52 protein-coding genes (2 of these 52 only partly in view) are annotated in these 56055 nt (G+C 65.7%); 26 read left to right on the forward strand and 26 right to left on the reverse strand.

Going from position 1 to position 56055, the window contains the following annotated elements; genetic code table 11:
- Nucleotides 1-508, reverse strand: partial view of a monofunctional biosynthetic peptidoglycan transglycosylase gene (mtgA, locus tag ACKI1H_RS06820; RefSeq protein ID WP_440467982.1) — the 5' portion only. 212 nt of this gene lie to the left of the window's left edge; only the first 508 of its 720 coding nucleotides appear in the window; it begins with the start codon at nucleotides 506-508; its stop codon lies off the left edge, out of view.
- Between the two features lie 32 nt (nucleotides 509-540).
- Between mtgA and ACKI1H_RS06825 the strand changes: the two genes are divergently transcribed.
- From ACKI1H_RS06825 to ACKI1H_RS06845, 5 genes are all read left to right on the forward strand, one after another.
- On the forward strand, nucleotides 541-909 hold the full coding sequence (locus tag ACKI1H_RS06825) for a DUF423 domain-containing protein (protein ID WP_045213015.1): 369 nt from the start codon (nucleotides 541-543) through the stop codon (nucleotides 907-909).
- 100 nt (nucleotides 910-1009) lie between these two features.
- Nucleotides 1010-1210, forward strand: coding sequence for a sulfur carrier protein ThiS (thiS, locus tag ACKI1H_RS06830; protein WP_184590495.1), 201 nt, complete (start codon nucleotides 1010-1012; stop codon nucleotides 1208-1210).
- 59 nt (nucleotides 1211-1269) lie between these two features.
- Nucleotides 1270-2076 carry a thiazole synthase gene (locus tag ACKI1H_RS06835; RefSeq protein ID WP_440467983.1) on the forward strand — a complete coding sequence of 269 codons (807 nt, stop codon included), beginning with the start codon at nucleotides 1270-1272 and terminating at the stop codon, nucleotides 2074-2076.
- 135 nt (nucleotides 2077-2211) lie between these two features.
- Entirely contained in the window at nucleotides 2212-2883 is a 672-nt protein-coding gene (trmB, locus tag ACKI1H_RS06840) for a tRNA (guanosine(46)-N7)-methyltransferase TrmB (protein WP_440468831.1), read from the forward strand.
- A gap of 169 nt (nucleotides 2884-3052) precedes the next feature.
- The gene (locus ACKI1H_RS06845; RefSeq protein WP_138519708.1) at nucleotides 3053-4399 is read left to right on the forward strand and encodes a DUF1329 domain-containing protein; all 1347 of its coding nucleotides are present in this window, start codon (nucleotides 3053-3055) and stop codon (nucleotides 4397-4399) included.
- Nucleotides 4400-4582: 183 nt separating this feature from the next.
- Here ACKI1H_RS06845 and ACKI1H_RS06850 read toward each other — a convergent pair whose 3' ends face one another.
- The 13 genes from ACKI1H_RS06850 to ACKI1H_RS06910 all read right to left on the reverse strand — a co-directional run bounded on the left by ACKI1H_RS06850 (nucleotide 4583) and on the right by ACKI1H_RS06910 (nucleotide 14723).
- Nucleotides 4583-4837, reverse strand: coding sequence for a hypothetical protein (locus ACKI1H_RS06850; protein WP_088415946.1), 255 nt, complete (start codon nucleotides 4835-4837; stop codon nucleotides 4583-4585).
- Nucleotides 4838-4881: 44 nt separating this feature from the next.
- Nucleotides 4882-5205, reverse strand: coding sequence for a DUF3392 domain-containing protein (locus ACKI1H_RS06855; RefSeq protein WP_017520106.1), 324 nt, complete (start codon nucleotides 5203-5205; stop codon nucleotides 4882-4884).
- Nucleotides 5206-5289: 84 nt separating this feature from the next.
- Entirely contained in the window at nucleotides 5290-6444 is a 1155-nt protein-coding gene (gene hemW, locus ACKI1H_RS06860) for a radical SAM family heme chaperone HemW (protein ID WP_440467984.1), read from the reverse strand.
- Between the two features lie 27 nt (nucleotides 6445-6471).
- The gene (locus tag ACKI1H_RS06865; protein ID WP_440467985.1) at nucleotides 6472-6972 is read right to left on the reverse strand and encodes a DUF3916 domain-containing protein; all 501 of its coding nucleotides are present in this window, start codon (nucleotides 6970-6972) and stop codon (nucleotides 6472-6474) included.
- A 42-nt stretch (nucleotides 6973-7014) separates the two neighbouring features.
- A complete protein-coding gene (rdgB, locus tag ACKI1H_RS06870) occupies nucleotides 7015-7608 on the reverse strand; it encodes an RdgB/HAM1 family non-canonical purine NTP pyrophosphatase (RefSeq protein WP_138519705.1) in 594 nt (197 codons plus the stop codon).
- The gene (locus ACKI1H_RS06875) at nucleotides 7605-8027 is read right to left on the reverse strand and encodes a DUF4426 domain-containing protein (protein ID WP_138519704.1); all 423 of its coding nucleotides are present in this window, start codon (nucleotides 8025-8027) and stop codon (nucleotides 7605-7607) included. Before ACKI1H_RS06875 ends, rdgB begins: the two co-directional genes overlap by 4 nt.
- A 34-nt stretch (nucleotides 8028-8061) precedes the next feature.
- Nucleotides 8062-8682 (reverse strand): methionine biosynthesis protein MetW, encoded by a 621-nt coding sequence (metW, locus tag ACKI1H_RS06880; protein WP_138519703.1) that lies wholly within the window; start codon nucleotides 8680-8682, stop codon nucleotides 8062-8064.
- Nucleotides 8683-8690: 8 nt separating this feature from the next.
- Nucleotides 8691-9830 (reverse strand): homoserine O-succinyltransferase MetX, encoded by a 1140-nt coding sequence (gene metX / locus ACKI1H_RS06885; RefSeq protein ID WP_138519702.1) that lies wholly within the window; start codon nucleotides 9828-9830, stop codon nucleotides 8691-8693.
- Between the two features lie 98 nt (nucleotides 9831-9928).
- A complete protein-coding gene (locus tag ACKI1H_RS06890) occupies nucleotides 9929-11896 on the reverse strand; it encodes a dynamin family protein (protein WP_440467986.1) in 1968 nt (655 codons plus the stop codon).
- Between the two features lie 118 nt (nucleotides 11897-12014).
- Nucleotides 12015-12305 (reverse strand): DUF167 domain-containing protein, encoded by a 291-nt coding sequence (locus ACKI1H_RS06895; RefSeq protein WP_138213121.1) that lies wholly within the window; start codon nucleotides 12303-12305, stop codon nucleotides 12015-12017.
- A 6-nt stretch (nucleotides 12306-12311) separates the two neighbouring features.
- Nucleotides 12312-12905 carry a YggT family protein gene (locus ACKI1H_RS06900; protein ID WP_138519699.1) on the reverse strand — a complete coding sequence of 198 codons (594 nt, stop codon included), beginning with the start codon at nucleotides 12903-12905 and terminating at the stop codon, nucleotides 12312-12314.
- 265 nt (nucleotides 12906-13170) lie between these two features.
- Nucleotides 13171-14004: a pyrroline-5-carboxylate reductase gene (proC, locus tag ACKI1H_RS06905; protein ID WP_138519698.1), complete on the reverse strand. Its 834-nt coding sequence runs from the start codon at nucleotides 14002-14004 to the stop codon at nucleotides 13171-13173.
- A gap of 29 nt (nucleotides 14005-14033) precedes the next feature.
- Nucleotides 14034-14723 (reverse strand): YggS family pyridoxal phosphate-dependent enzyme, encoded by a 690-nt coding sequence (locus ACKI1H_RS06910; protein ID WP_138519697.1) that lies wholly within the window; start codon nucleotides 14721-14723, stop codon nucleotides 14034-14036.
- Nucleotides 14724-14796: 73 nt separating this feature from the next.
- Here ACKI1H_RS06910 and pilT point away from each other — a divergent pair, with 73 nt between their 5' ends.
- From pilT to ACKI1H_RS06935, 5 genes are all read left to right on the forward strand, one after another.
- The gene (gene pilT, locus ACKI1H_RS06915; protein ID WP_017520118.1) at nucleotides 14797-15831 is read left to right on the forward strand and encodes a type IV pilus twitching motility protein PilT; all 1035 of its coding nucleotides are present in this window, start codon (nucleotides 14797-14799) and stop codon (nucleotides 15829-15831) included.
- A 103-nt stretch (nucleotides 15832-15934) separates the two neighbouring features.
- Nucleotides 15935-17080 carry a type IV pilus ATPase PilU gene (gene pilU / locus ACKI1H_RS06920; RefSeq protein WP_138519696.1) on the forward strand — a complete coding sequence of 382 codons (1146 nt, stop codon included), beginning with the start codon at nucleotides 15935-15937 and terminating at the stop codon, nucleotides 17078-17080.
- A 92-nt stretch (nucleotides 17081-17172) separates the two neighbouring features.
- A complete protein-coding gene (locus tag ACKI1H_RS06925) occupies nucleotides 17173-17577 on the forward strand; it encodes an NINE protein (protein ID WP_138519695.1) in 405 nt (134 codons plus the stop codon).
- Between the two features lie 212 nt (nucleotides 17578-17789).
- Nucleotides 17790-19163 (forward strand): pyridoxal-phosphate dependent enzyme, encoded by a 1374-nt coding sequence (locus tag ACKI1H_RS06930; RefSeq protein ID WP_440467987.1) that lies wholly within the window; start codon nucleotides 17790-17792, stop codon nucleotides 19161-19163.
- Nucleotides 19160-20329, forward strand: a complete 1170-nt coding sequence (locus tag ACKI1H_RS06935; RefSeq protein WP_440467988.1) for a trans-sulfuration enzyme family protein — start codon at nucleotides 19160-19162, stop codon at nucleotides 20327-20329. The genes ACKI1H_RS06930 and ACKI1H_RS06935 overlap by 4 nt, the downstream gene beginning before the upstream one ends.
- 267 nt (nucleotides 20330-20596) lie before the next feature.
- Here ACKI1H_RS06935 and ACKI1H_RS06940 read toward each other — a convergent pair whose 3' ends face one another.
- The 7 genes from ACKI1H_RS06940 to gshB all read right to left on the reverse strand — a co-directional run bounded on the left by ACKI1H_RS06940 (nucleotide 20597) and on the right by gshB (nucleotide 26576).
- Nucleotides 20597-21868 (reverse strand): dihydroorotase, encoded by a 1272-nt coding sequence (locus ACKI1H_RS06940; protein ID WP_440467989.1) that lies wholly within the window; start codon nucleotides 21866-21868, stop codon nucleotides 20597-20599.
- On the reverse strand, nucleotides 21865-22869 hold the full coding sequence (locus ACKI1H_RS06945) for an aspartate carbamoyltransferase catalytic subunit (protein ID WP_138519691.1): 1005 nt from the start codon (nucleotides 22867-22869) through the stop codon (nucleotides 21865-21867). The genes ACKI1H_RS06940 and ACKI1H_RS06945 overlap by 4 nt, the downstream gene beginning before the upstream one ends.
- A 45-nt stretch (nucleotides 22870-22914) precedes the next feature.
- Entirely contained in the window at nucleotides 22915-23427 is a 513-nt protein-coding gene (gene pyrR, locus ACKI1H_RS06950; RefSeq protein ID WP_138519690.1) for a bifunctional pyr operon transcriptional regulator/uracil phosphoribosyltransferase PyrR, read from the reverse strand.
- Between the two features lie 157 nt (nucleotides 23428-23584).
- Nucleotides 23585-24022, reverse strand: coding sequence for a Holliday junction resolvase RuvX (gene ruvX / locus ACKI1H_RS06955; protein WP_440468832.1), 438 nt, complete (start codon nucleotides 24020-24022; stop codon nucleotides 23585-23587).
- Complete coding sequence (locus tag ACKI1H_RS06960) at nucleotides 24019-24588, reverse strand: YqgE/AlgH family protein (protein WP_440467990.1); 570 nt, start codon at nucleotides 24586-24588, stop codon at nucleotides 24019-24021. Before ACKI1H_RS06960 ends, ruvX begins: the two co-directional genes overlap by 4 nt.
- A 75-nt stretch (nucleotides 24589-24663) precedes the next feature.
- Nucleotides 24664-25557, reverse strand: a complete 894-nt coding sequence (locus tag ACKI1H_RS06965) for an energy transducer TonB (RefSeq protein WP_081519601.1) — start codon at nucleotides 25555-25557, stop codon at nucleotides 24664-24666.
- 56 nt (nucleotides 25558-25613) lie between these two features.
- The gene (gene gshB / locus ACKI1H_RS06970) at nucleotides 25614-26576 is read right to left on the reverse strand and encodes a glutathione synthase (RefSeq protein WP_017520129.1); all 963 of its coding nucleotides are present in this window, start codon (nucleotides 26574-26576) and stop codon (nucleotides 25614-25616) included.
- A 280-nt stretch (nucleotides 26577-26856) separates the two neighbouring features.
- On the opposite strand from gshB, the gene pilG reads away from it, so the two are divergent.
- From pilG to ACKI1H_RS07020, 10 genes are all read left to right on the forward strand, one after another.
- Entirely contained in the window at nucleotides 26857-27264 is a 408-nt protein-coding gene (gene pilG, locus ACKI1H_RS06975) for a twitching motility response regulator PilG (RefSeq protein ID WP_015475142.1), read from the forward strand.
- A 46-nt stretch (nucleotides 27265-27310) separates the two neighbouring features.
- A complete protein-coding gene (gene pilH, locus ACKI1H_RS06980; RefSeq protein ID WP_024766237.1) occupies nucleotides 27311-27676 on the forward strand; it encodes a twitching motility response regulator PilH in 366 nt (121 codons plus the stop codon).
- Nucleotides 27677-27730: 54 nt separating this feature from the next.
- The gene (locus tag ACKI1H_RS06985) at nucleotides 27731-28267 is read left to right on the forward strand and encodes a chemotaxis protein CheW (RefSeq protein ID WP_017520132.1); all 537 of its coding nucleotides are present in this window, start codon (nucleotides 27731-27733) and stop codon (nucleotides 28265-28267) included.
- A gap of 83 nt (nucleotides 28268-28350) precedes the next feature.
- A complete protein-coding gene (locus ACKI1H_RS06990; RefSeq protein WP_045212954.1) occupies nucleotides 28351-30399 on the forward strand; it encodes a methyl-accepting chemotaxis protein in 2049 nt (682 codons plus the stop codon).
- A 62-nt stretch (nucleotides 30400-30461) separates the two neighbouring features.
- Nucleotides 30462-31325, forward strand: coding sequence for a protein-glutamate O-methyltransferase (locus tag ACKI1H_RS06995; protein ID WP_440467991.1), 864 nt, complete (start codon nucleotides 30462-30464; stop codon nucleotides 31323-31325).
- A gap of 24 nt (nucleotides 31326-31349) precedes the next feature.
- A complete protein-coding gene (locus ACKI1H_RS07000; protein ID WP_440467992.1) occupies nucleotides 31350-39797 on the forward strand; it encodes an Hpt domain-containing protein in 8448 nt (2815 codons plus the stop codon).
- A complete protein-coding gene (locus ACKI1H_RS07005) occupies nucleotides 39790-40824 on the forward strand; it encodes a chemotaxis protein CheB (RefSeq protein ID WP_440467993.1) in 1035 nt (344 codons plus the stop codon). The genes ACKI1H_RS07000 and ACKI1H_RS07005 overlap by 8 nt, the downstream gene beginning before the upstream one ends.
- A gap of 11 nt (nucleotides 40825-40835) precedes the next feature.
- Nucleotides 40836-41336, forward strand: a complete 501-nt coding sequence (locus ACKI1H_RS07010; RefSeq protein WP_138525393.1) for a chemotaxis protein CheW — start codon at nucleotides 40836-40838, stop codon at nucleotides 41334-41336.
- A gap of 7 nt (nucleotides 41337-41343) precedes the next feature.
- Nucleotides 41344-42144 (forward strand): helix-turn-helix domain-containing protein, encoded by an 801-nt coding sequence (locus ACKI1H_RS07015; protein WP_440467994.1) that lies wholly within the window; start codon nucleotides 41344-41346, stop codon nucleotides 42142-42144.
- A 79-nt stretch (nucleotides 42145-42223) separates the two neighbouring features.
- Nucleotides 42224-42838, forward strand: coding sequence for a LysE family translocator (locus ACKI1H_RS07020; RefSeq protein WP_440467995.1), 615 nt, complete (start codon nucleotides 42224-42226; stop codon nucleotides 42836-42838).
- Nucleotides 42839-42961: 123 nt separating this feature from the next.
- Here the strand turns inward: ACKI1H_RS07020 and ACKI1H_RS07025 are convergent, their stop codons facing one another.
- The gene (locus ACKI1H_RS07025) at nucleotides 42962-43681 is read right to left on the reverse strand and encodes a 16S rRNA (uracil(1498)-N(3))-methyltransferase (RefSeq protein ID WP_440467996.1); all 720 of its coding nucleotides are present in this window, start codon (nucleotides 43679-43681) and stop codon (nucleotides 42962-42964) included.
- 65 nt (nucleotides 43682-43746) lie between these two features.
- A complete protein-coding gene (locus ACKI1H_RS07030) occupies nucleotides 43747-45150 on the reverse strand; it encodes an adenosylmethionine--8-amino-7-oxononanoate transaminase (protein WP_440467997.1) in 1404 nt (467 codons plus the stop codon).
- Between the two features lie 190 nt (nucleotides 45151-45340).
- Between ACKI1H_RS07030 and ACKI1H_RS07035 the strand changes: the two genes are divergently transcribed.
- From ACKI1H_RS07035 to ACKI1H_RS07045, 3 genes are all read left to right on the forward strand, one after another.
- Nucleotides 45341-46819 carry a flavin monoamine oxidase family protein gene (locus ACKI1H_RS07035; RefSeq protein ID WP_138525388.1) on the forward strand — a complete coding sequence of 493 codons (1479 nt, stop codon included), beginning with the start codon at nucleotides 45341-45343 and terminating at the stop codon, nucleotides 46817-46819.
- Between the two features lie 176 nt (nucleotides 46820-46995).
- A complete protein-coding gene (locus ACKI1H_RS07040) occupies nucleotides 46996-47550 on the forward strand; it encodes a cytochrome b (RefSeq protein ID WP_138525387.1) in 555 nt (184 codons plus the stop codon).
- Between the two features lie 28 nt (nucleotides 47551-47578).
- A complete protein-coding gene (locus ACKI1H_RS07045) occupies nucleotides 47579-48154 on the forward strand; it encodes a YceI family protein (RefSeq protein WP_017520144.1) in 576 nt (191 codons plus the stop codon).
- 51 nt (nucleotides 48155-48205) lie between these two features.
- Here the strand turns inward: ACKI1H_RS07045 and ACKI1H_RS07050 are convergent, their stop codons facing one another.
- A complete protein-coding gene (locus tag ACKI1H_RS07050) occupies nucleotides 48206-48640 on the reverse strand; it encodes a MarR family winged helix-turn-helix transcriptional regulator (protein WP_138525406.1) in 435 nt (144 codons plus the stop codon).
- 270 nt (nucleotides 48641-48910) lie between these two features.
- On the opposite strand from ACKI1H_RS07050, the gene mexA reads away from it, so the two are divergent.
- From mexA to ACKI1H_RS07065, 3 genes are read left to right on the forward strand one after another with little or no spacing between them, the layout of a single operon-like run.
- Nucleotides 48911-50068 carry a multidrug efflux RND transporter periplasmic adaptor subunit MexA gene (gene mexA, locus ACKI1H_RS07055; RefSeq protein ID WP_138525386.1) on the forward strand — a complete coding sequence of 386 codons (1158 nt, stop codon included), beginning with the start codon at nucleotides 48911-48913 and terminating at the stop codon, nucleotides 50066-50068.
- Nucleotides 50069-50083: 15 nt separating this feature from the next.
- Nucleotides 50084-53227 carry an efflux RND transporter permease subunit gene (locus ACKI1H_RS07060; RefSeq protein ID WP_138525385.1) on the forward strand — a complete coding sequence of 1048 codons (3144 nt, stop codon included), beginning with the start codon at nucleotides 50084-50086 and terminating at the stop codon, nucleotides 53225-53227.
- A 1-nt stretch (nucleotide 53228) separates the two neighbouring features.
- Complete coding sequence (locus tag ACKI1H_RS07065; RefSeq protein WP_280055455.1) at nucleotides 53229-54686, forward strand: AdeC/AdeK/OprM family multidrug efflux complex outer membrane factor; 1458 nt, start codon at nucleotides 53229-53231, stop codon at nucleotides 54684-54686.
- Nucleotides 54687-54922: 236 nt separating this feature from the next.
- Here ACKI1H_RS07065 and ACKI1H_RS07070 read toward each other — a convergent pair whose 3' ends face one another.
- Entirely contained in the window at nucleotides 54923-55351 is a 429-nt protein-coding gene (locus ACKI1H_RS07070) for a UPF0158 family protein (RefSeq protein WP_138525383.1), read from the reverse strand.
- Between the two features lie 100 nt (nucleotides 55352-55451).
- Nucleotides 55452-56055, reverse strand: partial view of a methyl-accepting chemotaxis protein gene (locus ACKI1H_RS07075; RefSeq protein ID WP_425049180.1) — the 3' portion only. The gene runs 269 nt beyond the window's last position; the window shows 604 of its 873 coding nt (coding positions 270-873); its start codon lies off the right edge, out of view; the stop codon is at nucleotides 55452-55454.

Here is a 56055-nt window from a genome sequence, read left to right on the forward strand (position 1 = left end):
CATCCCATTCCACGCTGTTGAGGTAGACCTCGAGGATCCGCTGCTTGGACCAGAAGGTCTCGATCAGCAGGGTGAACCACGCCTCGAAGCCCTTGCGCACCCAGCTGCGGCCGGTCCAGAGGAAGACATTCTTCGCCACCTGCTGGCTGATGGTGCTGCCGCCGCGAACCTTGCCGCCCTGCTCGTTGTGCGCCAGGGCCTTCTGGATGGCCGGCAGGTCGAAGCCGTGGTGCTCGGCGAACTTCTGGTCCTCGCCGGCGATCACCGCGAGCTTGAGGCTGTCCGGCAGTTCGTCCCAGGAACGCCAGCTGCGCTGCAGGTCGATGGGCTGGCCGTTGAGCCAGGATTCGACCTTGCGCTCGACCATGACCATGGTGCCCGGCGGCGGCACCCAGCGCAGGATGATGACCAGCGCCACGCTGACGGCGACGAACCAGAGCGCGATCTTGAGCAGGCGGCGGAGCAGCTTGGGCATTCGAGGCTTTGCCTGGGCGGATGAGCGGGCCATTATAGCGGCACTCACCTGCCTGGAGCTGTCCCATGCTGCGTACTTTCCTGATGCTTGCCGCGTTCTTCGGTTTCACCGGGGTCGCCCTCGGCGCCTTTGCCGCCCATGGCCTGAAGAGCAAGCTCACGCCCGAGTACCTGGCGGTGTTCCAGACCGGCGTGCACTACCAGATGCTGCACGCCCTGGCGCTGTTCGGCGTAGCGCTGCTCTCGGCGCACATCGGTGGCACCCTGGTCAGCCTCGCCGGCTGGGCCTTCACCGTCGGCATCCTGCTGTTCTCCGGCAGCCTTTACCTGCTGACCCTGGCAGGGCTGGGCGTGGGCATCATCACCCCGATCGGCGGGTTGTTCTTCCTGATCGGCTGGGCGCTGCTGCTGGCGGCGGCCTTCCGCCTGGGTTGACCCGAGCGTCAGAAAAGCCCGAGTGCGACGCCCGGATACCTTGGTCATCCGGCGCGATCGGGCTAGAATGCCGACCCCTCCAGCAACGACCGTCCCGCCCATGCGTATTCAGTTGAACGGCGAACCCTTCGAGCTGCCCGACGGCCACACCGTCGCTCACCTGCTCGAACGTCTCGACCTCACCGGCAAGCGTGTCGCGGTCGAGCTCAATCTGGACATCGTGCCGCGCAGCCAGCACGCCGCCACCGCCCTGAGCGAAGGCGACCAGGTGGAAGTGGTGCATGCCATCGGTGGCGGCTAGGTCCGCCACCCCAGACTTTCAGGCCCCGCCCGCCTTCTCTTTTCGTCAGGAGTGATCCGATGAGCCAAGCTCCCTCCAATCTGCCGGTCGACAAGCCCTTCACCCTGGCTGGCCGTACCTACAACTCGCGCCTGCTGGTCGGCACCGGCAAGTACAAGGACCTCGAGGAGACCCGCGTCGCCATCGAGGCTTCCGGCGCCGAGATCGTCACCGTGGCCGTGCGCCGCACCAACATCGGCCAGAACCCGGGCGAGCCCAACCTGCTGGACGTGATCCCGCCGGATCGCTACACCATCCTGCCGAACACCGCCGGCTGCTACGACGCCGTCGAGGCCGTGCGTACCTGCCGCCTGGCCCGCGAGCTGCTCGATGGCCACAACCTGGTCAAGCTGGAAGTCCTGGCCGACCAGAAGACCCTCTTCCCCAATGTCGTGGAAACCCTCAAGGCCGCCGAAGTGCTGGTCAAGGACGGCTTCGACGTCATGGTGTACACCAGCGACGACCCGATCATCGCCCGCCAACTGGCCGAGATCGGCTGCATCGCGGTGATGCCGCTGGCCGGCCTGATCGGCTCGGGCCTGGGCATCTGCAACCCGTACAACCTGCGCATCATCCTCGAAGAAGCCAGCGTTCCTGTGCTGGTGGACGCTGGCGTGGGCACCGCCTCCGACGCCACCATCGCCATGGAGCTGGGCTGCGAGGCGGTGCTGATGAACACCGCCATCGCCCACGCGCAGAACCCGGTGATGATGGCCGAGGCCATGAAGCACGCCATCGTCGCGGGCCGCCTGGCTTACCTGGCCGGTCGCATGCCGCGCAAGCTTTACGCCAGCGCGTCGTCGCCGATGACGGGTCTGATCAACTAAGTATTTCCATCCCGACGCGCGGGCCGGTTTGCCTAAGGCAGCCGGCCCGCGTGTGCATTTATCCGCAAGGTCCGAGTCATGAGTGACATTCCCGAGAATCAGCCCGAGAACCAGCCCGACGCCGACAACCGGCCGATGCGCGCCATCAAGAGCTTCGTGATGCGTGCCGGTCGCATGACCGAGGGTCAGCAGCGTGGCCTCGACCAGGGCTGGCCGAAATTCGGCCTGGAACTGGCTGACGGCGCGCGGGACTTCGACCAGGTGTTCGGGCGCCAGGCGCCGCGCACCTTCGAGATCGGCTTCGGCATGGGCCATGCCACTCTGGAGATGGCCGCTGCCGCGCCGGAGCAGGACTTCATCGGCGTGGAGGTGCATCGCCCGGGTGTCGGCGCGTTGCTCAACGGCATGCTCACCCAGGACCTCACCAACATCCGCGTCTACAGCTGCGACGCCCTCGAAGTGCTGCGCGACTGCGTGGCCGACGCCAGCCTCGACCGCCTGCTGCTGTTCTTCCCGGACCCGTGGCACAAGTCGCGCCACCACAAGCGCCGCATCGTGCAGCCGGGCTGGGCCGAGCTGGTACGGCAGAAGCTCAAGGTCGGCGGCGTGCTGCACATGGCCACCGACTGGGAGCAATACGCCGAGCACATGCTCGAAGTGATGAATGCCGCACCCGGCTACCGCAACCTTTCGGCCGATAATACCTACGTGCCGCGCCCGCAAGAGCGCCCGGTCACCAAGTTCGAACGTCGCGGGGAGCGGCTCGGGCATGGCGTCTGGGACCTGAAGTTCGAGCGCGTCGACTGAGGTATCGGAGAAGGCCTGCACAGCAGGCCTTTTTCACGCACCAACACCCTACAGACCGGGACCACCCGGCAGGCCGCCAAGGCCACCCTCACCTCCTGAATAAAAAGCGGCATCCGCCGCGGACGAAAATAAGAGTGATGGACAGGAGTCCGTCGCAAAGGAGTCTGCTGTGTTGAAGAAACTTGCTGTACTGCTGATGGCGGGGGCGTGGGCCCTGCCGGCGCAGGCGAAAGTCGATGCCACCGAGGCCGCTCGACTGGGCCGCGACCTGACGCCGATGGGGGCGGAAATGGCCGGCAACGCCAGTGGCACCATTCCCGCGTGGACGGGAGGCATCACCAGCGCCCCGGCGGGCTACCAGCCCGGCACCCACCACCTCGATCCGTACGCCGCCGATGCCGTTCAGTACAAGATCGACAGCAAGAACCTGGCGCAGTACCAGGCGCTGCTCACCCCCGGCACCCAGGCGCTGCTACAGGAAAACCCGGACTACTACCTGCGCGTCTTCCCCAGCCGCCGCAGCGCGTCCTTGCCCCAGCGCATCTATGACGCCACTCGCTTCAACGCCGAGAATGCCGAGCTGATCGCCGACGGCAACGGCGTACAGGGCGCCGCCGCCGGCGTGCCGTTCCCGATGCCGAAGACCGGCCTGGAAGCCATCTGGAACCACATCATGCGTTACCGTGGCGAGCAGATTCACATGGTGACCAACCAGGCCGCCGTGCTCGCCAGCGGCAGTTACAACCTGCTCAAGCTCGACCGCTACGTGTACTTCAACTACGGTCGCGAGGGCATGACCCCTCAGGACCTGAACAACACGCTGTTCTACTACAAGTACAACATCGTCGCCCCGGCCAAGCTCGCCGGCTCTGCGCTGGTGGTGCAGGAGACCATCGACCAGGTGCTGTCGATCCGCAAGGCCTGGCGTTTCAACAGCGGCGAGCGCCGCGTGCGTCGCTTGCCGAGCCTGGCCTATGACACCCTGCAGCCTGATACCAACGGTCTGGCCACCGCCGACACCGTGGACGTCTACAACGGTGCGCCGGACCACTACGAGTGGCAACTGCTGGGCAAGCGCGAAATGCTCGTGCCGTATAACAGCTACGCGGTGCACCAGAAGGGTATTCCCTACGCCGACATCCTCAGGACCAAGACCCTCAACCCCGAGCTGCTGCGCTACGAGCCGCACCGCGTCTGGGTGGTCGAGGCGACCCTGCGCAAGGGCATGGGCCATCCGTTCGCCAAGCGCCGCTTCTACCTGGATGAGGACAGCTGGCAGATCCTCGCCTCGGACATCTACAACGCCGACGGCAAGCTGATCCGCGCCCAGGAAGTGCATCCGATCAACTACTACGACGTACCCATGGTGCTCAGCACCCTGGAAGCGCTGTACGACTTCGAAGGCAAGCGCTACTTCGTCGACGGCCTGGACAACAACGAGCCGATGTACGACTTCAAGGTCCCGCTGGGGCCGCGCGACTTCACCCCGCAGGCGTTGCGCCGCGAGGGAAACTGAGTCCAGCAGAGGCCGCCGTGAGGCGGCCTTCGTTTATCTGCGCGATCTGTGTGGCGGAGCCTGTAGGAGCGAGCTTGCTCGCGAACGTGCCGTCCGGCAGTGCCGGTGCTGGGCCGGCTCGCGAGCAAGCTCGCTCCTACAAAAAAATTGTGCCCTCGGCGATGTTCCGTTCCAGGCGCCGTGTTACTCGATCAACTCCGCGCCCAGCACCGTGGTTTCCGGCATGCGCATCGGCGCCGGGCTGATCTGCAGGTACTTGATGCTGGAGCGCGGAATGATCAGCAGGTCGCCGTCTACCTCGATGCTGATGACTGGCGACTCCATCTGCTTGCGGATGCCGCGGGCTACTTCGGCGGGGTCGTCGCTCTGTTGCGGGAAGCGCAGCGCCAGGCGCTGGCCATCGGAGAAATGCAGGTAGAGATGCTTGATCGGCTTCATGTGTCCTCCGGCGGGTGGGTGGCCAACCGCCGGAGGCCCGCAGGTCAGCTGCGGTCGGCGATCATGCCAATCACGAAGAACACTAGCAGCAGGACGGGTGCCAGGGTGTAGTTGTTGAAGTAACCCAGGCCCTTGGCCAGCCACGGGGTGACGAAGACCATCGCCAGGCCGTAGCCCACGGCGCAGATCAGCACGAACAACAAGGTGCGGAAGACGAAGTTCAGGCTACCGATGCGCTGCTGCACCCAGGCGTTGATCGCCGGGCCGAACAGCACCAGCACCGTTGCCATGATCGCCAGGGCGATGTCGGACAGGTGGCCACGGCACCAGCGGGAGACGTTGGCAATCAGGTCGAGCGCGAAGTCCATTGGGGCTCCTTGGGATTCAGAGTCGCCGGGGAGTGTACACGCCGGGCGAGGATGCCGTCGCCCGGTGCTGATCGCGTCAGGGGCTCAGGGCAGGAAGCGCTGCAGTAGGTCGTTGAGGAACAGCTGTCCGCGCTCGGTGGGGGCCAGTCGTTGCGGGTCCTCAACCAACAGGCCGTCCTTGCGCGCCTGGCGGCAGGCTTCTTCGATGGCCGACAGCGGCAGGCCGGTACGCTCGGTGAAGGTCGCTGCCGGCACGCCTTCGGTGAGGCGCAGGGCGTTCATCATGAACTCGAAGGGCAGGTCGTCCGCTTCAAGGTCGCGCTCGCCGGCCTGGAAGGGTTTTTTCGGGTTCAGGTAGTCCTTCGGCAAGCGAGTCTTCCAAGTGCGCAGGATGCGGCCTTGCGGGGTGCTCAGCTTGGCGTGGGCGCCGGCGCCGATGCCGAGGAAGTCGCCGAAGGTCCAATAGTTCAGGTTGTGCCGTGCGCGCTTGCCGTCACGGGCATAGGCCGAGGTTTCATACTGGTCGTAGCCCGCCTCGGCGAGCAGCGCCTGGCCGGCTTCCTGGATTTCCCACAGCTGGTCGTCCTCGGGCAGTTCCGGCGGCTGGCTCCAGAACACCGTGTTCGGCTCCATGGTCAGCTGGTACCAGGACAGGTGCGTCGGCGCGAGAGCTATAGCCTGGCGCAGATCGCTCAGCGCATCGGCGACGCTCTGTTCGGGCAGGCCGTGCATCAGGTCCAGGTTGAAATTGTCGAAACCGGCGCGGCGGGCCATTTCGGCGGCGCGTACGGCTTCGTCGCCGTCATGGATGCGTCCCAGCGCCTTGAGCTTCTCGGCCTGGAAGCTCTGGATGCCGATGGACAGCCGGTTGATGCCCAGCTTTCGGTAGTCGGCGAACTTCGCCTGCTCGAAGGTTCCCGGGTTGGCTTCGAGGGTGATCTCGATGTCGCTCTCGAATCCGACCTGCCGCTCCAGGCCTTCCAGGATGCGGCCCAGAGCGTTGGCTGAGAACAGGCTGGGCGTGCCGCCGCCGAAGAAGATCGAGGTCAGCTTACGGTCGTGCACGTAGTCGCGATCTGCTGCCAGGTCCGCCAGCAGCGCCTCGACATAGGCGTCCTCGGGCAGCTCCGGGCCGGCAGCGTGGGAGTTGAAGTCGCAATAGGGGCATTTGCGCACGCACCAGGGGATATGTACGTACGCGGACAGCGGGGGAAGCTGGAAAGCTGAGTTGTTGGGCACAGTGGCAGGCTTGAATCGTTGGGGGGACTATCGTGGCATGACTTCGCCAAAGTACCAGCGTTGGCAGACAAAGCGTCCACTGGGTTGGTCGGGGTCGGTGCAATCAATATGGACGCCGAGTTCCGAACTGCCGGGGGCCAGTTGCAGCTGCCAGTCTTCGGCGAGGCTGGAGTTCAGGTGGCTGCTAGTGCCGCATGGACTCTCCGCTTCTTGTGTATGGCTGTCGAAGTAACTTTCGTCCTTGAAGATGCAGATCTCGCTGGTGAAGAAGTCCGGAAGGCAGATAACAGCAGTTACCCGCCAGTTCTTGGCGGCCCCGGTTTTGTTCTGCATCAGGTGCTGACAGGCATCGATCAGGGATTGTGCACACTGCGCCTGGATCTCCGGCGTCGTGTAGCGCCCCATGACGAGATTGGCCTGGACCGGAATCTTCCAGTTCCAATAGCGCTCAGTGGGCGGCAGGTCGGTTGGGAAGTAACCCTGAAAGCTATCGGCCCACTGTTGAAGTGCGCGCAAGCGGCGCTTCACCCCGCGAAGTTTCTTTTCGCTGAAGAGGAAGCGCCGTCCCAATCAGAGACCCAGCCGCTGCTTCAGCAGGGCCATCGCGCGGGCGCGGTGGCTGATCTGGTTCTTGCGTTCGGGTGGCAGCTCGGCGCTGGAGCACTCGGCTTCTGGTACCCAGAACAGCGGGTCGTAGCCGAAGCCGTGTTCGCCGCGGGCTTCACGCAGGATGCTGCCGTGCCAGAGGCCTTCGCAGAGGATCGGCAGCGGGTCGTCGGCGTGGCGGACCAGGGCCAGAACGCTGACGAACTGGGCGCCGCGCTGCTCGTCCGGCACGTCCTTAAGGGCGTCCAGTAGCTTGGCGTTGTTCGCCGCGTCGCCCTTGCCGTCGGCGTAGCGCGCGGAATAGATGCCCGGCGCGCCGCCGAGGAAGTCTACCGCCAGGCCGGAATCGTCGGCCAGCGCCGGCAGGCCGGAGATGCGCGCGGCGTTACGGGCCTTGAGGATGGCGTTCTCGACGAAGGACAGCCCGGTCTCTTCCGGCTCCACGTCACTGAACTCGCCGATGGAGCGCACCTTCACGTGGGCTCCGAGCATGGCCTGGAGTTCCTTGAGCTTGCCGGCGTTGTGACTGGCCAGCACCAGTTGTTCGAGCTTGATCATTCGTCGGGGAAGATTTCCTGCATGAAGTCGAAGCTTTGCGGGGCTTCGCCTCCGGACTGGACCTGGATGGAGAAGGTCAGGGTTTCGCGGCCTTCGATGGGGAATTGCGCCAGGTTGTAGACGGCGCCTTCCTCGACCACGCGCTTGAAGGTCAGGGGAATGGTCTGGCCCATCAGGTTCTTGGCGGAGCCGGCGACGGTGGCGTTGGCCGGCTTGCCGCTGGCGTCCAGCGGCACGATGTTGACCACGCCCTGGGCCTTGCTGCGCACCACGCCCACTGCTTGCGCGACATTGGGCTGGAGGAAGCTGGAGTTGAACACGCTGTAGTGCACCTGCAGGTCACCCAGGCGCTTCACCTGTTCGGCGAAGGCGGGCAGGGCGAGGACCAGGCAGGCGAGGAAGGTAAGCAGGCGGCGCATGATGTTTCTCCCGGGCTCTATCAGATAGCCGCGATCAGACGGCGATGCGGTGGTCTTGCACGCCAGCGCCGCTGATTCGGTAGATGCCGATCTCACCCAACAGATTAGGCCAGATTCTCGAGGCCCAGCCATGCTGGTGCTCGTGGTCTACCGCCAGACGGTCCAGCACCTTCGCGTGCTGCTCGTGGCAGAGCGCCTCGAAGTCGCGGAAGGTGCAGAAGTGGATGTTCGGCGTGTTGTACCAAGTGTACGGAAGGAACTCCGACACCGGCATGCGGCCATTGCGCGCGAGGTACCAGCGGCAGCGCCAGTGACCGAAATTGGGGAAGGTGATGATGCAGGTCTTGCCCACACGCAGCATCTCCGCCAGCACCTTGTCCGGGTAGCGCAGGGCCTGCAGCGACTGGGTCATCACCACGACGTCGAAACTGTCGCTGGCGAAATTGCCCAGGCCCTTGTCCAGGTCCTGTTCGATGACGTTCACGCCACGTTCGATGCATTTGGCGATCTTGTCCGAATCGATCTCCAGGCCATAGCCGCCGACCCGCTTGTGGTCGCGCAGCCAGGCGAGCAGCTCGCCGTCGCCGCAGCCCAGGTCGAGCACGCGGCTGCCGGCGGGGATCCAGTCTTGGATGATTTCCAGGTCGGCGCGCATGGTGGTCCTTATACGCTGATGCGGTTCATGTAACCGCTGAAGGCTTGCAGGTAGCGCGGAATCGGCATCAGGAAGGCGTCGTGGCCCTGCGGTGCATCGATTTCCAGGTAGCTGACGTTCTTCTTCGCCGCCAGCAGCGCGTCGACGATCTCCCGCGAACGCGCCGGAGAGAAACGCCAATCGGTGGTGAAGGACATCAGGCAGAAGTCCGCCTTCACCCCCGCGAGGGTACGCGCCAGGTCGTCCCCGTGGGCGGCGGCCGGGTCGAAGTAGTCCAGTGCCTTGGTCATCAGCAGGTAGGTGTTGGCATCGAAGCGGGTGGAGAACTCCTCGCCCTGGTAGCGCAAGTAGCTTTCCACCTGGAACTCGACGCTGTGCAGGTCGTAGTTGAGCTTCTCCGACTTCATGTCGCGGCCGAACTTGGCGCCCATGGCGTCATCGGAGAGGTAGGTGATGTGCCCGACCATGCGCGCCAGGCGAAGGCCGCGCCGGGGAATCACATCGTGCTCCTGGAAGTGGCCGCCGAAGAACTCCGGGTCCGAGAGGATCGCCTGGCGCGCGACTTCGTTGAAGGCGATGTTCTGCGCCGACAGCTTGGGTGCGCTGGCGATGCACAGGCAATGGCGCACGCGCTCGGGGTAGCTGATGGTCCACTGCAGCGCCTGCATGCCGCCCAGGCTGCCGCCGACGATGGCGGCCCAGCTCTGGATGCCGAGGCGGTCGGCAAGGCGCGCCTGGCTGTTGACCCAGTCTTCCACGGTGACGACCGGGAAGTCCGCACCATAGGTCTTGCCGGTGGCGGGGTTGAGGCTGGTCGGTCCGGTGGAGCCGTTGCAACCGCCCAGGTTGTTCAGCGCCACGACGAAGAACTTGCGGGTATCGATGGGCTTGCCCGGGCCGATGCAGCTATCCCACCAGCCGGGCTTGCGCTCGTCTTCGCTGTGGTAGCCGGCAGCGTGGTGGTGGCCGGAGAGTGCATGGCAGATCAGCACGGCGTTGCTCGCCGTGGCGTTCAGCTCGCCGTAGGTCTCGATCACCAGCTGGTATTCGGGCAGGGTCTTGCCGCAGGCCAGGGGCAGCGGTTCGTTGAACTGCAGCGTCTGGGGGGTGACCAGACCGACGGAATCTTCGGGGAAGACTGTTGGCATCGACCCAGCTCATGAATAAAAAAGGACGGCCAGTCTAAAGAGCGCCGCCCCCTGCGGCAAGCGCACTCGGAAGGGGCAGGGCGGGCGTGGCGCGGCTTTCAGGCGCGCTGGGAGGTGGGCAGGGTGACGACCTTGGCCTGGCGCTGCAGCGGTGCCGGGCGACGCAGCTGGCGGAGGATGTCGGTGGCCTCGGTGAGCTGCTGTTCCAGTTCCTCGGTATAGCGCCCCAGCAGCAGCGAGCGCTGCCGTGCCTGCTGGGTTTCCTGGGCGAGGGCCTTCAGGCGCAGCATGTGGGTTTCCAGCATCTGCTTGTGCTCCAGGCTGTACTGCATCAGCGGCATCAGGGCGTCGGCCGCCCATTGCTCGGCTTCCTCGCGCAGACGCTGGTGCAGGCCGATGACTTCCTGGGCGACGGTGGCGAAGAAGCGCCGGGTCAGCAGGCGTTGCTCGGTGAGCAGGGTCTTGAGATGCAGGCGGAAGCGGTCGGCCTTCTCCTGCAGCTTGGCGAGATCGCGCAGGTAGCGCTGGACGCGGAACTGCGGAGCATCCAGGGCGTTGAGCGGGTTCTCTTCGTTGTGCCGCTGGTAAATGGCCGCGACCATGCGGTTGGCGGTTTCCGCTTCATGTTCCATGGCGACCAGGTCGCCTTCCACGGTGCGGAAGAACTGCAGGATGGCCTGGTTGATGCCGACCGTGGTCCAACTGCCGCGCAGCTTTTCGTGGACGCGCTTGAGGTGCTGTTCCAGGCGTTCGGCGCGCACCGCTTCGCGCAGCTGCTCGCCCTGGTGGCGCAACAGGCGCTGGTTGGTCTTCAGGCTGAGCAGGCGCTTGTGGTGCAGGTTGTGATCGTCCTTGGTCCGCGCGGTCAGCTCGAACAGCAGCTGGCCGCTGTCCTGCTGTTGGTCGTTGAGCAGCGCCTGCTGCTCCTTCACTTTGTCCAGGCGTACGCGCAGGCTGTGCTGGCTGTTGTTGACCAGCGCAAGCACTTGGCCGACCACGGCACTCTCCAGCAGGCGCTCCTTCTGCGCGACGATGCGTTCGCAAAGCAGCTCTTCCAGGGATTCCATCTGACTGCGTGCGAGCAGTTCGCGGTCGCCGCGCACCTTGGCCAGCAGCGCCTGCTTGGCCGACAGCGGCAGCACGTCTTCGCGGGCGATGCCCAGCTGGCGAGCGGTGGTGTCCTGGATGTGGCGGATGGCGTTCTGCACGAAGGCATCGCCAGCCAGGTCGTCCCAGAGCACGTCGATCTTGTTCAGCACCGCATAAAGGCTGGTGTGGCCGTCCTCGCCGAGCTGGCGCACGTGGTCCTGCCAGATCGCCATGTCGGAAGCGGTGACGCCGGTATCGGCGGCCAGCAGGAAGAGGATCGACTGCGCGCTGGGCAGCATCGACAAGGTCAGCTCCGGCTCGCTGCCCAAGGCGTTCAGGCCGGGGGTGTCGAGGATGCGCAGGCCCTGGCGCAGCAGCGGGTGGTCGAAGTTGACCAGCGCGTGGCGCCACGCCGGCACCAGGACGATGCCGGGCTTGTCGGTGGCTTCGAGCATGTCCGGGTGGAAGCCCAGCTGGATCGCCTGTTCCACCGGTAGCGGCTTGGTCTTGGCGACCTGGGCGAAGGCTTCGGCCATGTTCGCCGGGTCCGAGGTATCCAGCGGGATGTTCACCCAGTGCCGGGGGATGCGCTTGAACTGCGCCACGCTGGCATCGGCGACGCGGGTCTCGATGGGTAGCAGGCGGATATAGGGGCGCTCCGAACGCGGGTCGAAGAACAGTTCGGTGGGGCACATGGTGGTGCGCCCGGCCTGGGAGGGCAGCATGCGCCGGCCAAACCCTGCGAAGAACAGGCTGTTGATCAGCTCGGTCTTGCCTCGCGAGTACTCGCCGACGAAGGCCAGGGTGATGTGATCGACGCGCAGCAGGCGCAGGGTGCGTTCGAGCCGGTTTTCGATTTCCGGGGTATTCAGCCGGGCGCGCTCCAGCCAGCTGCGATAGCGGGTGATCTCGCGGACCAGCTCGCGCTTCCAGGTGACGTAGGCATCGATCTGCTGACTGAGACGTTCCATGCTCATCCGGGCGTTCCTTGGGCTGGCGCGTCCTGCGCGGGGAATGGATGGCGTGGATTATGCGACGGAGTGTAGGAATAGCAATTGGCCTACAGCACATTCCTACACGTAAGGTCGGCCAAGGCTACCGAGCGGCTATCCCGAGTTCTGCCGGAAGTTTCGTCGGGCGGGGAATGCGTACGCGCTTCTGGCGGTTGAGTTCACCGCTTTCCAGCTTCACCGCGCTTTTCGGTACGCCGAAGGCCTTGCCTAGGAAGGCCAGCAGGTGGGCGTTGGCCTTGCCCTCGACCGGCGGCGCGGTGAGACGGATCTTCAGGCGCTCACCGTGCAGCCCGGCGAACTCGTCGCGGCTCGCCTTGGGCTGCAGGTGGCAGTCGAGGATCAGGTCCTCGCCGTCCCAGTGATAGAACGGCATGCCGGATTACATGAAGGGGCTGAGAATCTGCGGCATCCCGGTCATGGCGGCCAGGTTGCCGATCACCAGCATGTCGATCAGCTTCAGCGCGATGAACGCGAAGATCGGCGAGATATCCAGCCCGCCCAGGTTCGGCAGCAGCTTGCGGAAGGGCGCCAGGAACGGTTCGCAGATCTGGTTCACCAGCTGGGCGCCGGGGTTGTGGCTGCCCGGGGCGACCCAGGAGAGGATCACGCTGATGATCAGGGCGAAGAAGAACACCTTCAGGAACAGCGAGGTGACCGCAATGATCGACCACACCAGCAGTTGCAGGATATAGCCGCCCACGCCATAGCCCATCAGGGTCAGCGTGACGACCATCAGCACCAGCTGGACCAGGATCGCCAGCACCAGCGAGGCGAAGTCGATGCCGCCGAAACCGGGGATGACCTTGCGCAGCGGGTTCAGCAGCGGCTTGGTGGCGCGCACGATGAACTGGCTGAGCGGGTTGTAGAAGTCGGCGCGGACCAGTTGCAGGATGAAGCGCAGCAGCACGATCAGCAGGTACAGGCTGCCAAGTGTCTGGATCACATAGATGGCGGCTGTGGAAAGTCCGGTCATTGGGCGGTCCTTGGTAAACGTTGGGCGCCGGCGCGCAGGGCCGGGCGGATCGGGCGGTCGGTCAACGACGGCGCTGTAACGCCATACTGTAGGGAATTCATCGTCGCCGGTCGCGTGTAAGTGTGTTTCGTCACGTGCAAATTCAACCCCGGCAGGCCATCAGCGTGGCGCCGACGGGCCGGGGCCGCGACCAGGTTGCGCGGCAGGGCGAAGCTGAGGGGCAGTGCGACCTTCCCTGGTCGCCGGGCGGCGTGCGTCATCGCAATCAGCGGCCCAGTTGCTCGGCCAGCTCGGCGGAGCGGTGGTCGGCAGCGCCCACGGCTTTCTCCACCAGTGCCTCGAAGCCATTGGCCTGGAAGGTGGTGATGGCCGCTTCGGTAGTGCCCTTGGGTGAGGTCACGCGGCGGCGCAGTTCGGCCGGGTCGACATCGCTGGTGGTCGCCATCTGCGCGGCGCCCAGGGCAGTCTGGCGGGCCAGTTGGCCGGCGACTTCGCGGGACAGGCCGAGTTTCTCGCCAGCGGCGGTCATGGCTTCCATCAGCAGGAAGAAGTAGGCCGGACCGCTGCCGGAGACGGCGGTGACCGCGTCGATCTGCCGCTCCTCGTCCAGCCACAGGGCGATGCCCACGGCGCTCAGCAGTTGCTGCGCCTGCTCGCGCTGGGCAGCGCTGACGCTGGCGTTGGGGTACAGGCCGCTAGCGCCCAGGCCGACCAGCGCCGGGGTGTTGGGCATGCAGCGGACGATGGCACGCGGCTGGCCGTTCACCTCGCCCAGCCAGCGCTCGAGGCTGGCGCAGGGGATGCCGGCGGCGATGGAGACGATCAGCGCGTTGTCGGTCAGCGCTGGCGCCAGCGCCAGGCAGACGTCCTTCATGACCTGCGGCTTGACCGCCAGGACCACCACGTCGGCACCTGCCACGGCGCTGGCGTTGTCGCCGACCACTTCGATGCCGTGCTCGGCGGCAATCTTCGCGCGCTGTTCGGCGCCCGGATCGCTGGCGCGGATATTGCCGGCCGGCACGCCCTTGGCACGCAGGCCGCCGATGAGACTGGCGGCCATGTTGCCGGCGCCGATGAAGGCAATGCGGGTGCTGCTCATGGAGTCTCTTCCTTTATTCATTCAGTGCGTCAGTGCGAGGCGCCGTAGTCGCGGGCGCCGAACAGGGCGGTACCGATCCGCACCCAGGTGGCGCCCTCGCCGATGGCGGCTTCAAGGTCGTGGCTCATGCCCATGGACAGGGTGTCCAGGCCGAGGTTCAGGGCTTGCATCAGCTCGCGCAGGCGGGCAAAGGCGGCGTGCTGCGCGGCAATGTCCTCGGTGGGTTCGGGGATCGCCATCAGGCCGCGCAGTTTCAGGTGGGGCAGTTGCGCCACCGCCTGGGCGAGGGCGGGCAGCTCCGCAGGGGCGCAACCGGACTTGCTGTCCTCGCCGCTGACGTTCACCTGCAGCAGCACGTTCAGCGGCGGCAGGTTCGCCGGGCGCTGCTCGGAGAGGCGCTGGGCGACTTTCAGGCGGTCCACCGAGTGCACCCAGTCGAAGTGCTCGGCGATGGGCCGGGTCTTGTTCGACTGGATGGGGCCGATGAAGTGCCAGGTCAGCGGCAGGTCGGCCAGCTCGGCCTGCTTGAGCAGCGCTTCCTGCAGGTAGTTCTCGCCAAAATCGGCCAGGCCTTCGGCATACGCTTCGCGGATGGCGGCGGCGGGTTTGGTCTTGCTCACGGCAAGCAACTGCACCGAGCCAGGCGTGCGATTTTTCGCTTGTTCCGCCTCACGGATTCGTACGCGAACCTTTGCAATATTCTCTGCTATCGTGGACATTACCGTCGCTTTTCCGCCCGGCTGCTGCGTGTTCTGCGGCATTCTACCTGCTTGCTCTTGATTGGGGAGTCCCATGGATATTACCGAGCTGCTCGCCTTCAGCGCCAAGCAGGGCGCTTCGGACCTGCACCTCTCGGCCGGCCTGCCGCCGATGATCCGCGTCGACGGCGATGTCCGCCGCATCAACCTGCCGCCGCTCGAGCACAAGCAGGTTCACGCGCTGATCTACGACATCATGAACGACAAGCAGCGCAAGGATTACGAAGAGTTCCTGGAGACCGACTTCTCCTTCGAAGTGCCGGGCGTAGCCCGCTTCCGGGTCAACGCCTTCAACCAGAACCGCGGCGCCGGCGCCGTGTTCCGGACCATTCCCTCCAAGGTCCTGACCATGGAAGACCTGGGGATGGGCGAAGTCTTCAAGCGCGTCTCCGACGTGCCGCGCGGCCTGGTACTGGTGACCGGCCCGACCGGTTCGGGCAAGTCCACCTCGCTGGCAGCGATGCTCGACTACCTGAACAACACCAAGTACAGCCACATCCTCACCGTCGAAGATCCGATCGAATTCGTCCACGAGTCGAAGAAGTGTCTGGTCAACCAGCGCGAAGTGCACCGCGACACCCTGGGCTTCAACGAGGCCCTGCGTTCGGCACTGCGTGAAGACCCGGACATCATCCTGGTGGGTGAGATGCGTGACCTGGAGACCATCCGCCTGGCGCTGACCGCCGCGGAAACCGGCCACCTGGTATTCGGCACCCTGCACACCACCTCCGCGGCCAAGACCATCGACCGTATCGTCGACGTGTTCCCGGCCGAGGAAAAATCCATGGTCCGCTCCATGCTCTCCGAATCCCTGCAGGCGGTGATTTCCCAGACCCTGCTGAAGAAGATCGGCGGCGGCCGTGTCGCGGCCCACGAGATCATGATCGGCACCCCGGCGATCCGTAACCTGATCCGCGAGGACAAGGTCGCGCAGATGTACTCCGCCATCCAGACCGGCGGCGCGATCGGCATGCAGACCCTCGACATGTGCCTCAAGGGGCTGGTCGCCAAAGGCCTGGTGACCCGTGACGCGGCGAAAGAAAAAGCCAAGATCCCGGAAAACTTCTAACCCCACCGGGCCCCCGCGGCCCGGCGCACGGAGCGCGCCACACGCACCCGCTTCGTGATCCGACAGCCCTGTCGTAGTCAGCGTGAACTCGGCGAGAAAGATCATGGAATTCGAGAAGCTGTTGCGCCTGATGGTGGAAAAGGGAGCGTCCGACCTGTTCATCACGGCGGGTGTGCCGCCTTCGATGAAGGTCAACGGCAAGGTGCTGCCGGTCACCAAGACCGCGCTGTCGCCGGAACAGACCCGCGAGACCGTGCTGTCGGTGATGAACGAGCAGCAGCGCCGCGACTTCGCCGAGAACCACGAGTGCAACTTCGCCATCAGCGCCCGCGGCGTGGGGCGCTTCCGTGTCAGCGCCTTTTACCAGCGCAACCTGGTGGGCATGGTGCTGCGCCGCATCGAGACCAACATCCCGACCATCGATGACCTGAAGCTGCCGGAAATCCTCAAGAAGCTGGCGATGACCAAGCGCGGCCTGGTGATCTTCGTCGGTGCCACCGGTACCGGTAAGTCCACCTCGCTGGCGGCGATGATCGGCTACCGCAACAAGAACTCCACCGGCCACATCATCTCCATCGAAGACCCCATCGAATACATCCACCAGCACCAGGGCTGCATCGTCACCCAGCGTGAGGTGGGTCTGGATACCGATACCTTCGAGGTGGCCCTGAAGAACACCCTGCGCCAGGCGCCGGACGTGATCATGATCGGCGAAGTGCGTTCGCGCGAGACCATGGACCACGCCGTGGCCTTCGCCGAAACCGGCCACCTGTGCCTGGCGACCCTGCACGCCAACAACGCCAACCAGGCGCTGGAGCGGATCATCCACTTCTTCCCGGCCGACCGTCATGGCCAGGTGTGGATGGACCTCTCGCTGAACCTCAAGGCCATCGTTGCCCAGCAACTGGTGCCGACCCCGGACGGCAAGGGCCGCCGCGCGGTGATCGAGGTACTGCTGAACACCCCGCTGGCCGCCGACCTGATCCGCAAGGGCGAGGTCCACGAGCTCAAGCCATTGATGAAACGCTCCACCGAGCAGGGCATGCAGACCTTCGACCAGGCGCTGTACCAGCTCTACACCCAGGGCGAGATCACCTACGAAGATGCACTGGCCTACGCCGACTCGGCGAACGACCTGCGCCTGATGATCAAGCTGGGCTCGGAGACCGACGCCGACCACCTGACCACCATGACCCAGGGGCTGACCCTGGAAATGAGCGAGGACGATCCCAGCCGCCGTTTCCGCTGATTCCGCTTTCCAAGCCGATAGCGCCTGAGAAGCCCGCCCCGTGCGGGCTTTTCGTTTATGCTGATGAACTTGTCACGCAACAGGAGAAAGGCATGTCCGCCAACCCTGATACCCACAGCAAGGTCATCGGCTACCTGCTGTGGATCTTCGGCTTCACCGGCTCGCACCGTTTCTACTACGGCCGTCCGATCACCGGCACCATCTGGTTCTTCACCCTGGGCCTGTTCTTCATCGGCTGGATCATCGACCTGTTCCTGATCCCTTCCATGGATGACGCGGCGGACCAGCGCTACCGCGCCGGCGGTGTCGACTACAACGTCGCCTGGATCCTGCTGACCTTCCTGGGCGTGTTCGGCGTGCACCGCATGTACATGGGCAAGTGGATCACCGGGATCATCTACCTGTTCACCGGCGGCCTGTTCCTGGTCGGCGTGCTGTACGACTTCTGGACGCTGAACAGCCAGATATCCGAGCGCAACGGGCCGCAGCGCATCTGAACCCGCACCGATCCATCTTTATGTAGGAGCGAGCTTGCTCGCGAACCGCATGGCACGAGGTTCGTTCGCGAGCAAGCTCGCTCCTACGAAAAGCTGCACCGCTCTCTTTCGTCGCGCCGCCTGGCGCGACCTGTGCCTCCCGCCTAAGGTCAGGAGGACAGTAGCAGGCGCTGTCGGGCGATCCCCGTGGCGCCGCAGAAGGAGTGGCTGCCATGAGCAACGAATCCCGCCCTGCCGTACTCGACCTGATCGGCAATACCCCCATGGTCCGCGTTACCCGCTTCGATACCGGACCCTGCACCCTGTTCCTCAAGCTCGAATCACAGAACCCCGGCGGCTCCATCAAGGACCGCATCGGTGTCGCCATGATCGAGGCCGCCGAGCGTGACGGCCGGCTCAAGCCCGGCGGCGTCATCGTCGAAGCCACCGCCGGCAACACCGGCCTGGGCCTGGCGCTGGTGGGACGCGCCAAAGGCTATCGGGTGGTGCTGGTGGTGCCGGACAAGATGTCCACCGAGAAGGTCCTGCACCTGCGCGCCATGGGCGCCGAAGTGCACATCACTCGCTCCGATGTCGGCAAGGGGCACCCCGAGTACTACCAGGACGTCGCTGCGCGGCTGGCGAAAGACCTGCCGAACGCCTTCTTTGCCGACCAGTTCAACAACCCCGCCAACCCGCTGGCCCACGAGACCGGCACTGGCCCGGAAATCTGGGCGCAGACCGGCCATGACCTCGATGCCGTGGTGGTCGGCGTCGGCTCCGCCGGCACCCTTACCGGCCTGACCCGCTTCTTCCAGAAGGTCCAGCCGGACCTGGAAATGGTCCTGGCCGACCCGGTGGGTTCGATCATGGCCGAGTATTCGCGCTCCGGCGCCATCGGCACACCCGGCGCCTGGGCGGTGGAGGGCATCGGCGAAGACTTCGTGCCGTCGATTGCCGATCTCTCCAGCGTGCGCCACGCCTACTCGATCAGTGACGAGGAAAGCTTCTCCACCGCCCGCGAACTGCTGCGCAACGAAGGCATCGCCGCCGGTTCATCCACCGGCACACTGCTGGCCGCCGCACTGCGCTTCTGCCGCGAGCAGAAAGCACCCAAGCGGGTGGTCAGCCTGGTCTGCGACACCGGCACGCGCTACCTGTCGAAGATCTACAACGACCAGTGGATGACCGACCAGGGCCTGCTGCAGCGCAAGCGCTACGGCGACCTGCGCGACATCATCGCGCGGCGCTTCGAGGAGGGCCGGGTGGTCAGCGTCGGCCCCGGCGACACGCTGCTTACCGCCTTCCAGCGCATGCGCCTGGCGGATGTTTCGCAACTGCCCGTGCTGGATGGGCCTCGGCTGGTCGGCGTGATCGACGAGTCCGACATCCTCATGGGCGTGCATGACGACCCGGCGCACTACCGTCGCGAGGTCGCCAGCGCCATGAGCGACACCCCGGAAACCCTCGCCCCCGGCGCCAGCCTGGGCGAACTGGAAGCCGTGCTGGCGCGCGGCCTGGTGGCGATCATCGCCGACGCCTCGGGCTTCCACGGCCTGATCACCCGCTTCGACCTGCTCAACCATCTACGGAGGACCCTCGCATGAGCCAGCACGACGACCGCCTCGGTTTCGCCACCCGCGTGATCCACGCCGGGCAGGAGCCGGACCCTTCCACCGGGGCGATCATGCCGCCGATCTACGCCAATTCCACCTATCGCCAGGACAGCCCCGGCGTGCACAAGGGGCTGGACTACGGCCGCTCGCACAACCCCACACGCTGGGCGCTGGAGCGCTGTGTGGCGGACCTGGAAGGCGGCAGCAAGGCGTTTGCCTTCGCCTCGGGGCTGGCGGCGATTTCGGCGGTGCTGGAGCTGCTCGACGCCAGCTCGCACATCGTCTCCGGCAACGACCTCTACGGCGGCACCTTCCGTCTGTTCGAGCGGGTGCGCCGGCGTAGCGCCGGGCATGACTTCCACTTCGCCGACCTGGCCCAACCCGGCGCGTTGGAAGCAGCATTGACCGACAAGACGCGCATGGTCTGGGTGGAAACCCCGAGCAACCCGCTGCTGCGCCTGACCGATCTGGCCGCCATCGCCCGCACCTGCCGCGAGCGCGGCATCCTCTGCGTGGCCGACAACACCTTCGCCAGCCCGTACGTGCAACGCCCGCTGGACCTGGGCTTCGACATCGTCGTGCACTCCACCACCAAGTACCTCAATGGCCACTCGGACGTGATCGGCGGCATCGCCATCGTCGGCGACAACCCCGATCTCGCCGAGCGGCTGGGCTTCCTGCAGAACTCGGTGGGCGCCATCGCCGGCCCGTTCGACGCCTTCCTTACCCTGCGCGGGGTGAAGACCCTGGCGCTACGCATGGAACGGCACTGCGCCAATGCCCTCGACCTGGCGAAATGGCTGGAGCAGCAGCCGCAGGTGAAGCGCGTCTATTACCCCGGCCTGCCGTCGCATCCGCAGCACGAACTGGCGCGCACCCAGATGAAAGGCTTCGGCGGGATGATCTCGCTGGACCTGGACACCGATCTCGCCGGCTCGCGGCGCTTCCTGGAGAACGTCCAGCTGTTCGCCCTCGCGGAAAGCCTGGGCGGCGTGGAAAGCCTGATCGAGCACCCGGCGATCATGACCCACGCCAGCATCCCGCCGGAAAACCGCGCGGCGCTGGGCATTGGCGATTCGCTGATTCGCCTGTCGGTGGGGGTGGAAGACGTGGAGGACCTGCGTGCCGATCTGGCCAAGGCGCTGGCGATGATCTAGGACGGCTTTTCGTAGGAGCGAGCTTGCTCGCGAACATTCCGGGCACTGAGGCTGGGCGGTTCGCGAGCAAGCTCGCTCCTACAAGGGCGCGAAGCCGCGCACGTCTGCGCCTTCGTAGGATGGCGTAGAGCGAAGCGATACCCATCATTTTCGGCACCGACAGCATGGGTATCGCTCCGCTCCACCCATCCTGCGTCCGAGCTCCCTGCGGATGCCCCAATAAAAAAGCCCGCCAATCGGCGGGCTTTTTCATGGAGCGATGAGGCGTTACACCGCGTGGACGATATGTCCGTCCACCAGGGTGCAGCGCACCACGCCCGGCAGGCAGTGGCCGAGGAACGGGCAATTCTGGCCACGGGAGTGCCAGGTCTCGCCCACCAGGGTCTGGCCTTCGGCTTCGAACAGCACCACGTCCGCCGCAGCCCCCACGGCCAGTTTGCCGGCCGGCAGACGCAGGGCGGCGGCCGGGCCGCTGGAGAGGCGTGCGAGCAGGGTCGGCAGGTCGAGCAGGCCGTCCTGCACCAGGGTCATGGCCAGCGGCAGCAGCAGCTCGACGCTGCTGATGCCCGGATCGGTGGCGGCGAACGGAGCGTTCTTCGCGTCCTGCTCATGGGGCTGGTGATGGCTGGCGATGGCCTGGATCACCCCGCTCTTCACCGCTTTGCGCAGGGCGTCGCGGTCCTTGCGCGAGCGCAGCGGCGGCTGCACGTGGTACAGGCTGGAGAAGTCCGCCAGCGCCTCGTCGGTAAGAATCAGCTGGTACAGCGCCACGTCGGCGGTAACCGGCAGGCCGCGGGCCTGGGCCTGGGCGATCATCTCGACGCCACGGGCACTGGTCAGCTGGCTGAAGTGCGCTCGCACGCCGGATTGTTCCACCAGCAGCAGGTTGCGGGCCAGGGCCACGGTCTCGGCGGTTTCCGGGATACCAGCCAGGCCGCGGAAGCTGGCGGTCGGGCCCTCGTGGGCGATGCCGTCGCCAGCCAGTTCGGCATCCTGGGAGGTGAAGATCACGGTCAGGTCGAAGGTCGCCGCGTATTCCAGCGAGCGCAGCAGCACGCGGTTGCTCGCCATCGGCGCCAGGCCGTTGGTGAACGCCACGCAGCCGGCGTCGCGCAGGGCGACCAGTTCGGACAGCTGCTCCCCGGCCAGGCCTCTGGTCAGCGCGCCGATAGGGAAGACCTTGGCGTTGCCGGCCTCGCGGGCGCGGTCGAGGATCAGCTCGGCGACCGCCGAGGTGTCCAGCACCGGCTTGGTCTGCGGTGGGAAGCACAGGCTGGTGACGCCACCGGCGGCGGCGGCGCGGGTTTCGCTCTCGATGTTGCCCTTGCGGCTGTAGCCCGGCTCGCGCAGGGCGACGCTCAGGTCGACCAGCCCGGGCGCGGCGATCAGGCCGGCGGCGTCGATTTCCTGGGCGGCGTGGAAGTCTGCGGGGGCGTCGCCGATGGCGACAATGCGGCCGGCCTCGATGTGCAGGTCGCAGACCTTGTCCAGGCCGCTGGCCGGGTCGATCAGGTGGGCGCCACGAATACTGACGGTCATTGCGCGTCCTCCTGTTCCAGCTGGCGTTGGGCGTTCTGGCCGCTCATGGCCATGGACAGCACGGCCATGCGGATGGCGATGCCGTAGGTGACCTGGTTGAGGATCACCGACTGTTCGCCGTCGGCCACGGCAGAGTCGATTTCCACGCCGCGGTTGATCGGGCCGGGGTGCATGACGATGGCGTCGGGCTTGGCCAGCTGCAGGCGCTTCTGGGTCAGGCCGTAGAGCTTGAAGAACTCGCCCTCGCTGGGCAGCAGGCCGCCGGCCATGCGCTCGCGCTGCAGGCGCAGCATGATCACCACGTCGACGTCCTTCAGGCCTTCGTTGGCATCGGTGAAGACTTTCACGCCGTACTGTTCTTCCAGGCCCACGGGCAGCAGGGTGCGCGGGGCGATAACGCGGATGTCCGGGCAGCCCAGGGTCTTCAGCGCCAGCATGTCGGAGCGCGCCACCCGCGAGTGCAGGATGTCGCCGACGATGGCCACCGAGAGGTTCTCGAAGCTGCCCTTGTGGCGGCGGATGGTGAGCATGTCGAGCATGCCCTGGGTCGGGTGGCCGTGACGGCCGTCGCCGCCGTTGATCACGGCGACGTTGGGGCTGACGTGCTCGGCGATGAAGTGCGCGGCACCCGAGTCGCTGTGACGCACGACGAACATGTCGGCGGCCATGGCCTCGAGGTTGCGCAGGGTGTCGGTGAGTGTCTCGCCCTTGCTGGTCGAGGAGGTCGACACGTTCAGCGAGATGACGTCGGCGGACAGGCGCTGGGCGGCCAGTTCAAAGGTAGTACGGGTGCGCGTGGAGTTTTCGAAGAACACGTTGCACACGGTCTTGCCGCGCAGCAGCGGGACTTTCTTCACCGCGCGGGCGCCGACTTCGAGGAAGGAGTCGGCGGTATCGAGGATTTCAGTCAGCAGTTCGCGGGACAACCCGTCGAGCGAGAGGAAGTGGCGCAGCTGGCCCAGGTCGTTGAGCTGCAGCGGGCGCTTGGCGTCGGTCGGCATGTGGCAGGCCCTGAAAGTAGGAGGTGGAGGTCCGGGCGCGCGGGGTTACAGCGCGGTGCTGAGAAGCGTGCGCTCGAGGACAAGTGGTGCGGGACCGCGCAATTTTACCCGCTCGTTGGGTGCCAATGACAGGGTTTCGCCGACGACATCCGGACGAATTGGCAGTTCGCGCTTGTTCAGGTCCACCAGGCTGACCAGGGTCACGCTGGCCGGGCGACCGTAGTCGAACAGCTCGTTGAGCGCGGCGCGGATGGTCCGGCCGCTCATCAGCACGTCGTCCACCAGGACCAGATGCTGGCCGTCGATCTCGAAGGGCAGTTCCGACGGACGGACCTGTGGGTGCAGGCCGCTGCGGGTGAAATCGTCGCGGTAGAAGGAGACGTCGAGGATGCCGAGGATCTCGTCGCTGCCCAGTGCCTTGAGCAGTTCCTGGGCGACCCAGATGCCACCGGTGTGGATGCCGACGAAGCGCGGCGCGTCGATCCCGCGCTGCGCCAGGTAGTTGCGCAGGTCGGTAGCCATGCGGGGGATGAGTTCGGCGGGGCTGGGCAGGGTCATGACGTCTCCGGTTCGGTTGGCGAGGCCACCCGGCGCGGGCGGCCATCGGGGCGGACCGTTCCGGGAAGGACTGGTCCGGCAAGCTTAGTGGCTTTCGCCGCGCTGGCGCTGCCTCAGGTCAAGGACGCTGCGGCAGGGCCGGCACCGCGGCCTCGGATCATGCGGTGGCGTTGTCGGCCAGCCAGCCCTCCAGCAGCAGGGCGGCGGCCAGGGCGTCCACCGGGCGCTCGCGGTAGCCACCCGTCTGGCCCTGGGCCAGGCGTTCGCCCTTGGCGGCGTAGGTGGTCAGGCGTTCGTCGTGGGTGTGCACCGGCAGGTTGTAGCGGCCGTGCAGGCGGCGGGCGAATTTCTCGGCGCGCTCGCTCATGTCGCTGGGGGTGCCGTCCATGTTCAGCGGCAGGCCGACGACGATGGCGTCGGGCTGCCATTCCTTGATCAGGGCTTCGACACGGTTCCAGTCCGGCACGCCGTTCTGCGCCTTGAGCACGCAGAGCTCGCGAGCCTGGCCGGTGATGGCCTGGCCGACGGCGACGCCGATCTGCTTGGTGCCGTAGTCGAAACCCAGGAGCAGGCGCAGGGGTTTGCTACTCATCAGGCGTGCCCGGCCTGGGCGGTGAGCAGGCTGAGGTTGACCCCCAGGCGCTCGGCGGCCGCTGACAGGCGCTGCTCGGCCGGAACATCGAAGAGTACCGCGGGGTCGGCAGGGCAGGTCAGCCAGGCATTGTCGGCCAGTTCGGCTTCCAGCTGGCCGGCTTCCCAACCCGCATAACCGAGGGTGATCAGGTGCTGCGCGGGCCCGCTGCCGTCGGCTATGGCGAACAGCACGTCCTGGGAAGTGGAGAGCGACAGCTCGCCCAGCTCCAGGGTGGCCTGGTAGCTGCGCCCGGCAGGGTGCAGGACGAAGCCGCGATCGGTCTGTACCGGCCCGCCGGTATAGATGGTCACGCCCTGGCAGCGCACCGGCGGCAATTCATCCGGACGCAATTGTTCGAGCACATCGGCGAGGCTCAGGCCGCTGGGGCGATTGATGATCAGGCCCATGGCGCCCTGCTCGTTGTGTTCCACGAGGTAGGTGACGGTCTGGGCAAAGTTGGAGTCCGCCATGTGCGGCATGGCGATCAGGAAATGGTGCTTGAGGTAGCTGGCGGCTGTGCTTTTCATGCCGGCTAGTGTCAGGCCTGGGGGCCAAAGGGACAAGACTTGAAAGCGTCAGCTGGCGTTATCCAGCGCGCTGGCTCAGTTGCTGGACAGGCGATCGCCGCGCTCGAAGCGCCAGGTGCGGATGATTTCCAGGCGATCGATGTCATTCAGATCACCCGAGAAGGGCGCGAAGGGCGCGGCCAGGCGCACGATGCGCTGGGCGGCCTGGTCGAGGGTGGGCTGGCCGGAAGATTCGAGCACCTGCACTTCATATAGCGAGCCGTCGCGGTTGATCGATACGAGCAGGCGCAGGCTGCCATAGATGCGCTGGCGACGGGCTTCGTCCGGGTAATTGAGGTTGCCGATGCGCTCGATCTTCTTGCGCCACTCTTCCTTGTACCAGGCGCCCTTGTCGCGCATGGTCGAGGCGGCGCTCAGGCGGTGGATGCGCGGGCGCTTGGCGTAGGCCTGCTGGTCGCGGGCGAGATCGGCTTCGAGGCTGGAGATTTCCGCCGAGAGCTGGGCGGAGTCGAACTGCGGCGCCGGCTTGGCGACGGTCTCGGCCTTGGGCGTCTGCTGTTTGGTCTGCACCTTGTCCGGGCGCGGGGTGCGGGTGGCGACGGCGGCCTTGGGCGCTTCCGGGCTCTTGGCCTGGCGCGGGGTGGCCGGCGGCGAGACTTTCTTGACCTCGGTGTCCTGGAATGGCGCCTGCTCGGTGGTCTTGGGGATCGCCTTGTGTTCCAGGGTGCCGCTGCCCTGCTGGTTCATCTGGGCGAGGTAGTCGGCCTTTTCCGGCGCCTTGTCGCTCTTGAAGCTGGCCAGGGTAATTTCCAGGGTTTTGCTCAACTGGCTGGGGCTGGGCATGGTGAAGCCCACCCCCAGCAGCACGGCCACGTGCAGGATGGCCGCAACGAACAGGGTGAAACCCAGACGGTCCGCCGGACGTACGCCGGAGGACACGGGGAAGTCTTGGTGGGTTGCAGCGTTCATTGCGGGTCGCGTAGGCCAGGGTGGGGCGGAAGTCTGCCGACGAGGCTTATAAAAGTCTATGACGCACTGCGCGCCTTGAGCTTTTCGTCGATGACTGCCATCAGTCTCTCACCGATGCGCGTGTCGTAGGCCGCATCGATCTCGCGGATGCAGGTCGGGCTGGTGACGTTGATCTCGGTGAGGTTCTCGCCGATCACGTCCAGGCCGACGAACAGCAGGCCGCGCTTGCGCAGTTCCGGGCCGACCTGGGCGGCGATCCAGCGGTCGCGCTCGGTCAGCGGCTGGGCCACGCCGCGACCGCCGGCGGCCAGGTTGCCGCGGGTCTCGCCCTGGGCGGGAATGCGCGCCAGGCAGTATTCCACCGGCTCACCGTCGATCATCAGGATGCGCTTGTCGCCGTCCTTGATGGCCGGCAGGTAGCGCTGCGCCATGACCTGTTCCTGGCCGTGGCGGGTCAGGGTCTCGAGGATCACCGAGAGGTTCGGGTCGCCTTCGCGGTGGCGGAAGATCATCGATCCGCCCATGCCATCCAGGGGTTTGAGAATGATGTCACGATGCTCCGCGGCGAATTCGCGGAGAATGTCGGACCGGCGGCTCACCACCGTCGGTGGCGCGCACTGCGGGAACAGCGTGGCGAAGTACTTCTCGTTGCAGTCACGCAGGCTCTGCGGCTTGTTGACGATGAGGGTGCCGGCGGTTTCAGCCTGTTCCAGCAGGTAGGTGGAGTAGACGAACTCGTTGTCGAAGGGCGGGTCCTTGCGCATCAGGATCACGTCCAGGTCCGACAGCGGTTGGTCGACTTCCTCTTCCAGTTCGAACCAGTGGGCCGGATCGTAGAACACCTTGAGCGGGCGCATGCGGCCACGGGCGACGTTCTCTTTCTGGTAAAGGTCCTGCTGTTCCATATAGAAGAGCTGCCAACCACGGGCCTGGGCGGCCAGCAACATGGCCAGCGAGCTGTCCTTCTTGAAACTGATCTGCGCGATGGGGTCCATCACGATCCCGAGGCGTACGCTCATGGGATGTCCTCCTGGGGGAATTCGTCGGCTTGGGGCTGCGACTCCGGGCCGCGCCGCAAAGGCTGAAAATGGACGCTCAGGGTGGCGCTGGATGTGCGCTCGGTCAAGGAAAAAGCCTGCGCGTTCGGGGTCTTATGGCCTGAATTTGCTGGGCGTGGTAAAGATTCTGACGATTGTGGTAAAAGGTTCCCACGATTGGGTCGCAGCCCGACGGTGGCAGGGCGCTTGCGCACTGAAATAAAAAGCGGAAAAACGACTCACCGAGATGGTAAGGGCGAACATGGAACAGCATTCCGACGGTTTGAAAGTAATGGTGATCGACGATTCCAAGACGATTCGTCGCACGGCTGAAACCCTGCTGAAGAAAGTCGGCTGCGATGTCATTACAGCCATCGACGGCTTCGATGCGCTGGCCAAGATCGCCGATACCCATCCCAGCATCATCTTCGTTGACATCATGATGCCGCGCCTGGATGGCTATCAGACCTGCGCCCTGATCAAGAACAACAGTGCATTCAAATCCACGCCGGTGATCATGCTGTCCTCCAAGGACGGCCTGTTCGACAAGGCCAAGGGTCGCATCGTCGGTTCCGATCAGTACCTCACCAAGCCCTTCAGCAAGGAAGAACTGCTCGGCGCGATCAAGACCCATGTGCCCGACTTCACCCCGGTGGAGCACGCTTCCTGAAGTCCGGCGCGAGCGCCGGTGACGCCTATTCCGTATGGGGACCACAATGGCTCGAATTCTGATTGTTGATGACTCGCCGACCGAGATGTACAAGCTGACCGCGATGCTGGAAAAGCACTCGCACCAGGTACTCAAGGCCGAAAATGGCGCCGATGGCGTGGCCCTGGCTCGCCAGGAAAAGCCCGACGTCGTCCTGATGGACATCGTCATGCCCGGCCTGAACGGCTTCCAGGCGACCCGTCAGCTGTCCAAGGACCCGGAAACCAGCGCGATTCCGGTGATCATCGTCACCACCAAGGACCAGGAGACCGACAAGGTCTGGGGCAAGCGCCAGGGCGCTCGCGACTACCTGACCAAGCCGGTGGACGAAGAGACACTGCTCAAGACCATCAATTCGGTGCTGGCCGGCTGATACAGCCGTACCTGCACGACCAGAACATAATTATTAGAGAAGGCCAGGGCCGGCATGGCGGAAGTCCAGAGTCCTTTCGAGGTTCTCGTCCAGATCGATCAGCGCTGTCGTCAGCTGGCCGCGGGTCTGCCCGCGCAGCGCGAGGTGGTGCAGAGCTGGAACGGTATCGGCTTTCGCATGGCTGGGCGCCTGTTCGTGGCGCCCATGGGGGAGGTCGGCGAGGTTCTTCACGAACCGCGCTACACACTGCTGCCCGGTGTCCGTGACTGGGTGAAGGGGGTCGCCAACGTGCGCGGCCGCCTGTTGCCGATCATGGACCTGTGCGGTTTCCTCGGCGCGGAGCTTTCGCCTCTGCGCAAACAGCGGCGCGTGCTCGTCGTGGAACACCAGGAAGTCTTCGCCGGCCTCATCGTCGATGAGGTGTTCGGCATGCAGCACTTCCCGGTGGACACCTTCTCCGAGCAGCTGCCGCCCCTCGAAGCGGTCCTGCAACCCTTTATTCATGGCGTCTTCCACCGGGAGCAACCCTGGCTCGTGTTCAGTCCGCATGCGCTGGCTCAACACCCGGGGTTCCTGGATGTCGCCAGCTAGCGTTTGACCGGTTGGGCCGGCGTTGCCGGCCCTTGTTGTGACATGGAATTCGTAATCGTGGTGGGTCCAGGCGGGGGCCGAATATGAAAAATATAAAGGCAGGCAGTCTTTTTTCGGGTGCGCGTAGCAGCTCGCTGATCCTCGGACTCTTCGTGGTCCTGATCGTGGCGATCGTCTTGCTGTTCGCCAACTTCGCTTACCTCAACACCCAGGCGAACCACGACAAGCAGTACATCGGCCATGCCGGCGAACTGCGCGTGCTGTCCCAGCGTATCGCCAAGAACGCCACGGAAGCCGCGGCGGGCAAGGCGGAGGCGTTCAAGCTGCTGAAAGAAGCGCGCAACGACTTCGAGAAGCGCTGGAACATCCTCTCCAAGGGTGACGAGAGCACCGGCCTGCCGCCGAGCCCGGATTCGGTACAACCGCAGATGGCGGATGTGCAGAAGGACTGGGACACCCTGCGCAAGAACGCCGACTCCATCCTCGCCAGCGAACAGACCGTACTGTCCCTGCACCAGGTAGCCGCGACCCTCGCCGAAACCATCCCGCAGCTGCAGGTGGAGTACGAAGAGGTCGTCGATATCCTGCTGGAAAACGGCGCCCCGGCCGACCAGGTCGCGGTAGCCCAACGCCAGTCGCTGCTGGCCGAACGTATCCTCGGCTCGGTGAACAAGGTGCTGGCCGGTGACGAGAACTCGGTGCAGGCCGCCGACAGCTTCGGCCGTGACGCCAGCCTCTTCGGCCGCGTACTCAAGGGCATGAAGGAAGGCAACGCGGCGATGAGCATCTCCAAGGTGACCAACGCCGAAGCGGTGGATCGCCTCAACGAGATCGCCGAACTCTTCGAATTCGTGTCCGGCTCGGTGGATGAGATCCTCGAGACCTCCCCGGAACTGTTCCAGGTCCGTGAAGCCGCCAACACCATCTTCGGTGGCTCGCAGACCCTGCTGGACAAGGCTTCCAGCCTCGCCGCCGGCTTCGAGAACCTGGCCGAAGGCCGTGTGTTCAACCAGGTCGCCAGCGCCGCGCTGGGTATCATCGCCCTGGGCGCGATCATCCTCATCGGCCTGGTGATGGTGCGTGAGACCAACCGCCGACTGGCCGAGACCGCCGAGAAGAACGAGCGTAACCAGGCGGCGATTCTGCGACTGCTCGACGAAATCGCCGACCTCGCCGACGGTGACCTGACGGTGGCCGCGACGGTAACCGAGGACTTCACCGGTGCGATCGCGGACTCCATCAACTACTCCATCGACCAGCTCCGAGAGCTGGTGGAAACCATCAACCTGACCGCCGTGCAGGTGGCCGCCGCCGCCCAGGAAACCCAGGCCACCGCCATGCACCTGGCCGAGGCTTCCGAGCACCAGGCACAGGAAATCGCCGGCGCCTCCGCCGCGATCAACGAAATGGCCGTGTCCATTGACCAGGTATCGGCGAACGCCTCCGAGTCCTCGGCGGTAGCGGAACGTTCCGTAGCCATCGCCAACAAGGGCAACGAAGTGGTGCACAACACCATCACCGGCATGGACAACATCCGTGAGCAGATCCAGGACACCTCGAAGCGGATCAAGCGCCTCGGTGAATCGTCCCAGGAGATCGGTGACATCGTAAGCCTGATCAACGACATCGCCGACCAGACCAACATCCTCGCCCTGAACGCCGCGATCCAGGCGTCCATGGCGGGCGACGCGGGTCGCGGCTTCGCCGTGGTAGCGGACGAAGTACAGCGTCTGGCGGAACGTTCTTCCGCAGCGACCAAGCAGATCGAAGCGCTGGTGAAGACCATTCAGACCGACACCAACGAAGCGGTGATCTCGATGGAACAGACCACCTCCGAGGTGGTCCGCGGTGCCCGCCTGGCGCAGGACGCCGGTGTGTCCCTGGAAGAGATCGAGAAGGTATCCAAGACCCTGGCAGCGTTGATCCAGAACATTTCCAACGCCGCCCGTCAGCAGGCCTCCTCCGCCGGCCACATTTCCAACACCATGAACGTGATCCAGGAGATCACCTCGCAGACCTCTGCCGGTACCACCGCTACTGCGCGCAGCATTGGTAACTTGGCCAAGATGGCCGGCGAGATGCGCCACTCCGTATCCGGCTTCAAACTGCCGGACACCGCCGAACAGGCCTGAGCAGAGGAGGTGCGCTGCTCTTTGCCGGGTAGCGCACGACAATCTTGAGCGAGGGGCGCGACATGCAGGCAAGTGGCGTCTGGTCGTTGCAGCCGTTGGCCGACATGTCGGCCGCGGACTTCCGCGACTGGCAGGCACTGTTGGAAGACCGGACCGGCGTCGTGGTCAACGAGCAGCGCCGTGCCTTCCTGCAGACCAGCCTGGGCGCGCGGATGCGCGAACTGGGTATCGCCGACTATGGCACCTATTACCGCCAGGTCACCGACGGCCCACGCGGCGCCGTCGAGTGGTCGAACCTGCTGGACCGCCTCACCGTTCAGGAAACCCGTTTCTTTCGCCACAAGGCATCCTTCGACGTGCTGGAGAGCTTCCTGCTCCGGCGCCTCGCAGAGGTCGGCCCGAGCCGGCCACTGGCCTTGTGGAGCGTCGGCTGTTCCAGTGGCGAGGAGCCTTACTCCCTCGCCATGGTGGCCGCCAAGGTACTGGAAGATGCAGGTCTGGCGCCGCTGTTCGGCGTGACCGGCACCGACATCAGCCTCAATGCCCTGAACCGGGCGCGCGAGGCGAGCTACGCGGCACGCAAGCTGGAGGATATCGACCCGGAACTGGCCACGCGCTACTTCAGCGCGCAGGATGACGGTCGATACCGTGTGATACCCGATCTCGCCGGGCGCGTCTGTTGCGCGCGGCTGAATGTGCTGGAACTGGCCAAGGCGCCAATGTCCGGCATGGACGTGATTTTTTGCCAGAACCTGCTGATCTATTTCCGCCGCTGGCGGCGGCGGGACATCCTCAATCGCCTGGCCGAGCGGCTGGCGCCTGGGGGGCTGCTGGTGATCGGAGTGGGCGAGGTCGCCGATTGGCACCACCCGCTGCTCGAACCGGTCGCCGATGAGCGCGTTCTGGCCTTTACCCGGAAGGGATGACACAGACACATGAGTGGAGTGGCTATGGGTGATCGGCACGATTATGTCGCCCTGGAATGGGTAAAAGGCGAGATTGCCGAAACGCTCAAGCAGGCGCGGCAAGCCCTCGAATCCTACGTCGAGAACCCTCAGGACCCGACGCGGATGGGCTTTTGCCTGGCCTATATCCACCAGGTGCGCGGCACGCTGCAGATGGTGGAGTTCTACGGCGCGGCCCTGCTCGCCGAGGAAATGGAGTACCTGACCCAGGCGCTGATCGACGGCAAGACGTCCAGCCAGAGCGAAGCGCTGGAAGTGCTGATGCAGGCCATTCTGCAGCTGCCTGCCTACCTGGAGCGTATCCAGAGCGCCCGCCGCGACCTGCCGCTGGTGGTGCTGCCGCTGCTCAACGACCTGCGCACCGCCCGCGGCGAGAAGCTGCTGTCGGAAACCAGCCTGTTCTCCCCCGACCTGTCCCGCGAATCCCCGGTGCTTCCGGTGGACGCCCTGGCGCGCCTGCGCACCGCTGAACTGCCGGCGCTGCTGCGCAAGCTGCGGCAGATGCTGCAGGTCGCCCTGGTCGGCGTCATCCGCAACCAGGACCTGCCGACCAACCTGGGCTACCTGGCGCGCGTCTTCGCCCGCCTCGAGTCCCTGTGCAAGGACGCCCCGCTGGGCCGCCTGTGGGTGATCGCTTCGGCGATGATCGAGGGCCTGGCCAACGGCAGCATCGCCAACGGCACCTCGGTGCGTAACCTGCTGCGCCAGGTCGACCGCGAGTTCAAGCGGCTGGTCGACCAGGGCGCCGACGCCATGAACCAGCCGGCGCCGGAAGAGCTGATCAAGAACCTGCTGTTCTATGTGGCCAAGGCCTCCGACCACTCGCCGCGCGTGCGGGCGGTGAAGGACGAGTACCGCCTGGACGACGCCCTGCCGGGTGCAGCCCTGGTGGACGAGGAACGTGCCCGTCTCGCCGGCCCCGACCGCGACGCCATGCGCTCGGTCGTTGGCGCGCTGTGCGAGGAGCTGGTGCGGGTCAAGGACAGCCTCGACCTCTTCGTGCGCAGCGATCGCAGCGGCGTGAACGAGCTGGGCAGCCTGCTGGCACCGCTCAAGCAGATTGCCGACACCCTCGCCGTGCTGGGCTTCGGCCAGCCGCGCAAGGTTATCCTCGACCAGATCGACGTGGTCAGCGCGCTCGCCCACGGCCAGCGCCAGCCCAACGACGCCACCCTGATGGATGTCGCCGGTGCGCTGCTCTATGTCGAGGCCACGCTGGCCGGCATGGTCGGCCCGAGCGAAGAGCCGGGCAGCGAAGAGAACGTCCTGCCGACCACCGACGTCGAGCAGATCCACCAGGTGGTGATCAAGGAAGCGCGCAACGGCCTGGAACTGGCCAAGGACGCGATCATCGAGTTCATCGCCTCGCAGTGGAACCACGAGCACCTGGCCCGCGTGCCGGAACTGCTCACGCAGGTTCGCGGCGGTCTGGCGATGATCTCCCAGGAACGTGCAGCGAAACTGCTGGAAAACTGCAATCGCTACATCCAGGAACAGCTGCTGGTGCGCCAGGCCGTGCCGGACTGGCACAGCCTGGACACCCTGGCCGACGCCATCACCAGTGTCGAGTACTACCTCGAGCGCCTGTCGGAAGACCACAACACCCAGGGCGACATGATCCTCGACGTGGCCGAGGAGAGCCTGGACAGCCTGGGCTACTCGCTCAAGCCGCGTCCGTCGATCCTCGATGCCGAGCCGAGCGCCTTCGCGCCCGCTCCGCTGGACAATCCGCTGGACGAGATCGACGTGCTGGCCGCCCAGCCGCTGGCCGAACCGACCGAAGCCGTGCCGGTGGAAGCGGTGCCGGAACTGGCCGCGCCGGTGGAAATCGCCGACAGCTTTGAACCGTCCAGCTTCGAGGCAGCTCCGCTTGAGGAGCCGTCGTACGAACAGCCTGCCCAGCTGGCTCCGCTCGAAGAGCTGGCTCCGGCCGAAGAACCGATCCTGGACCTGGCCGACATCGACGCGCCGCAACCCGCCGTCGAGAGCGCAGAGAGCTTCTCCTTCGCGCCGGTCGCCGAGCCTGCTGCCGTGGAAGAGCCTTCGCTGCTGGCCGATTTCGACCTCCCTGTGGAGCCCGAAGAGCAGCCTGCCGGCGAAGTCGAATCCAGCTTTACCTTCGAACCCCTGGAGCTGGACTCCGGCCTGCCTCCCGCCGAGCCCACCGCCGAACCGGGTGCCTGGACCCTCGACGACGTCGAGCCGCTGGCCGCTTCTGCCGTCCCGGACGAATCGAGCGCGCCGACCGCCACCCTGGAGCCGGAAAGCCTCAGCTGGGACATCGAGCTGGAGCCGGCTGCACCAATTACTGACACCACCCTGGCAGACGAAGGCTGGTCGCTGGACGACAGCCACAAGGCCGACAGCATCGAGTTCAGCCTCGAAACGCTGGAAGAAGCCCCTGCGCAACCGCAGACCGATGAGCTGAACTGGAGCCTCGACGACGCCGTTCCACTGGCCGAGGCACCGCGCATCGACGAACCGGTACAGGCGGAGTCCCCGGTTACCGAACAGACCTGGGAAGCCCTGGATCTGTCCATGGCACCGAGCGAAACCCCGGCAGCCCCGGAACTGCTCGAAGACTTTGCCAGCCTGCCGTCGCTGGAGGCCACTCCGGCCCCGGTGGACGAGCTGAGCTGGGACATGGAGTCGCTCACCCCAACCGGCGAGAAGCCCGCCGAGGAAGACTGGTTCAGCATCGACCTGAGCCAGCCGGCTGCCGAATCGCCCGCGCCTTCCCTGGAGCTTGACGAAAGCTTCGCCAGCCTGGAAGCGCACGAACCCGCCCCGCTGGCGACCCTGGAGTCCCTGGACGACCTGAGCTTCGATGCCCAGCCCGTCACCGATGCGCCGTCCACAGCCGAAGCTTCGCTGGTCAGCGATGACAACTGGACGCTGGGCGAGCTGAGCGAGCCGACCGCGCCGACCGCGCTGGACGCCGGCGTCGATCTCAGTCTCGACGCGCCGCTGCAACTGGAGCCGCTGGAGCCGCTGGCCGAAGCCGAAACGCCGTCGTTCCAGGCCCAAGCCTGGAGCGACGAGAACATCGCCGACCTGGACCTGCCGGAAGTCGAGCTGCCCAGCCCGCCGGCGGAGCTCGAGCCGGCCGCCGAGGCACCGGCCAAGCCGTTGTCCCTGGCCGAAGTCATGGCTGCTCCGGTGCAGGCGATCAACCCGCCTGCCCAGGATGTCCCCCCCAGCCTGCTGCCACCGCCCGCCGACGAAGAACCGATCGACGAAGAGCTGCGCGAAGTCTTCATCGAAGAGGCCGGTGAAGTGCTGGAGACCATCGGTGAACACCTGCCGACCTGGCTGGCCAATACCGATGACCGCGACTCGCTGACCGAAATCCGCCGCGCCTTCCACACCCTCAAGGGCAGTGGCCGGATGGTCCGTGCGCTGGTGATCGGCGAGCTGGCCTGGTCCATCGAAAACCTGCTCAACCGCGTGCTGGACCGTAGCATCGTTGCCTCGCCGGCCGTGCTGCAGGTCATCCAGGATGTGGTCGCGCTACTGCCCGAACTGGTCGACGAGTATGCCGCCAGCGCCCAGCGCCAGCGCGACGACGTCGACCGCCTGGCCGCCACCGCCCACGCCCTGGCCAAAGGGCAGCCGGTACCGCCGCCCGGCGGCGGGTTGCCGGAGTCGGCGCCGCAGGTCGAGGACATCACCCCCGAGCTGGCTGAAGTCGAGGAAATTGCGGCGCAAGCAGCCAACGAAGGTCTCGACGAAAGCCTCGATCCGCAGTTACTCGAGATCTTCCGCAACGAAGCGGAAGCCCATCTGGAAACCCTGGTCGGCTTCCTCGCCGATTGCGCGCAGCAGCTGCCGCAGCCGGTGACCGACGACCTGCAGCGCGCCCTGCACACGCTCAAGGGCAGCGCTCACATGGCCGGCATCCTGCCGATCGCCGAAATCGCCACGCCGCTGGAGCGGCTGGTGAAGGAGTTCAAGACCAACCTGTTGCAGGTCGACCTGCGCGAGGCCGAGCTGCTGCACGCCGCCGAAGGCCTGTTCCGCGTCGGTCTCGACCAGCTCGTCGAAGGCCGTCCGCTGGCACCCATCGAGGGCAGCCCGGAGCTGCTGGCGCGCATCGCGCAGGTCCACCAGGAACGCCTGGAGGCCGCCGAGGCCAAGCGTCGCGGTGAAAGCGGCGAAGGCAGCGGCAACGACCCGCAGATGATCGGCATGTTCCTCGCCGAGGGCATGGACATCCTGCTCGACGCCGAGGATCTGCTGCGCCGTTGGCGCGAGCACCCGCAGGAGCGCCACGAACTGGGCGCCCTCTACGACGAACTGGAAACCCTCAGCCGTGGCGCACAGATGGCCGAGCTGCCGCAGATGGCAGAACTCGCCGACGCGCTGCTGGCCGTCTACGGCGCCGTGCGCCAGGGTCGCCTGGAAACCGGCGATGCGTTCTTCTCCGCCGCTGAAGCCGCCCACGAGGCGCTGATCGGCATGATGGACCAGGTAGCCGCCGCCCTGCAGGTCAGCGCCCGCCCGGAACAGGTCGAAGCGCTGCACCGCCTGCTGGACGCTCCGGTCACTGCTCCCGAGGAGATTGCGAGCGAGCTGCAGGACGCCTCGGACATCGAGTTCGTCGACCTGGAAAGCCTGACCGCCGACGACTTCCCGGCCGAGGACGAAGAATTCCTTCTCGACAGCCGCCAAGTGGACGACGACAACCTGCCTGACGGCCTGAGCTGGTCGGCGCGGGGTGACAACGACGGCGCCCCGCGCGGTGCTGCCGACGATGACGACGATGACGTCATCACCGCCGAGACGCCATATGCCCATCCGGCCCCGCAGCAACCGCCGCGCGCGCTGGACGAGGAAATGGTGGCGATCTTCCTCGAAGAGGCGGTCGACATCCTGGATAACGCCGGCCAGGCGCTGGACCAATGGTTGGCCTCGCCCGAAGGCCTCGCCGCACTTTCGACCCTGCAACGCGACCTGCACACCCTCAAGGGTGGTGCGCGCATGGCGGAAATCCGCGAAATCGGCGACCTGTCCCACGAACTCGAATCGCTCTACGAAGGCCTGCTGGACCATCGCTTCCAGCACAGCCCACCGCTGGGCGAGCTGCTGCGCACCTGCCACGATCGCCTGGCGACCCAGCTCGACCAGCTGCAGGCTGGCCAGGCGCTGACCGATCCGGCCGACCTGGTGCAGACCATCCGCACCTTCCGCCAGAATCCGGCTGCCGGCCTGAACCTGCCGCAGGCTCTGGCGGCGCAGCAGGAAGCCGTGGCTGAGCAGGAAGAAACCCTCGAGCTGCCGCCAGTCATCGAAACCGAGATCGAGCTGGAGCTGCCCACCGAGGCGGCGCCGGAAGCTGAAGCTGTCGAAACCGTCGAAGCTTTTACCCCAGAAGACCGCGAACCCGACAGCATCGACCTGGAGAGCATCGTTCCCGATGCCGCGGTCGAGCCGCAGCAGCAATCCGCCTCGCAAGACCTCGACCTGCAGGCCTTCCTCGACCAGGCCGAAGCTGAAATCGCCGAGTCGTCGCAGGCTGAGCCGGAGGTCATCGAGCCCGCTGCACCGGTCGCTAGCGCGGAAGTCGCGGGCGTGCAGGACAGCGAGTACGAGCTGGCTGAAGACCGCGACCTGGAACTGGTGGAAATCTTCCTCGAGGAAGGTTTCGACATCCTCGAAAGCTCCTCCGGTGCCCTGCACCGCTGGATGGAAAACCCCGACAACAGCGTCGAACTGGAAGCGCTGCAACGCGACCTGCACACCCTCAAGGGCGGCGCGCGGATGGCCGAGATCCGCCCCATTGGCGACCTCTCCCATGAGCTGGAATTCCTCTACGAAGGCCTCTGCGGTGGCCGCCTGCGTGCCAGCCCGACACTCTTCGAGCTGCTGCAGCGCTGCCACGACCGTCTCGCCGAGATGCTCGAAGCGGTCCAGCAGCATCGCCGGATTCCGGGAGGTGAATCGCTGATCGATGCGATCCACCGATTTCGTGCCAACCCCGAAGAACAACTGAGCATTCCCAGCAGCGTCAGCCTGCACGCGATCAGCTCCACCCCTGCCGCGCCGGAAGGCCCGGAAGCCGACATCCTGGATATCTTCCTGGAAGAGGCGGACGACCTGCTTGAAGGCATGGAACAGGCCCTGGGCCGCTGGGACGCCGAGCGTGAGAACGGTGCGCTCGACGAGCTGCTGCGCATTCTCCATACCCTCAAGGGCGGTGCGCGCCTGGCTGGCCAGACCAGCCTGGGCGACCTGGCCCATGACCTCGAACAGCACCTGAGCGAAGCCCAGCAACAGGGCGCGCCCTGGCCGGAAAGCCTGCTGATGGACGCGCAGTCCGGCTTCGAAGGCCTGCAGGCCGAAGTCGACCAGCTGCGCCTGCACCTGGGTGAAGTCGAGACTGCCGATAGCCAGCACGAAGACCTCGCCGAGGAGCCGATCGCCGAACAGCCGGCCCCGGTGAGCCTGCCGGCATTGCCCGAAGCCATCATGGCCGCGGCCGTGCCGCAGCGCGTCGACGCGCCGGTGGTGCTGCCCTTCGTTCGCCGTGCCCAGGAAGCCGCCCAGGAAGCCGCTGCGCGCCGCGCGCCGCAGGAGCTGGTGAAGGTGCCCGCGCAACTGCTCGAAGGCCTGGTCAACCTTGCCGGTGAGACCTCGATCTTCCGTGGTCGCGTCGAGCAGCAGGTGAGCGACGTCGGTTCGACCCTGGGCGAGATGGACGCCACCATCGAGCGGGTTCGCGATCAGCTGCGCCGCCTCGATACCGAAACCCAGGCGCAGATCCTCTCGCGCCACCAGGCCGACGCCGAGCGCGCCGGCTATGAAGAGTTCGACCCGCTGGAAATGGACCGCTACTCGCAGCTGCAGCAGCTTTCGCGCGCACTGTTCGAGTCCGCTTCCGACCTCTTCGACCTCAAGGAAACCCTGGCTGCCAAGAATCGCGACGCCGAGACCCTGCTGCTGCAACAGGCGCGGGTCAACACCGAGCTGCAGGAAGGCCTGATGCGTACCCGCATGGTGCCCTTCGACCGCCTGGTGCCGCGCCTGCGCCGGATCGTCCGTCAGGTGGCTAGCGAGCTGGGCAAGCAGGTCGAGTTCGTGGTCAGCAACGCCGAAGGCGAGATGGACCGTACCGTGCTCGAACGCATCGTCGCGCCGCTGGAGCACATGCTGCGCAACGCGGTCGACCACGGCATCGAGTCCGGCGAGGCGCGGCGCATCGCCGGTAAGCCGGAGCAGGGCACCATTCGCCTGACCCTGGGCCGAGAGGGTGGTGACATCCTCCTGACCCTGGCCGACGATGGCGCTGGCGTCCGCCTGGAAGCCGTGCGCCGCAAGGCCATCGAGCGCGGCCTGATGACCGACGACAGCGAGCTGAACGACCACGAGGTGCTGCAGTTCATCCTCGAGGCCGGTTTCAGTACCGCCGAGAAAGTCACGCAGATTTCCGGCCGTGGCGTGGGCATGGACGTGGTGAACTCCGAGGTGAAACAGCTCGGCGGTTCCATGAGCATCCATTCCAGCGTCGGCGAAGGTACGAAGTTCGACATCCGCCTGCCGTTCACCGTGTCGGTGAACCGCGCGCTGATGGTGCTCTCCGGCGAGGACCTGTATGCCCTGCCGCTGAACACCATCGAAGGTATCGTGCGAGTCTCCCCTTACGAGCTGGAAGCCCTCTACGAGCAGGCTGCCGCCGACGAGACCGGCGCCGCGCCGAGCTTCGAATACGCGGGCCAGAGCTATGAACTGAAATACCTGGGCGACCTGCTCAACAACGGCCAGCATCCCAAGCTGGTCGGGCAGTCGCTGCCCTTGCCGGTGATCCTGGTGCGCTCGGCGGACCACGCCGTGGCGGTGCAGGTGGATGCCCTGGCGGGCTCGCGCGAAATCGTGGTGAAGAGCCTCGGTGCGCAGTTCGCCGGCGTCAGCGGCATCTCCGGCGCGACTATCCTCGGTGACGGTCGCGTGGTGGTGATTCTCGACCTGCTGGCGACCATCCGCGTGCTCCATGCGCAGCTGGTCCAGCATGCCCCGCGCCGCCAACTGGCCGGCCCGGCCGCTGCGGACATCGAGCACCAGCGCCCGACCCTGGTCATGGTGGTGGACGACTCGGTCACCGTGCGCAAGGTCACCAGCCGCCTGCTGGAGCGCAACGGCATGAACGTGCTCACCGCCAAGGACGGGGTGGACGCCATCGCCCAGCTGCAGGAACACAAGCCCGACATCATGCTGCTGGACATCGAGATGCCGCGCATGGACGGCTTCGAAGTGGCCACCCTGGTGCGCCACGATGAACAGCTGAAGGACCTGCCGATCATCATGATTACCTCCCGTACCGGCGAGAAGCACCGCGACCGTGCCCTGGCCATCGGCGTCAACCAGTACCTGGGCAAGCCGTACCAGGAGTCCGAGCTGCTGGAGAACATCCACAAGCTGGTGAAGGCCCATGTCTGAGCAGAGCACGCCGCGGATCGCGGTGATTGCCGATACCTCGCTGCAACGCCACGTGCTGGCGCAGGCCCTGGCCGGCCATGGCTACCAGGTGGTGCTCAATGCCGACCCGGCGCGCCTTGAGAGTGACCAGTTGGACGCCTGCGAGACCGACCTGTGGCTCGTCGACCTGGCGCAGCAGGAAGACTCGCCGCTGGTGGACAACCTGCTGGAACAGTCGCGGGTACCCGTGCTGTTCGGCGAGGGCCATGCGCCGGAGCGGCATTCCGAACACTACCCGCGCTGGGAGCGCCGGCTGGTGTCCAAGCTGCGCAAGCTGGTGGGCGACCCCAGCGCCGGCGTCGGCCGCAGCCTGGCGGCTTTGCTCGACGAAGCGCAGCGCCCGACCCGCGTGACACTGCCCGAAGACCTCGCCGCCTCGCCGCTGAAAGCCGGCGAACCTGCCGCGCAGGTCTGGCTGCTGGCCGCCTCGCTCGGTGGCCCGGCGGCGGTGAAGACCTTCCTCGATGCGCTGCCCGGCGGCCTGCCGGTGGGCTTCCTGTATGCCCAGCACATCGACGCTTCCTTCGAGGCGAACCTGCCGCAAGCGGTCGGTCGCCACAGTCAGTGGCACGTCAACACCGTGCGCGACGGCGATCCGGTGCGCTGCGGCGAAGTGGTGGTCGTGCCGATTACCCAGGAACTGGGCTTCGATGCCTCGGCGCGCATGCGCGTCGAAGATCGCAGCTGGCCGGAGCCCTACAGCCCGTCCATCGACCAGATGATGCTCAACCTCGCCCAGCAGTACGGCGAGCGTTGCGGTGTGATCGTGTTCAGCGGCATGTGCAGCGATGGCAGCGCCGCCGCAGCCTACGTGCGCCGCCAGGGCGCACCGATCTGGACCCAGCGCGCCGACAGCTGCGCCTGTTCCAGCATGCCCGACAGCCTGCGCGAAGGCGGCTACAGCACTCTTTCCGGCGACCCGCGCGAACTCGCGGCGGCGCTGGTCAATCATCTCGCCGAACAATGCGTCGGCGCAGTCACGCAGTGAGATAAGGCCCGATGAGTGATCTTCCCGTCGCCAATACCGCCGTTGCCAATGCTGCTGTGGCCAACGCCGCTCCCAGCAGCCTGACCGGCCTGCTGGTGCCGCTGGCCGACCGCAACCTGCTGCTGCCGAACGTGGCGGTGGCCGAGCTGATCACCTACCGCGCGCCGCACCCGGTGGACGGCCTGCCGTCCTGGTACCTGGGCCAGGTGGCCTGGCGCGACCTGCGCCTGCCGCTGCTGTCCTTCGAGGCGGCCTCCGACGGCCAGGCCGAAGTCAGCCCCGGTGCGCGGGTGATCGTGATCAACGCCCTGGGCGGGCGGCCCAATGTGAAATTCTTCGCGCTCCTGGTGCAGGGTATCCCGCGGTCGCTGAAGGTCGGCTCCGATCTCAAGCGCCTGGACGTGCCGCTGGCGCCGCTGGAGCTGGACGCGGTGGACCTGGGCGACGCCCACGCGCGCATCCCCGACCTGGTCGCGCTGGAGCAGAAACTGGCCGACTCCGGCCTGATCTGAGCCCGCCATGAGTGGCAGCCTGCGCCTTGCCCAGCTGGGAGACCAACCCGGCTTCGAGGTTGCTGGCGCCACACTCGGCGGCCACCGTTTCGAGCGCCACAGCCACGACGAATTCGTCATCAGCGCCAATCTGCGCGGCGAGGAAAGTGTCTGGCTGGACGGCCGAACCTTCGATGCCGGCCCTGGCTGTTTCACCTGCTACAACCCCGGACAGATTCAGGGTGGCGGCGTCGCCGAAGGCCAGCCCTGGCAGTTCGTCAGCCTCTACCTTGCCCCTGACCAGCTGGCCGCGATGCTCGGCCTGCAACGCCTGGAGTTCGAACGAGCCACCGACCGTCTGCCTGCCCTGGCGACCAGGATGGCCGATGCTGTCGAGCGCGTGCTGGGCGATGACCCCTTCGTCCGCCAGCGCGGCGAGGAGCGCCTGACCCTGCTGCTGGCCGAGATCGCTCGCGCCATGGGCGTGCGGCTGCCGCTGGAAGCTGCCGAGCATGGTGGGCGGATCGCCGATCTGCAGGACTGGCTGGCCGCCGACCTCGCGCGTCAACCCAGCCTCGACGAGATGGCGGCCTACCTCGGCCTGTCGCGTTTCCACCTGCTGCGCAGCTTTCAGAAGCAGGTGGGCCTCAGCCCCCGGCAATGGGCCATGCAGCTGCGTACCCGCCGCGCCCAGGCGCTGCTGCGCGCCGGCCTGCCGGCCACCGAGGTGGCGCATGAGCTGGGTTTCGCCGACCAGAGCCACCTCAACCGGCACTTCCGCGCCGCCTATGGCGTATCGCCGGGTACCTTCCAGCGCGCCGTGCGCTGAGGGGCGCAATCTGGTTCAAGTCGCCGGCGAAACGCTCAGGCAGACTGGCTCCATCGCCATCCCGTCCGAGAGTCGATCCATGCTGACCCTGTTCTTCGCCGCGCTGCTGTTCGGCGCCGTCTTCTGCCTGTCTCCCGGCGCCGTGCTCGCCGAAACCCTGCGGCGTGGCCTGAAGGGCGGCTTCCGCCCGGCGCTGCTGGTGCAATTCGGCTCGCTGATCGGCGATGCCGTCTGGGCGCTGATCGGCCTGACCGGCCTGGCGCTGTTGTTCGGCCATGAAACCCTGCGCCTGCCGCTGACGCTGGCCAGCGCCGCCTACCTGGCCTGGCTGGGCGTGCAGAGCCTGCGCGATGCGCGTGAGGTCGGTGTGGTCGAGGAGGGCGCGCCCGGCGATCACCACGCCGGGGCGTTTGCTTCCGGGGCCATGCTGTCGCTGTCGAACCCGAAGAACATCGTCTACTGGGGCGCGCTGGGCGGCGCCATGGCCGGGCTGGTGAATGGCGTGCCGACACTGGCGGATTCGCTGGTGTTCTTCGCCGGCTTCATGACCGCCTCGGTGCTCTGCTGCTTCCTCTGCGCGGCACTGGTGGACTGGCTGCGGCGCAACGCTTCGCCGCGCTGGCACCGGGTGAGCCATGTGTTGTGTGGACTGGTCTTGCTGGTGCTGGTGGGGTTGGCGTTGCGGGGCGTCTGATCTGGTTGGATGTACGAGCGCTGAGCGGTTCGCGAGCAAGCTCGCTCCTACAGGCAGCCAGCTAGCTCGGGGTGCTTTTCGTAGGAGCGAGCTTGCTCGCGAACCCGCCCCACGCCGAACCGCTTAGAAGTCACCCCACAACTGTTGCGCCACGCTCAGTGCAACCACTGGCGCGGTTTCGGTGCGCAATACGCGCGGCCCCAGTCGCGCGGCGTGGAAGCCGGCGCTCTTGGCCTGCTCCACTTCCGCATCGCTCAACCCGCCCTCGGGGCCGATCAGGAAGGCCAGACTCTGAGGCTTGTCATGGCTGGTGAGTGGCTCTGCCACGGGGTGCAGCACCAGTTTGAGCTGCGCTTGGCAGCTCTCCAGCCATTCGGCGAGGGTGATGGGTGCGTTGAGCACCGGCAGGACCGAGCGGCCGCATTGTTCGCAGGCGCTGATCGCCACCTGGCGCCAGTGGGCCATGCGCTTGTCGGCGCGCTCTTCCTTGAGGCGCACTTCGCAGCGTTCGCTGACGATCGGGGTGATTTCACTGGCGCCCAGTTCGGTGGCCTTCTGGATCGCCCAGTCCATGCGCTCGCCACGGGACAGGCCCTGGCCCAGGTGCACGCGCAGCGGTGATTCCGCCTGGCCGTCGAGGACTTCACGCAGGTCCACGCGGACGTTCTTCTTGCCCACCTCGATCAGTTCTCCCAGGTATTCGCGGCCCGAACCGTCGAACAGTTGCACCGCGTCACCCGCGCTGTGGCGCAGTACGCGGCCGATGTAGTGGGCCTGGGCTTCGGGCAGCTCGTGCTGGCCGAGGGAAAGCGGGGCGTCGATGAAGAAGCGGGAGAGGCGCATGGCGATGTCGAACTGATGGGGGAAAGCGGCAAGCTTATAGCTTTCGGCCTGCCGCTTGTAGCCGATCAGCCCGGATCGCGGTGTTCGGGGAAGCGTTCGCTGACCGCTACGCTCACGCTGTCACGGGTGGCGATGTCGATGCCTTCGCTGGCAACTTCGGCGAGGAAGTCGATCTGTTCGGGGGTGATGATGTACGGCGGCAGGAAGTACACCACGCTGCCCAGCGGACGCAGTAACGCGCCGCGCTCCAGCCCATGCTGGAAGACCTTCAGGCCGCGGCGTTCCTGCCAGGGGTAGGCGGTCTTGCTGGCCTTGTCCTGGACCATCTCGATAGCGAGGATCATGCCGGTCTGGCGGATTTCCGAGACGTGCGGGTGGTCCGCCAGGTGCGCGGTGGCGCTGGCCATCCTGGCCGCCAGGGCCTTGTTGGCCTCGATGACGTTGTCCTGCTCGAAGATGTCCAGGGTCGCCAGGGCGGCGGCGCAGGCCAGCGGGTTACCGGTGTAGGTGTGCGAGTGAAGGAAGGCGCGCAGGGTGGCGTAGTCGTCGTAGAAGGCCTGGTAGACCTTGTCGGTGGTGAGCACCGCGCTCATCGCCAGGTAGCCGCCGGTCAGGGCCTTGGACAGCACGAGGAAGTCCGGGGTGATGCCGGCCTGTTCGCAGGCGAACATCGTGCCGGTGCGGCCGAAGCCGACGGCGATCTCATCGTGGATCAGGTGCACGCCATAGCGGTCACAGGCCTCGCGTAGCAGCTTGAGGTAGACCGGGTGGTACATGCGCATGCCGCCGGCGCCTTGCACCAGCGGTTCGACGATCACCGCCGCGACCTCTTGATGGTGCTGCTCCAGCGCCTGCTCCATGGCGGCGAACATCGTCCGCGAGTGCTCCTCCCAGCTCACGCCTTCGGGGCGCAGGTAGCAGTCGGGGGTCGGCACCTTGATGGTGTCCATCAGCAGCGACTTGTAGGTCTCGGTGAACAGCGCCACGTCACCCACTGACATCGCGGCGACGGTCTCGCCGTGGTAGCTGTTGGTCAGGGTGATGAAGCGCTTCTTCTCCGGCTGGCCGAGGTTGTGCCAGTAGTGGTAGCTCATCTTCAGCGCCACTTCGATACCGGCCGAGCCACTGTCGGCGTAGAACACCCGGGAGAAACCGGCTGGCGCCAGGCGCAGCAGGCGTTCGGACAGCTCGATCACCGGCTGGTGGCTGAAGCCGGCGAGGATCACGTGCTCCAGCTGGTCCACCTGGTCCTTGATGCGCTGGTTGATACGCGGGTTGGCGTGGCCGAAGACGTTGACCCACCAGGAGCTGACTGCGTCCAGGTAGCGCTTGCCTTCGAAGTCCTCCAGCCAGATGCCTTCGCCGCGGCGGATCGGGATCACCGGCAGGCGTTCGTGGTCTTTCATCTGGGTGCAGGGGTGCCACAGCACCTCGAGATCGCGCTGCATCCACTCGGCGTTCAGGCCCATGGGCTGCTCCTTACTGATGGCGGCATGTCCGTGTCGACTTGCCCGGATCGCGCAAGCCTATTCAATGCACCTGAGATGAACAAGGACACGTCCTACGACACATGCCGTAGGTTGCCGACCAAGACGGCTATTCGGCCATCTGGCGCTGACGTATGCTTCGCGCCTTTGCACTTTTCTGGGGATCGGCTCGATGAAGATGGGATGGCTGCGCGCTGCTGCGCTGGTCGCTCTGGGGGCGTTCAGCGCGGTGGCGCTGGGCAAGGACAAACAACCGACGGCCATCGTGATCGGTGGCGGTCTCGCCGGCCTTTCCTCGGCCTATGAGCTGCAGCAGGCCGGCTGGCAGGTCACCCTGCTGGAAGCCAAGCCGCAGGTGGGTGGTCGTTCCGGCCTGGCCACCAGCGAGTGGATCGGCAACAAGAAGGTTCAGCCGACCCTCAATGGCTACCTGGACACCCTGAAGGTCAATTCGGTGCCGGCGCCGGACTTTGTCCGTACCCCGAGCTATCTGATCGATGGCGTCTACTACACCAGTACCGACCTGAAGGCCAAGATGCCCGCCGTCGCCGCTGACCTGGAGCGCTTCGAGAAGTCCCTGGACGACCTGTCGGCGTCCATCGATGACCCGCTCAACCCGCTGGCAACCAAGACCACCCAGGCCCTGGACGCGCTGACCGTCGCCCGCTGGCTGGACAAGCTGAACCTCTCGCCGGTGGCACGCCTGCTGGTCAACCAGCGCATCCGCTCCCACTATGAAGAGCCTTCGCGCCTGTCGCTGCTGTACTTCGCCCAGCAGGGGCGCGTGTACCGCAACGTCGATGACCGTGACATGCGCGCCTCGCGCCTGCCCGGTGGCAGCCAGGTGCTGGCCCAGGCCTTCGCCAAGCAGATCAAGACCATCAAGACCAATGCCAAGGTCACCGGTATCACTCAGGACAAGGACGGCGTGACCGTCAAGGTCGGTGCCACCGGCTACAGCGCCGACTACGTGGTACTGAGCGTGCCGCTGGCGGCCGTCGGCAAGATCCCGATGACCCCGGGCCTGACCGCGCCGCAGCAGTCTTCGATCACCAACATGCCCTATGCCTGGCGCGACCAGATCCTGATGAAGTTCAAGCGCCCGGTGTGGGACGACAAGTCGCGCCTGTCCGGCGAGATCTTCAGCGACCAGGGCCTGGGGATGATCTGGGTCGAGCCTGCGGTGAAGGGCGGCGCCAACGTGCTGATCAACCTGTCCGGCGACAACGCCCGTGTCATGCAGGCCTTCGGTGATCGCCAGGTACTGGAGCAGGTGCTGATCCGCATGAACAAGTACTACCCGAAGATGCGCGGTGCGTACGACGGCTACGAGATGCGTCGCTACAGCGCTGACGCCGGCACCGGCGGTTCCTACGTGACCTACGGCCCAGGCGACGTTACCAACTTCTGGCGTGTCTGGGAGCGTCCGGTGGGCCGCGTGGTGTTCGCCGGCGAGCACACCGATGCGCTGTATCCGGGCACCATCGAAGGCGCCCTGCGCAGCGGCAAGCGTGCGGCCAGCCAGGTGCGCGACCTGCAGTCGGGCAAGGCCCCGGTGCTGGAAACCAAGGCTCCGGCTCCGGCCGCCAGCGACAAGCCGGGAGAGGCCAAGGGCGAGAAGAAGGGCATCATGTCCTGGCTGCCGTTCTGATCTGATCGGTTGCACCCAGACAATGCCGGCGAAAGCCGGCATTGTCGTATCTGGCTCTGGGACGGGCGTTTCAAGCGTGACCTATCTTGTCAGTCGATGTTTCAAAGCAGGATTTTCTGCTTTTTTTCGATGGATTAGCCGCTAGTCTTGAATTCCCGTTTCAAGGATGTCGATCGATGCAATGGCGTAATTCCCCCGCTCGTTACGGACTGGTCAGCCTGTTCCTGCACTGGGGCAGTGCGCTGGTGGTGTTCGGCCTGTTCGGCCTGGGCCTGTGGATGCGCGAGCTGGACTACTACGACACCTGGTACCACCGCGCTCCGGAAATCCATAAAAGCATCGGCATCCTGCTGGCGATCGCCCTGATCGTGCGCGTGCTCTGGCGCTTCATCAGCCCGGCGCCGCCGGCTCCAGCCAATCATGGCCAGATGACCCGCGTGGCGACCAAGCTCGGCCACCTGGCGCTCTACGCGCTGCTGTTCGCCGTGATCATCGCCGGTTACCTGATCTCCACCGCCGAGGGTAAGCCCATCAGCGTTTTCGGCTGGTTCGATGTGCCCGCGACCCTGAGCGGCATCACCGACCAGGCCGACATCGCCGGCGCGATCCACCTCTACCTGGCCTGGGGCCTGGTGGTGCTGGCCGTGCTGCACGCCCTGGCGGCGTTCAAACATCATTTCTTCGACCGCGATGCGACCCTGGTACGCATGCTCGGTCGTGCCGCGAAATAACACCTCACCCCAAAGGGAGATTGCTTCAATGCTGAAGAAGACGTTCGCCGCTCTGGCGCTGGGTACCGCCCTGTTCTCCGCTGGCCAGGCCATGGCCGCGGACTACAAGATCGACAAGGAAGGCCAGCACGCCTTCATCGAATTCCGCATCAAGCACCTGGGTTACAGCTGGCTGTACGGCCGCTTCGACGATTTCGACGGTGCCTTCACCTTCGACGAGAAGAACCCGTCTGCCGACAAGGTCAAGGTGACCATCAACACCAACAGCGTGAACTCCAATCACGCCGAGCGTGACAAGCACCTGCGCAGCCCGGACTTCCTGAACGTCTCGAAGAACCCGACCGCGACCTTCGAATCCACCGCCGTGAAGGCCGATGGCAAGAACGCCGAGATCACCGGCAACCTGACCCTGAACGGCGTAACCAAGCCGGTCACCATCAAGGCTGAACTGATCGGCCAGGGCGATGACCCGTGGGGCGGCTACCGTGCCGGCTTCCTCGGCACCACCACCCTCAAGCTGAAGGACTTCAATATCCAGCGCGATCTCGGCCCGGCTTCCCAGGAAGTCGAGCTGACCCTGTCGGTAGAAGGGGTGCGTCAGTAAGACGCAAGGAAGTGAAAACGCCGGCGAATGCCGGCGTTTTCGTTTGTGCGGTCAGTCGGCGTGCCCCTGCAGGCACTGCCGCAGGAGCTGGGTGAGGGTGCGTTGCTCCTCGTCGTCCAGCGGCGCGAACAGACTGTCATGGGTACGTGCGAGGATGGCCTGGGTGCGCTCTTCGATACGGCTTCCGGACTCGGTAAGGAACAGCTGGAAGCTGCGCTGGTCGTCCGGGTTGCGCTCGCGGCGAACCAGGCCCAGGGTCTCCATCTCGCGGATCTTGCGGGTCACCAGTGCCTTGTCGCGGCACATCTTGCGGCCGAGGCTCTGCAGGCTCTGGCCGGCGTCGGCACCGATGAGTTCGAGCAGGCGGATGTCCGGTGGCGTGAGGTCGATGCCCTCGGCACACAGTTCGTCCTGGAGGCTCTCGCGCAAGTGGTCGAGGACCTTCATCAGGGTCTGTGGCAGGTCGGGATTCACGCTATGGGTCATTGGCTCGGTCACGGTAAGTCTTGTGTAAATCAGGTTGATTGGCTCAACCATTTTTTCGTATTTTAGTTGATGTTATCAACTTTGTTCGTCGCCGCGACTGCCTTGCGGGAAACCTACTGCGATATCGGCCTATGGCTAAATCGTTTCAGTAGTTTTCCCTCAGGGCTTTCGGACGTTTACAAACACGGCTGAATGTAAGTATTTTTGCCAGCTTTTCCGGACCGGCAAGCCCACAGCCAAACCGGATGCTTTGCTCACGAGGACAACGATATGCAACGAAAGCCAGCCATGCGCGCCCTGGTCCCGGCCCTGCTCGTCGCCATGGCCACTCTTGCCGGCTGCGACAAAGCCCAGGCCCCGCAGGAGAAGCAGATCCCCGAGGTCGGTGTGGTGACCCTGCAGCCGCAGGAAGTCACCCTGAGCACCGAACTGCCGGGCCGTACTACCGCGTATCGCATTGCCGAAGTTCGCCCACAGGTGAACGGCATCATCCTCAAGCGCCTGTTCAAGGAAGGCAGTGACGTCAAGGAAGGCCAGCAGCTGTACCAGATCGACCCGGCCACCTATCAGGCGACGCTGCAGAGCGCCCAGGCCAACCTGGTTTCCACCCAGCAGCAGGCCGAGCGCTACAAGGAACTGGTCAAGGACGAGGCGGTGAGCAAGCAGCAATACGCTGACGCCCAGGCCGCCTACCTGCAGGCCAAGGCCACCGTCGACAGCGCCCAGATCAATGTGCGCTACACCAAGGTCTATTCGCCGATCTCCGGTCGCATTGGCCGCTCCAGCGTGACCGAAGGCGCCCTGGTGCAGAACGGCCAGGCCACTGCACTGGCCACCGTGCAGCAACTGGACCCGATCTACGTCGACGTCACCCAGTCCTCCACTTCGCTGATCCGCCTGCGCCGCGAACTGGCGGCCGGGCAGCTGGAGAAGGCTGGCGAAAACGCCGCCAAGGTCAAGCTGTTCCTGGAAGACGGCTCCGAGTACCCCGTCGAGGGCAAGCTGGAGTTCTCCGAAGTGTCGGTCGACCAGGGCACCGGTTCGGTGACCGTGCGCGCCATCTTCCCCAACCCGAACAAGGAGCTGCTGCCGGGCATGTTCGTCCATGCGCAGCTGGAAGAAGGCATCAAGAAGCAGGCCATCCTGGCGCCGCAACAGGGCGTGACCCGTGACTTCCGTGGCATGGCGACCGCGCTGGTGCTCAACGCCGAGGACAAGGTCGAACTGCGCACCATCAAGGCCGATCGCACCGTCGGTGCCTATTGGCTGGTCAGCGATGGCCTGAAGCCGGGCGATCGCCTGATCACCGAAGGCCTGCAGTACGTCCAGCCGGGCGCCCAGGCCAAGGCCGTACCCGCGAAGAACGTGGCGCCCACCGCTGGTGCCGCCGACAAGCCCGCCGCCGCCGAGCCGGCCAAGCAGGGTTAATCAAGGGGATTCGTAATGTCGAAGTTTTTCATTGACCGGCCCATCTTCGCCTGGGTGATCGCCCTGGTGATCATGCTGGCGGGCGGTCTGTCGATCCTCAAGTTGCCGGTGAACCAGTACCCGGCCATTGCCCCGCCGGCCATCGCCATCCAGGTGAGCTACCCGGGCGCCTCCGCCGAAACGGTGCAGGACACCGTGGTGCAGGTCATCGAGCAGCAGATGAATGGTCTCGACCATCTGCGCTACATCTCCTCGGAGTCCAACTCCGATGGCAGCATGACCATCACCGTGACCTTCGACCAGGGCACCAGCCCTGACATCGCCCAGGTCCAGGTGCAGAACAAGCTGCAGCTGGCCACGCCGCTCCTGCCGCAGGAAGTGCAGCAACAGGGCATCCGCGTGACCAAGGCGGTGAAGAACTTCCTGATGGTGGTCGGCGTCGTCTCCGAAGACGGCAGCATGACCAAGGAAGACCTGTCGAACTACATCGTCTCCAACATCCAGGACCCGCTGTCGCGGACCGCTGGCGTGGGCGACTTCCAGGTGTTCGGTTCGCAGTACGCCATGCGTATCTGGCTGGACCCGGCGAAGCTCAACAGCTTCCAGATGACCCCGGGCGACGTGAAGACGGCGATCCAGGCGCAGAACGTGCAGATTTCCTCCGGGCAACTGGGTGGCCTGCCTGCGGTGAAGGGGCAGCAGCTCAACGCCACCATCATCGGCAAGACCCGCCTGCAGAGTGCCGAGCAGTTCAAGGAAATCCTGCTCAAGGTCAACGCCGACGGCTCCCAGGTTCGCCTGAAAGACGTCGCCGACGTTGCCCTGGGTGGCCAGGACTACAGCATCAACGCCCAGTTCAACGGCAAACCGGCCTCGGGTATCGCGATCAAGCTGGCTACCGGCGCCAACGCGCTGGATACCGCCAAGTCGATCCGTGCCACCCTGGCCACGCTGGAGCCGTTCTTCCCGCAGGGCATGAAGATCGTCTACCCGTACGACACCACCCCGGTAGTCTCCGCCTCCATCCATGAGGTGGTGAAGACCCTGGGCGAAGCGATCCTGCTGGTGTTCCTGGTGATGTACCTGTTCCTGCAGAACTTCCGCGCCACGCTGATCCCGACGATCGCCGTGCCGGTGGTACTGCTGGGCACCTTCGGTGTACTCGCCGCCTTCGGCTTCTCGATCAACACCCTGACCATGTTCGGCATGGTGCTGGCGATCGGCCTGTTGGTGGACGACGCCATCGTGGTGGTGGAAAACGTCGAGCGGGTGATGGCCGAGGAAGGCCTGTCGCCCCGTGAGGCGGCGCGCAAGTCCATGGGCCAGATCCAGGGTGCGCTGGTGGGTATCGCCATGGTGCTCTCGGCAGTATTCCTGCCAATGGCCTTCTTCGGCGGCTCCACCGGGGTGATCTACCGCCAGTTCTCCATCACCATCGTCTCGGCCATGGCCCTGTCGGTGATCGTGGCGCTGATCCTGACCCCGGCGCTCTGCGCCACCATGCTCAAACCCATCGAGAAGGGTGACCACGGCGAGCACAAACGCGGCTTCTTCGGTTGGTTCAACCGCAAGTTCCTCGCCACCACCCACGGCTACGAGCGCGGCGTCACCTCGATCCTCAAGCACCGCATGCCGTACCTGCTGATGTACGTGCTGATCCTCGGCGGCATGATCTACCTGTTCACCCGCATCCCCACCGCGTTCCTCCCCGACGAGGACCAGGGCGTGCTGTTCGCCCAGGTGCAGACCCCGGCCGGTTCGTCCGCCGAGCGCACCCAGGTGGTGGTGGACTCGATGCGTGAGTACCTGCTGGAGAAGGAAAGCAGCTCGGTCGCCTCGGTGTTCACCGTGACCGGCTTCAACTTCGCCGGCCGCGGCCAGAGTTCGGGCATGGCGTTCATCATGCTCAAGCCCTGGGAAGAGCGTCCGGGCGCGGAGAACAGCGTGTTCGCGCTGGCCCAGCGTGCGCAGATGCACTTCTTCAGCTTCAAGGACGCGATGGTGTTCGCCTTCGCCCCGCCGGCGGTACTCGAACTGGGTAACGCAGTGGGCTTCGACATCTTCCTCCAGGACCAGGCCGGCGTCGGCCACGAAGTGCTGATGCAGGCGCGCAACCAGTTCCTCGGTATGGCCTCGCAGAACCCGGCCCTGCAACGCGTGCGCCCCAACGGTCTGAACGACGAACCGCAGTACCAGCTGCTGATCGACGACGAGAAAGCCAGCGCGCTGGGCGTGTCCCTGTCGGACATCAACACCACCGTGTCCATCGCCTGGGGTTCGAACTACGTCAACGACTTCATCGACCGTGGTCGGGTGAAGAAGGTCTACCTGCAAGGTCGCCCGAATGCGCGGATGAGCCCGGAAGACCTGGACAAGTGGTACGTGCGCAACAGTGCCGGCGAGATGGTGCCGTTCAGTGCCTTCGCCACCGGCGAGTGGAGCTACGGTTCGCCGAAGCTGGCGCGCTATAACGGCGTGCCGGCCATGGAAGTCCTCGGTGAACCGGCCCCGGGCCGATCCACTGGCGAGGCCATGGCGGCGGTCGAGGAGATCGTCAAGCAGTTGCCCAAGGGCGTTGGCTACTCCTGGACCGGCCTGTCCTACGAGGAACGGCTGTCCGGGTCGCAAGCGCCGGCGCTCTATGCCCTGTCGCTGATCGTGGTGTTCCTCTGCCTGGCGGCGCTGTACGAGAGTTGGTCGATTCCGTTCTCGGTGATGCTGGTGGTGCCCCTGGGCGTCATCGGTGCCTTGCTGGCGACTTCCATGCGCGGGCTGTCCAACGACGTGTTCTTCCAGGTGGGCCTGTTGACGACCATCGGTCTGTCGGCGAAGAACGCCATCCTCATCGTGGAATTCGCCAAGGAACTCCACGAACGAGAGGGCAAGCCCATCGTCGAGGCCGCCATCGAGGCGTGCCGGATGCGTCTGCGGCCGATCGTCATGACCTCCCTGGCCTTCGTCCTCGGCGTGCTGCCGCTGGCGATCTCCACCGGCGCCGGTTCCGGCAGCCAGCACGCAATCGGTACCGGCGTGATCGGCGGCATGATCACTGCCACCATCCTCGCGATCTTCTGGGTACCACTGTTCTACGTGGTGGTCAGTACCCTGTTCAAGGACCAGCTGTCCAAGGAACAGGAAGCCACCGAGAAGGGGCATTGATATGAGAAAGTCCTTTTTGTCCCTGGCGGTCGCGGCAGTTGTGCTGTCCGGCTGCTCGCTGATCCCCGACTACGAGCGCCCCGAGGCGCCCGTGGCCGCGGCCTATCCGCAGGGCGATGCCTACGATGCGGCGCAGCCGGCCAATGCCGGCGCCGATATCGGCTGGCGCGAGTTCTTCAAGGACCCGCAACTGCAGCGCCTGGTCGAAGTGTCGCTGGAAAACAACCGTGACCTGCGCGTCGCTGCACTGAACATCGAAGCCTACCGGGCGCAGTACCGCATCCAGCGGGCTGACCTGTTCCCGGCGGTGGACGCCAGCTTCGACGGCTCGCGCCAGCGCCTGCCGGCGGACCTGTCGCAGACCGGCAGCTCGATGATCAGCAGCCAGTACGGCGCGACCCTGGGGATCACCTCCTGGGAAGTCGACCTGTTCGGCCGCCTGCGCGCCCTGCGTGACCAGGCGCTGGAGCAGTACTTCGCCACCGAAGAAGCCCGTCGCAGCACCCAGACCAGCCTGGTGGCCAACGTCGCCAACGCCTACCTGACGCTGCGCGCCGACCAGGCCCAGCTGGAGCTGACCCGCAACACCCTGGGCACGTACCAGAAGAGCTATGACCTGACCAAGCGCAGCTACGAGGTCGGGGTCGCCTCGGCCCTGGACCTGCGCCAGTCGCAGACCCAGGTGGAAAGCGCGCGGGCTACCCTGGCGCAGTACACCCGTCTCGTTGCTCAGGACCAGAACGCGCTGGTCCTGCTGCTTGGCTCCGGTCTGCCGGGCGACCTGCCCCAGGGCCGCCAGCTGTCCGACGAGCTGCTGGCCACCGTGCCGGCGGGTCTGCCCTCCGACCTGCTGCAGCGCCGCCCGGACATCCTCGAGGCGGAGCACCAGCTCAAGGCGGCCAACGCCAACATCGGCGCGGCGCGGGCGGCGTTCTTCCCGAACATCAGCCTGACCGCCAACGCCGGTACCCTGAGCCCAGACCTCGGTGGCCTGTTCGACGGCGGTTCCGGTACCTGGCTGTTCAAGCCCTCGATCAGCCTGCCGATCTTCAACGCCGGCAGCCTGCGCGCGAGCCTGGACCTGGCCAAGGTGCAGAAGGACATCAACGTCGCGCAGTACGAGAAAGCCATCCAGACGGCCTTCTCCGAAGTCGCCGATGGCCTTGCCGCCCGTGGCACCTTCAACGAGCAGCTGCAGGCGCAGCGCGCGCTGGTGGACGCCAGCAGCGAGTACTACCGCCTGGCCGACAAGCGCTACCGCACCGGTGTGGATAACTACCTCACCGTGCTCGACGCGCAGCGTTCGCTGTTCAGTGCCCAGCAGCAGCTGATCAGCGACCGCCTCAACCAGCTGACCAGCGAGGTGAACCTGTACAAGGCCCTCGGCGGCGGATGGCAGGCCACGGCCGCTCAAGCCAAGCCGATCTCCAGCGAGGCGCCGGAAGGCCGATTGTTCTGATCGGAAACAGCAACGCCGCCCTTCGGGGCGGCGTTTTTGTATGGGGACAGGCGATAGCAACACGTAAGGCGGATCACCCGGAGTGGGTCATCCGCCGCTGCCGCTCTCGTAGGATGGTGTGGAGCGCAGCGATACCCATCGATTGGCGCGCAAGGCGAATACCCAGAGACCCCAATGGCGGATAACACCACAGGCGTTATACGCCCTGCGATGGAGTTCGGCGCGGGAGGGTGCCGCTACCAGATCGCGCTGCGCGTGGCCGGTTGGATCTGGTTGTCCGCCAGCCAATCCAGCGCACACTCGCGCAGCCGCTCGCCCTGGTAGACGTACCAGGCTTGCAGCAGCTCCGGATAACCCATCAGCACATGACGGAAGGCCTTGAACGGCTTGCGCCCCTCGATGGCGTTGGCCAGCGCGGAGTAGGCATGGGGTTCGGGTACTTCGCGGAGGAAGTCGCGCATCAGCTCCAGCGACTGGCCGCTGCTCAGCGGCTCGATGGGCAGCAGGCGCTCCGGTTCGCGGTGCAGCAGTTCGGCCAGCTCCGGATCGGGGTCTTCTTCGGGAATCAGCAGCACCTGGCCACTGAACAGATCGAGGTAGTGATCGATACCCTGGGTGTCGAGCGCGAAGGCCAGTTCGTCGAGGTCGATGGTCAGCGGGCGCATGGTCACTCTCCCAATATGGCGAGTGACCGATCCTACGCCATGCGCATGACAGCTGTCCTGCCGTTGTCGGTCGGCGCGGGCGCACCGACCGACTGGTGCTTCACAGGCGGAAGCGGCCTACCTGCAACTGCAGCTCATTGCCCAGGCGCGCCAGCTCGGTGCTGGAGCTGGCGGTCTGCTCGCTGGCGGCGGCGGACTGGTCGGCAATCTCGCGCACCTGCACCACGCTGCGGTTGATCTCCTCGGCGACGCTGCTCTGTTCCTCGGCGGCGGAGGCGATCTGCAGGTTCATGCCCTGGATGTCGGCCACAGTGCGGGCAATCACGCCCAGCGCCTCGCCAGCGCGACGGGTCAGCTCCACCGAGCTGCCGGTCAGGCGTCGGCTGTCGTCCATGCGCGTTACCGCTTCCTGGGCGCCGCGTTGCAGGCCGGCGATCAGACCCTCGATCTCGGCGGTGGAGGACTGCGTACGCTGGGCCAGGCCGCGCACCTCGTCGGCGACCACGGCGAAACCGCGCCCGGCCTCGCCGGCTCGGGCGGCCTCGATGGCGGCGTTGAGTGCCAGCAGGTTGGTCTGTTCGGCCACTGACTTGATCACGTCCAGCACGCTGCCGATTTTCTCGCTTTCCTTGCGCAGCAGTTCCATGGCCTCGGCGGAGCGATCCACCTCGATGGCCAGGCGGTCGATCTGGTTCACTGCGTCC

The organism is Pseudomonas sp. YH-1, assembly GCF_051990045.1.
Classification (GTDB): Bacteria; Pseudomonadota; Gammaproteobacteria; order Pseudomonadales; family Pseudomonadaceae; genus Pseudomonas; species Pseudomonas nicosulfuronedens.

What these genes read in the sequence shown, in the direction of transcription:
- ACKI1H_RS06825 (WP_045213015.1), top strand. Translation starts at nt 541, where the DNA reads ATGCTGCGTACTTTCCTGATGCTTGCCGCGTTCTTCGGTTTCACCGGG.
- thiS (WP_184590495.1), top strand. Translation starts at nt 1,010, where the DNA reads ATGCGTATTCAGTTGAACGGCGAACCCTTCGAGCTGCCCGACGGCCAC.
- ACKI1H_RS06835 (WP_440467983.1), top strand. Translation starts at nt 1,270, where the DNA reads ATGAGCCAAGCTCCCTCCAATCTGCCGGTCGACAAGCCCTTCACCCTG.
- trmB (WP_440468831.1), top strand. Translation starts at nt 2,212, where the DNA reads ATGCGCGCCATCAAGAGCTTCGTGATGCGTGCCGGTCGCATGACCGAG.
- ACKI1H_RS06850 (WP_088415946.1), bottom strand. Translation starts at nt 4,837, where the DNA reads ATGAAGCCGATCAAGCATCTCTACCTGCATTTCTCCGATGGCCAGCGC.
- ACKI1H_RS06855 (WP_017520106.1), bottom strand. Translation starts at nt 5,205, where the DNA reads ATGGACTTCGCGCTCGACCTGATTGCCAACGTCTCCCGCTGGTGCCGT.
- rdgB (WP_138519705.1), bottom strand. Translation starts at nt 7,608, where the DNA reads ATGATCAAGCTCGAACAACTGGTGCTGGCCAGTCACAACGCCGGCAAG.
- ACKI1H_RS06875 (WP_138519704.1), bottom strand. Translation starts at nt 8,027, where the DNA reads ATGCGCCGCCTGCTTACCTTCCTCGCCTGCCTGGTCCTCGCCCTGCCC.
- metW (WP_138519703.1), bottom strand. Translation starts at nt 8,682, where the DNA reads ATGCGCGCCGACCTGGAAATCATCCAAGACTGGATCCCCGCCGGCAGC.
- metX (WP_138519702.1), bottom strand. Translation starts at nt 9,830, where the DNA reads ATGCCAACAGTCTTCCCCGAAGATTCCGTCGGTCTGGTCACCCCCCAG.
- ACKI1H_RS06890 (WP_440467986.1), bottom strand. Translation starts at nt 11,896, where the DNA reads ATGAGCATGGAACGTCTCAGTCAGCAGATCGATGCCTACGTCACCTGG.
- ACKI1H_RS06895 (WP_138213121.1), bottom strand. Translation starts at nt 12,305, where the DNA reads ATGCCGTTCTATCACTGGGACGGCGAGGACCTGATCCTCGACTGCCAC.
- ACKI1H_RS06900 (WP_138519699.1), bottom strand. Translation starts at nt 12,905, where the DNA reads ATGACCGGACTTTCCACAGCCGCCATCTATGTGATCCAGACACTTGGC.
- proC (WP_138519698.1), bottom strand. Translation starts at nt 14,004, where the DNA reads ATGAGCAGCACCCGCATTGCCTTCATCGGCGCCGGCAACATGGCCGCC.
- ACKI1H_RS06910 (WP_138519697.1), bottom strand. Translation starts at nt 14,723, where the DNA reads ATGTCCACGATAGCAGAGAATATTGCAAAGGTTCGCGTACGAATCCGT.
- pilT (WP_017520118.1), top strand. Translation starts at nt 14,797, where the DNA reads ATGGATATTACCGAGCTGCTCGCCTTCAGCGCCAAGCAGGGCGCTTCG.
- pilU (WP_138519696.1), top strand. Translation starts at nt 15,935, where the DNA reads ATGGAATTCGAGAAGCTGTTGCGCCTGATGGTGGAAAAGGGAGCGTCC.
- ACKI1H_RS06925 (WP_138519695.1), top strand. Translation starts at nt 17,173, where the DNA reads ATGTCCGCCAACCCTGATACCCACAGCAAGGTCATCGGCTACCTGCTG.
- ACKI1H_RS06930 (WP_440467987.1), top strand. Translation starts at nt 17,790, where the DNA reads ATGAGCAACGAATCCCGCCCTGCCGTACTCGACCTGATCGGCAATACC.
- ACKI1H_RS06935 (WP_440467988.1), top strand. Translation starts at nt 19,160, where the DNA reads ATGAGCCAGCACGACGACCGCCTCGGTTTCGCCACCCGCGTGATCCAC.
- ACKI1H_RS06940 (WP_440467989.1), bottom strand. Translation starts at nt 21,868, where the DNA reads ATGACCGTCAGTATTCGTGGCGCCCACCTGATCGACCCGGCCAGCGGC.
- ACKI1H_RS06945 (WP_138519691.1), bottom strand. Translation starts at nt 22,869, where the DNA reads ATGCCGACCGACGCCAAGCGCCCGCTGCAGCTCAACGACCTGGGCCAG.
- pyrR (WP_138519690.1), bottom strand. Translation starts at nt 23,427, where the DNA reads ATGACCCTGCCCAGCCCCGCCGAACTCATCCCCCGCATGGCTACCGAC.
- ACKI1H_RS06960 (WP_440467990.1), bottom strand. Translation starts at nt 24,588, where the DNA reads ATGAAAAGCACAGCCGCCAGCTACCTCAAGCACCATTTCCTGATCGCC.
- ACKI1H_RS06965 (WP_081519601.1), bottom strand. Translation starts at nt 25,557, where the DNA reads ATGAACGCTGCAACCCACCAAGACTTCCCCGTGTCCTCCGGCGTACGT.
- gshB (WP_017520129.1), bottom strand. Translation starts at nt 26,576, where the DNA reads ATGAGCGTACGCCTCGGGATCGTGATGGACCCCATCGCGCAGATCAGT.
- pilG (WP_015475142.1), top strand. Translation starts at nt 26,857, where the DNA reads ATGGAACAGCATTCCGACGGTTTGAAAGTAATGGTGATCGACGATTCC.
- pilH (WP_024766237.1), top strand. Translation starts at nt 27,311, where the DNA reads ATGGCTCGAATTCTGATTGTTGATGACTCGCCGACCGAGATGTACAAG.
- ACKI1H_RS06985 (WP_017520132.1), top strand. Translation starts at nt 27,731, where the DNA reads ATGGCGGAAGTCCAGAGTCCTTTCGAGGTTCTCGTCCAGATCGATCAG.
- ACKI1H_RS06990 (WP_045212954.1), top strand. Translation starts at nt 28,351, where the DNA reads ATGAAAAATATAAAGGCAGGCAGTCTTTTTTCGGGTGCGCGTAGCAGC.
- ACKI1H_RS06995 (WP_440467991.1), top strand. Translation starts at nt 30,462, where the DNA reads ATGCAGGCAAGTGGCGTCTGGTCGTTGCAGCCGTTGGCCGACATGTCG.
- ACKI1H_RS07000 (WP_440467992.1), top strand. Translation starts at nt 31,350, where the DNA reads ATGGGTGATCGGCACGATTATGTCGCCCTGGAATGGGTAAAAGGCGAG.
- ACKI1H_RS07005 (WP_440467993.1), top strand. Translation starts at nt 39,790, where the DNA reads ATGTCTGAGCAGAGCACGCCGCGGATCGCGGTGATTGCCGATACCTCG.
- ACKI1H_RS07010 (WP_138525393.1), top strand. Translation starts at nt 40,836, where the DNA reads ATGAGTGATCTTCCCGTCGCCAATACCGCCGTTGCCAATGCTGCTGTG.
- ACKI1H_RS07015 (WP_440467994.1), top strand. Translation starts at nt 41,344, where the DNA reads ATGAGTGGCAGCCTGCGCCTTGCCCAGCTGGGAGACCAACCCGGCTTC.
- ACKI1H_RS07020 (WP_440467995.1), top strand. Translation starts at nt 42,224, where the DNA reads ATGCTGACCCTGTTCTTCGCCGCGCTGCTGTTCGGCGCCGTCTTCTGC.
- ACKI1H_RS07025 (WP_440467996.1), bottom strand. Translation starts at nt 43,681, where the DNA reads ATGCGCCTCTCCCGCTTCTTCATCGACGCCCCGCTTTCCCTCGGCCAG.
- ACKI1H_RS07030 (WP_440467997.1), bottom strand. Translation starts at nt 45,150, where the DNA reads ATGGGCCTGAACGCCGAGTGGATGCAGCGCGATCTCGAGGTGCTGTGG.
- ACKI1H_RS07035 (WP_138525388.1), top strand. Translation starts at nt 45,341, where the DNA reads ATGAAGATGGGATGGCTGCGCGCTGCTGCGCTGGTCGCTCTGGGGGCG.
- ACKI1H_RS07040 (WP_138525387.1), top strand. Translation starts at nt 46,996, where the DNA reads ATGCAATGGCGTAATTCCCCCGCTCGTTACGGACTGGTCAGCCTGTTC.
- ACKI1H_RS07045 (WP_017520144.1), top strand. Translation starts at nt 47,579, where the DNA reads ATGCTGAAGAAGACGTTCGCCGCTCTGGCGCTGGGTACCGCCCTGTTC.
- ACKI1H_RS07050 (WP_138525406.1), bottom strand. Translation starts at nt 48,640, where the DNA reads ATGACCCATAGCGTGAATCCCGACCTGCCACAGACCCTGATGAAGGTC.
- mexA (WP_138525386.1), top strand. Translation starts at nt 48,911, where the DNA reads ATGCAACGAAAGCCAGCCATGCGCGCCCTGGTCCCGGCCCTGCTCGTC.
- ACKI1H_RS07060 (WP_138525385.1), top strand. Translation starts at nt 50,084, where the DNA reads ATGTCGAAGTTTTTCATTGACCGGCCCATCTTCGCCTGGGTGATCGCC.
- ACKI1H_RS07065 (WP_280055455.1), top strand. Translation starts at nt 53,229, where the DNA reads ATGAGAAAGTCCTTTTTGTCCCTGGCGGTCGCGGCAGTTGTGCTGTCC.
- ACKI1H_RS07070 (WP_138525383.1), bottom strand. Translation starts at nt 55,351, where the DNA reads ATGCGCCCGCTGACCATCGACCTCGACGAACTGGCCTTCGCGCTCGAC.